Annotated in this window: 50 protein-coding genes and 2 tRNA genes (1 of these 52 cut by a window edge); 30 read left to right on the forward strand and 22 right to left on the reverse strand. The window is 69.8% G+C overall.

Annotated features, from left to right (window positions below):
• The 3 genes from D7X30_RS42975 to D7X30_RS19265 form a co-directional block, all read right to left on the reverse strand.
• Positions 1-238, reverse strand: a 238-nt coding sequence (locus D7X30_RS42975; RefSeq protein WP_233591658.1) for a hypothetical protein, incomplete at its 3' end; no start/stop codon positions are given.
• Between the two features lie 224 nt (positions 239-462).
• Positions 463-535: transfer RNA gene (locus tag D7X30_RS19260), tRNA-Glu, on the reverse strand.
• Positions 536-547: 12 nt separating this feature from the next.
• Positions 548-620 (reverse strand) — tRNA-Lys (locus D7X30_RS19265).
• Positions 621-809: 189 nt separating this feature from the next.
• Between D7X30_RS19265 and greB the strand changes: the two genes are divergently transcribed.
• The 5 genes from greB to D7X30_RS19290 all read left to right on the forward strand — a co-directional run bounded on the left by greB (position 810) and on the right by D7X30_RS19290 (position 5,055).
• Complete coding sequence (gene greB / locus D7X30_RS19270) at positions 810-1,346, forward strand: transcription elongation factor GreB (RefSeq protein ID WP_120564394.1); 537 nt, start codon at positions 810-812, stop codon at positions 1,344-1,346.
• Positions 1,347-1,355: 9 nt separating this feature from the next.
• On the forward strand, positions 1,356-2,351 hold the full coding sequence (locus tag D7X30_RS19275; RefSeq protein ID WP_120564395.1) for a deacetylase: 996 nt from the start codon (positions 1,356-1,358) through the stop codon (positions 2,349-2,351).
• Positions 2,352-2,534: 183 nt separating this feature from the next.
• Positions 2,535-3,854: a PhoH family protein gene (locus D7X30_RS19280; RefSeq protein WP_120564396.1), complete on the forward strand. Its 1,320-nt coding sequence runs from the start codon at positions 2,535-2,537 to the stop codon at positions 3,852-3,854.
• Positions 3,855-3,888: 34 nt separating this feature from the next.
• Positions 3,889-4,206 carry a YbeD family protein gene (locus tag D7X30_RS19285; protein WP_120564397.1) on the forward strand — a complete coding sequence of 106 codons (318 nt, stop codon included), beginning with the start codon at positions 3,889-3,891 and terminating at the stop codon, positions 4,204-4,206.
• Between the two features lie 87 nt (positions 4,207-4,293).
• Entirely contained in the window at positions 4,294-5,055 is a 762-nt protein-coding gene (locus D7X30_RS19290) for a cyclopropane-fatty-acyl-phospholipid synthase family protein (RefSeq protein ID WP_120564398.1), read from the forward strand.
• A gap of 80 nt (positions 5,056-5,135) precedes the next feature.
• Here D7X30_RS19290 and D7X30_RS19295 read toward each other — a convergent pair whose 3' ends face one another.
• The gene (locus D7X30_RS19295) at positions 5,136-6,224 is read right to left on the reverse strand and encodes a diacylglycerol kinase family protein (protein WP_120564399.1); all 1,089 of its coding nucleotides are present in this window, start codon (positions 6,222-6,224) and stop codon (positions 5,136-5,138) included.
• A 405-nt stretch (positions 6,225-6,629) separates the two neighbouring features.
• Here D7X30_RS19295 and dnaK point away from each other — a divergent pair, with 405 nt between their 5' ends.
• From dnaK to D7X30_RS19325, 6 genes are all read left to right on the forward strand, one after another.
• Positions 6,630-8,543: a molecular chaperone DnaK gene (dnaK, locus tag D7X30_RS19300; RefSeq protein WP_120564502.1), complete on the forward strand. Its 1,914-nt coding sequence runs from the start codon at positions 6,630-6,632 to the stop codon at positions 8,541-8,543.
• A gap of 216 nt (positions 8,544-8,759) precedes the next feature.
• On the forward strand, positions 8,760-9,617 hold the full coding sequence (locus D7X30_RS19305; protein ID WP_120564400.1) for a hypothetical protein: 858 nt from the start codon (positions 8,760-8,762) through the stop codon (positions 9,615-9,617).
• Between the two features lie 28 nt (positions 9,618-9,645).
• Positions 9,646-10,053: a thiol-disulfide oxidoreductase DCC family protein gene (locus D7X30_RS19310; protein WP_014395762.1), complete on the forward strand. Its 408-nt coding sequence runs from the start codon at positions 9,646-9,648 to the stop codon at positions 10,051-10,053.
• Positions 10,054-10,104: 51 nt separating this feature from the next.
• Positions 10,105-12,636, forward strand: a complete 2,532-nt coding sequence (locus D7X30_RS19315; protein WP_120564401.1) for an AAA family ATPase — start codon at positions 10,105-10,107, stop codon at positions 12,634-12,636.
• Positions 12,637-12,671: 35 nt separating this feature from the next.
• Complete coding sequence (locus tag D7X30_RS19320) at positions 12,672-14,954, forward strand: vWA domain-containing protein (protein ID WP_120564402.1); 2,283 nt, start codon at positions 12,672-12,674, stop codon at positions 14,952-14,954.
• Between the two features lie 17 nt (positions 14,955-14,971).
• On the forward strand, positions 14,972-15,541 hold the full coding sequence (locus tag D7X30_RS19325) for a PspA/IM30 family protein (protein WP_014395765.1): 570 nt from the start codon (positions 14,972-14,974) through the stop codon (positions 15,539-15,541).
• Between the two features lie 13 nt (positions 15,542-15,554).
• On the opposite strand, the gene D7X30_RS19330 is transcribed toward D7X30_RS19325, so the two are convergent.
• Entirely contained in the window at positions 15,555-16,436 is an 882-nt protein-coding gene (locus tag D7X30_RS19330) for a diadenylate cyclase (protein ID WP_120564403.1), read from the reverse strand.
• A 125-nt stretch (positions 16,437-16,561) separates the two neighbouring features.
• Here D7X30_RS19330 and D7X30_RS19335 point away from each other — a divergent pair, with 125 nt between their 5' ends.
• Positions 16,562-16,924: a TraR/DksA C4-type zinc finger protein gene (locus D7X30_RS19335; protein ID WP_120564404.1), complete on the forward strand. Its 363-nt coding sequence runs from the start codon at positions 16,562-16,564 to the stop codon at positions 16,922-16,924.
• A gap of 69 nt (positions 16,925-16,993) precedes the next feature.
• Here the strand turns inward: D7X30_RS19335 and D7X30_RS19340 are convergent, their stop codons facing one another.
• Entirely contained in the window at positions 16,994-17,761 is a 768-nt protein-coding gene (locus tag D7X30_RS19340) for an FHA domain-containing protein (RefSeq protein WP_014395768.1), read from the reverse strand.
• A 112-nt stretch (positions 17,762-17,873) separates the two neighbouring features.
• Here D7X30_RS19340 and D7X30_RS19345 point away from each other — a divergent pair, with 112 nt between their 5' ends.
• Positions 17,874-19,547 (forward strand): serine/threonine-protein kinase, encoded by a 1,674-nt coding sequence (locus tag D7X30_RS19345; RefSeq protein WP_120564405.1) that lies wholly within the window; start codon positions 17,874-17,876, stop codon positions 19,545-19,547.
• A gap of 73 nt (positions 19,548-19,620) precedes the next feature.
• On the opposite strand, the gene D7X30_RS19350 is transcribed toward D7X30_RS19345, so the two are convergent.
• Positions 19,621-20,805: an FHA domain-containing protein gene (locus tag D7X30_RS19350; protein ID WP_120564406.1), complete on the reverse strand. Its 1,185-nt coding sequence runs from the start codon at positions 20,803-20,805 to the stop codon at positions 19,621-19,623.
• 159 nt (positions 20,806-20,964) lie between these two features.
• Here D7X30_RS19350 and D7X30_RS19355 point away from each other — a divergent pair, with 159 nt between their 5' ends.
• Both D7X30_RS19355 and D7X30_RS19360 read left to right on the forward strand, forming a co-directional pair.
• Positions 20,965-23,172, forward strand: coding sequence for a bifunctional (p)ppGpp synthetase/guanosine-3',5'-bis(diphosphate) 3'-pyrophosphohydrolase (locus D7X30_RS19355; protein ID WP_120564407.1), 2,208 nt, complete (start codon positions 20,965-20,967; stop codon positions 23,170-23,172).
• Positions 23,173-23,253: 81 nt separating this feature from the next.
• Positions 23,254-23,640 (forward strand): RidA family protein, encoded by a 387-nt coding sequence (locus D7X30_RS19360; RefSeq protein WP_120564408.1) that lies wholly within the window; start codon positions 23,254-23,256, stop codon positions 23,638-23,640.
• A gap of 93 nt (positions 23,641-23,733) precedes the next feature.
• On the opposite strand, the gene D7X30_RS19365 is transcribed toward D7X30_RS19360, so the two are convergent.
• On the reverse strand, positions 23,734-25,689 hold the full coding sequence (locus tag D7X30_RS19365) for a thioredoxin domain-containing protein (RefSeq protein WP_120564503.1): 1,956 nt from the start codon (positions 25,687-25,689) through the stop codon (positions 23,734-23,736).
• Positions 25,690-25,938: 249 nt separating this feature from the next.
• On the opposite strand from D7X30_RS19365, the gene D7X30_RS19370 reads away from it, so the two are divergent.
• Positions 25,939-26,169, forward strand: coding sequence for a sulfurtransferase TusA family protein (locus D7X30_RS19370; RefSeq protein ID WP_014395774.1), 231 nt, complete (start codon positions 25,939-25,941; stop codon positions 26,167-26,169).
• A gap of 19 nt (positions 26,170-26,188) precedes the next feature.
• Here the strand turns inward: D7X30_RS19370 and D7X30_RS19375 are convergent, their stop codons facing one another.
• Together D7X30_RS19375 and D7X30_RS19380 are read right to left on the reverse strand one after the other, a co-directional pair.
• Positions 26,189-27,100, reverse strand: coding sequence for an ABC transporter ATP-binding protein (locus D7X30_RS19375; RefSeq protein WP_120564409.1), 912 nt, complete (start codon positions 27,098-27,100; stop codon positions 26,189-26,191).
• On the reverse strand, positions 27,097-27,930 hold the full coding sequence (locus tag D7X30_RS19380) for an ABC transporter permease (RefSeq protein WP_233591670.1): 834 nt from the start codon (positions 27,928-27,930) through the stop codon (positions 27,097-27,099). Before D7X30_RS19380 ends, D7X30_RS19375 begins: the two co-directional genes overlap by 4 nt.
• Positions 27,931-28,135: 205 nt before the next feature.
• On the opposite strand from D7X30_RS19380, the gene D7X30_RS19385 reads away from it, so the two are divergent.
• Complete coding sequence (locus tag D7X30_RS19385) at positions 28,136-29,674, forward strand: penicillin-binding transpeptidase domain-containing protein (RefSeq protein ID WP_233591660.1); 1,539 nt, start codon at positions 28,136-28,138, stop codon at positions 29,672-29,674.
• A gap of 9 nt (positions 29,675-29,683) precedes the next feature.
• Here the strand turns inward: D7X30_RS19385 and D7X30_RS19390 are convergent, their stop codons facing one another.
• Complete coding sequence (locus D7X30_RS19390; RefSeq protein WP_120564411.1) at positions 29,684-30,880, reverse strand: DUF4388 domain-containing protein; 1,197 nt, start codon at positions 30,878-30,880, stop codon at positions 29,684-29,686.
• A 21-nt stretch (positions 30,881-30,901) separates the two neighbouring features.
• Between D7X30_RS19390 and D7X30_RS19395 the strand changes: the two genes are divergently transcribed.
• From D7X30_RS19395 to D7X30_RS19410, 4 genes are all read left to right on the forward strand, one after another.
• Positions 30,902-31,180, forward strand: coding sequence for a glutaredoxin family protein (locus tag D7X30_RS19395; protein ID WP_120564412.1), 279 nt, complete (start codon positions 30,902-30,904; stop codon positions 31,178-31,180).
• 120 nt (positions 31,181-31,300) lie between these two features.
• A complete protein-coding gene (locus D7X30_RS19400) occupies positions 31,301-32,254 on the forward strand; it encodes a diguanylate cyclase domain-containing protein (protein WP_199724433.1) in 954 nt (317 codons plus the stop codon).
• A gap of 46 nt (positions 32,255-32,300) precedes the next feature.
• The gene (locus D7X30_RS19405) at positions 32,301-33,959 is read left to right on the forward strand and encodes a sigma-54 dependent transcriptional regulator (RefSeq protein ID WP_120564414.1); all 1,659 of its coding nucleotides are present in this window, start codon (positions 32,301-32,303) and stop codon (positions 33,957-33,959) included.
• Positions 33,960-34,072: 113 nt separating this feature from the next.
• A complete protein-coding gene (locus D7X30_RS19410; RefSeq protein WP_120564415.1) occupies positions 34,073-34,876 on the forward strand; it encodes an NAD-dependent epimerase/dehydratase family protein in 804 nt (267 codons plus the stop codon).
• 3 nt (positions 34,877-34,879) lie between these two features.
• On the opposite strand, the gene D7X30_RS19415 is transcribed toward D7X30_RS19410, so the two are convergent.
• Positions 34,880-36,487, reverse strand: a complete 1,608-nt coding sequence (locus D7X30_RS19415) for a Na+/H+ antiporter (protein ID WP_120564416.1) — start codon at positions 36,485-36,487, stop codon at positions 34,880-34,882.
• A gap of 259 nt (positions 36,488-36,746) precedes the next feature.
• Between D7X30_RS19415 and D7X30_RS19420 the strand changes: the two genes are divergently transcribed.
• Together D7X30_RS19420 and D7X30_RS19425 are read left to right on the forward strand one after the other, a co-directional pair.
• Entirely contained in the window at positions 36,747-37,313 is a 567-nt protein-coding gene (locus tag D7X30_RS19420; protein ID WP_120564417.1) for a tetratricopeptide repeat protein, read from the forward strand.
• Positions 37,314-37,408: 95 nt separating this feature from the next.
• The gene (locus tag D7X30_RS19425; protein WP_120564418.1) at positions 37,409-38,545 is read left to right on the forward strand and encodes a 3-deoxy-7-phosphoheptulonate synthase; all 1,137 of its coding nucleotides are present in this window, start codon (positions 37,409-37,411) and stop codon (positions 38,543-38,545) included.
• On the opposite strand, the gene D7X30_RS19430 is transcribed toward D7X30_RS19425, so the two are convergent.
• From D7X30_RS19430 to D7X30_RS19460, 7 genes are all read right to left on the reverse strand, one after another.
• Entirely contained in the window at positions 38,535-39,368 is an 834-nt protein-coding gene (locus D7X30_RS19430; RefSeq protein ID WP_120564419.1) for a prephenate dehydratase, read from the reverse strand. The two genes, D7X30_RS19425 and D7X30_RS19430, sit on opposite strands and share 11 nt — an antisense overlap.
• Entirely contained in the window at positions 39,361-40,500 is a 1,140-nt protein-coding gene (locus D7X30_RS19435) for a bifunctional chorismate mutase/prephenate dehydratase (RefSeq protein WP_120564420.1), read from the reverse strand. The genes D7X30_RS19430 and D7X30_RS19435 overlap by 8 nt, the downstream gene beginning before the upstream one ends.
• 40 nt (positions 40,501-40,540) lie before the next feature.
• Positions 40,541-41,131, reverse strand: a complete 591-nt coding sequence (locus D7X30_RS19440; protein ID WP_120564421.1) for a DUF4291 domain-containing protein — start codon at positions 41,129-41,131, stop codon at positions 40,541-40,543.
• A complete protein-coding gene (locus D7X30_RS19445; protein ID WP_120564422.1) occupies positions 41,128-41,604 on the reverse strand; it encodes an EVE domain-containing protein in 477 nt (158 codons plus the stop codon). Before D7X30_RS19445 ends, D7X30_RS19440 begins: the two co-directional genes overlap by 4 nt.
• A 16-nt stretch (positions 41,605-41,620) precedes the next feature.
• Positions 41,621-42,526, reverse strand: coding sequence for a hypothetical protein (locus D7X30_RS19450; RefSeq protein WP_120564423.1), 906 nt, complete (start codon positions 42,524-42,526; stop codon positions 41,621-41,623).
• A 23-nt stretch (positions 42,527-42,549) separates the two neighbouring features.
• Positions 42,550-43,401, reverse strand: coding sequence for a hypothetical protein (locus D7X30_RS19455; RefSeq protein ID WP_120564424.1), 852 nt, complete (start codon positions 43,399-43,401; stop codon positions 42,550-42,552).
• Between the two features lie 67 nt (positions 43,402-43,468).
• Complete coding sequence (locus tag D7X30_RS19460; RefSeq protein WP_158619299.1) at positions 43,469-44,458, reverse strand: WD40 repeat domain-containing protein; 990 nt, start codon at positions 44,456-44,458, stop codon at positions 43,469-43,471.
• Positions 44,459-44,485: 27 nt separating this feature from the next.
• Between D7X30_RS19460 and D7X30_RS19465 the strand changes: the two genes are divergently transcribed.
• Positions 44,486-45,307: a tetratricopeptide repeat protein gene (locus D7X30_RS19465; protein ID WP_233591662.1), complete on the forward strand. Its 822-nt coding sequence runs from the start codon at positions 44,486-44,488 to the stop codon at positions 45,305-45,307.
• Between the two features lie 43 nt (positions 45,308-45,350).
• On the opposite strand, the gene D7X30_RS19470 is transcribed toward D7X30_RS19465, so the two are convergent.
• Together D7X30_RS19470 and D7X30_RS19480 are read right to left on the reverse strand one after the other, a co-directional pair.
• Positions 45,351-45,725, reverse strand: a complete 375-nt coding sequence (locus D7X30_RS19470; RefSeq protein ID WP_120564426.1) for a DUSAM domain-containing protein — start codon at positions 45,723-45,725, stop codon at positions 45,351-45,353.
• A 448-nt stretch (positions 45,726-46,173) separates the two neighbouring features.
• Positions 46,174-48,207, reverse strand: a complete 2,034-nt coding sequence (locus D7X30_RS19480; RefSeq protein ID WP_120564428.1) for an amylo-alpha-1,6-glucosidase — start codon at positions 48,205-48,207, stop codon at positions 46,174-46,176.
• A gap of 315 nt (positions 48,208-48,522) precedes the next feature.
• Here D7X30_RS19480 and D7X30_RS19485 point away from each other — a divergent pair, with 315 nt between their 5' ends.
• Positions 48,523-50,079 (forward strand): phosphatidylserine/phosphatidylglycerophosphate/cardiolipin synthase family protein, encoded by a 1,557-nt coding sequence (locus tag D7X30_RS19485; protein WP_120564429.1) that lies wholly within the window; start codon positions 48,523-48,525, stop codon positions 50,077-50,079.
• Positions 50,080-50,220: 141 nt separating this feature from the next.
• On the opposite strand, the gene D7X30_RS19490 is transcribed toward D7X30_RS19485, so the two are convergent.
• On the reverse strand, positions 50,221-50,412 hold the full coding sequence (locus tag D7X30_RS19490; protein WP_120564430.1) for a hypothetical protein: 192 nt from the start codon (positions 50,410-50,412) through the stop codon (positions 50,221-50,223).
• 405 nt (positions 50,413-50,817) lie between these two features.
• Here D7X30_RS19490 and D7X30_RS19495 point away from each other — a divergent pair, with 405 nt between their 5' ends.
• The 5 genes from D7X30_RS19495 to exoE form a co-directional block, all read left to right on the forward strand.
• Complete coding sequence (locus D7X30_RS19495) at positions 50,818-51,387, forward strand: polysaccharide biosynthesis/export family protein (protein WP_120564431.1); 570 nt, start codon at positions 50,818-50,820, stop codon at positions 51,385-51,387.
• A gap of 80 nt (positions 51,388-51,467) precedes the next feature.
• Positions 51,468-52,616 carry a hypothetical protein gene (locus D7X30_RS19500; protein WP_233591671.1) on the forward strand — a complete coding sequence of 383 codons (1,149 nt, stop codon included), beginning with the start codon at positions 51,468-51,470 and terminating at the stop codon, positions 52,614-52,616.
• A 36-nt stretch (positions 52,617-52,652) separates the two neighbouring features.
• Positions 52,653-54,062, forward strand: coding sequence for a Wzz/FepE/Etk N-terminal domain-containing protein (locus D7X30_RS19505; protein ID WP_120564506.1), 1,410 nt, complete (start codon positions 52,653-52,655; stop codon positions 54,060-54,062).
• A 36-nt stretch (positions 54,063-54,098) separates the two neighbouring features.
• Positions 54,099-54,836 carry a CpsD/CapB family tyrosine-protein kinase gene (locus D7X30_RS19510; RefSeq protein WP_120564433.1) on the forward strand — a complete coding sequence of 246 codons (738 nt, stop codon included), beginning with the start codon at positions 54,099-54,101 and terminating at the stop codon, positions 54,834-54,836.
• A gap of 110 nt (positions 54,837-54,946) precedes the next feature.
• Positions 54,947-56,262, forward strand: the 5' portion of a protein-coding gene (gene exoE, locus D7X30_RS19515; protein ID WP_120564434.1) for a polyisoprenyl-phosphate hexose-1-phosphate transferase ExoE. It continues 52 nt past the right edge of the window; the window shows 1,316 of its 1,368 coding nt (coding positions 1-1,316); it begins with the start codon at positions 54,947-54,949; the stop codon falls past the right edge of the window.

Genomic DNA, 56,262 nt, shown 5'->3' on the forward strand with positions numbered 1-56,262 from the left:
AGTCATCCGGCTCCCGTGGCTGTTGGGCACGGGCATGGACCTGCTGTATCCGCAGGCCGTCGGGAAGCGGCCCTTCGGGCTGGGCTTGCTGCACTGGTACATCCTGCGGCTGATGGAGCGCACGTCGGTCGACGCACACGTCCATCGCCAGTTCTACCGGATCCTGCACCTGCACGCGGGGCTGGAGGCGGTTCTCCAGCCCTCCGTGGCCTTGCCCGTGTTTGGGCCATGGCGTCATGTCGCTCCTCCGCCCTCTCGAGCGGCTGGCGAATACCGAGACACGGCCTCCCCCTCTCACGCCCCCGCGTCCAAACCTTGTCCCGGTCCAGAAGTCCACGGGGTAGCCGCCGCGGCCCAGGCCCTCGATGCGTCACGAGGGGCTCGTCTGAGACGCGAAGGAGCCTGAAAAGACCGAGGCCGGAAACCGCTGGGTCTCAGCGGCTTCCGGCCTCGGTCCTTCAGTGTCCCCGACGGGATTCGAACCCGTGTTACCGGCTTGAAAGGCCAGCGTCCTGGGCCTCTAGACGACGGGGACGTCGTCACTGCTTGAGTCGCGGGGGGCTCGAACCCCCGACCCTCGGCTTAAAAGGCCGGTGCTCTACCAGCTGAGCTAGCGACTCGCTATTCTTTTTTTTGCACCGGCTGCGGATACGCCAGCGGCCCCGCGAGGCGCTTCCTACCAGCAGCGCCCGGGGAGTTCCACTGGCGATCGCAGGCGCCCCTTCCTGACACGCCCCGTCCCGACCCGCGGTGAACATCCGCCGGCCCGGCGCCCTCCACCCGTCAGCGTCCGGCGCTATACACGGGGCATGTCCCAGGACGCTCTCGAACCGCCCGACACCCCCGAGGACGAAGAGGCAGGGGAGCAGGCCCCGTTCCGCCGCTACCTCACCCGCACGGGCGCCGAGCGCATGCACCGCGAGCTGCTCCAACTCCTCAACGAGGCCCGCCCCAAGGTCACCGCCGAGGTCTCCGCCGCGGCGGCCCAGGGCGACCGTTCAGAAAACGCCGAATACATCTACGGCAAGAAGCGCCTCAGGGAGATCGACCGGCGCATCCGCTTCCTCTCGAAGCGCCTGGACACCGCCACCATCGTCATCCCCTCGGAACAGGGGGATCGCTCGAAAGTCTACTTCGGCGCCACCGTGACCCTGGAGGACGAGGCCGGAATCCGCAGCACGTACCAGATTGTCGGTTCGGACGAGATCGACGCCTCCGGAGGCCGCATCAGCGTCGAATCACCCATGGGCCGCGCGCTCCTGCGCAAGACCCTGGGCGACACCGTGGAGGTGCGGCGCCCACGGGGTGAGATTGAACTCACCCTGGTGGACATCCGCTACGACTAGGACGCCCCCATGCCCCGGACGCCAGAGCTCAGCTCCCATGCTCGCCGCACCTATTCGCGCCTGAGCAGCGCGGACCTGGCCGCGTCCGCGGAGGAGTCCCTGTCCCTGGAGGACCTGGGCCTGGAGTCCGGCGGCGACCGCGTGGGCCTGGCGTTCGGCACCTACAGCCAGGAGGGCCTGGAGCACGCCCTCCGGGCCTACGGCTTCGCGCAGCGCCTGGAGGAGCGGGTGGGCCCCGTCGAGCTGCGCCTGTCCTGCCAGGATCCGTTCCAGCCGCGCATCACCGTCCTGAGCCGCCGCTACCACGCGCCCGTCGTGGACCTGTCCCTGCGCCAGGCCCTGGGCGCGGAGGTCGGCTTCACCCGCTCGGCCGCGGAGGCGCCGCTGCTCTACGTGGACAGCCTCCTCCTGCAGCACCCGGGGCGCCCCTTTGACTGGAACCGGCCGCCGCTCCCGGGACAGCTCCATCCCGGACTCTCCCTGTCGCGCGACCTGATGGAGCTTCTGCACCTCATGGCCCGCCGCATCGGCGCGGAAGGCGTGGCGCTGATGCCCGCGACCTTCGCCGCCGCGTGCGTCTACGAGCCACGCTTCACCTTCGGGGACGGCGCCGCGCAGGGGCACTTCAGCGCCCTTCGCCGAGCGGGCCGCGGCTGGCCCCGCTGGCTCCTGGCGTGGGCGGTGGAGCTGGGCTGCATGCGGGACGCGCAGGGCCAGGCGGCCCTCTTCACGCCCTCGCCGATGATCAGCCCCCTGTCGCGGCGGGTGGCCCGGCGGCTCGACACGAACGGTTGGCACAAGGCCTGGCGCTTTCACGCGAAGCAGGTGCTGTCGCTGGACGAAGAGTCGCTGCAGGCGCGTTTCCCCTGGGCCCGCATGCCCCCCGGCCCCCCGCCCGAGAGGGTGGTGGAGGTCCTGGGGTATGATCCGCTGGCGCCCGCCTCTGCGTTCCAGGACGCCGGCGAGCCCGCGCCCGCCGCGCTGCGCACGGCCGCGACCTCCTGAGGGCCCGCTGTAGCGCCCTGTTCCGGAACCGCCGTGCTGTTTCGGACGGACCTTCGCGCTTGCGGACGGGAATGCGGCTGGTGGCCCCTCGTTCGGTGCCTATATTGGAAGGCGTCGGTCCTCCACGGTCGTCGCTCGCCGTCAGCAATCGCACCCGAACCAGGTCAGGTCGCGAAGCCCTCGATGCGAAAGAACTTCATCCTCGACACGAACGTCCTCCTCCATGACCCCCGCAGCATCTACGGGTTCAAGGACAACAACGTCATCATCCCCATCTACGTCATCGAGGAGATCGATCAGTTCAAGCGCGATCTCTCCGAGCTGGGGCGCAACGCGCGACTGGTGGCGCGCTACCTGGATTCCTTCCGCGCCGAGGGCTCCTTGAAGGAGGGCGTCCCGCTGCCGCACGGCGGGATGCTCCGCGTGGCCTTCACCGACCGTTCCCTGCCGTCCTCCATGGCGGACAGCAACCTGGTGGACAACCGCATCCTCGCGGTGGCCCTGGACATGATGGAGACCGAGCCGGAGACCCAGGCCGTCTTCATCACCAAGGACACCAACCTGCGCATCCGCGCCGACGCCCTGGGCCTCTCCGCCCAGGACTTCGACACCGAGCGCGTCGAAATCACCGACCTCTACACCGGCTTCACGGAGCTGCTCGTCCCCACGGAGATGGTGGACCAGCTCTACAAGCCCGGCGGTGAAGTGGAGGTGCCGGCCCAGGACCGGCTCTTCCCCAACCAGCTGGTGCTGCTCAAGGACGAGCTCAACCCGTCCCACACCGCCATGGCCCGCTTCAATGGCGCCAAGGCGCGGCTGGTGCCGCTCGCGCGCAACAGCAAGGAAGGCACCTGGGGCATCCGGCCGCGCAACATGGAGCAGGCCTTCTGCCTGGACCTGCTGCTCAATGACGAGATCAAACTCGTGACGATTGTCGGCAAGGCGGGCACGGGCAAGACGCTGCTCGCCATCGCCGCGGGCCTGCAGAAGGTGACGGAGGAGGGGCTGTACCACAAGCTGCTGGTCAGCCGTCCCATCTTCCCCCTGGGCCGGGACATCGGCTACCTGCCCGGCAGCGTCGAGGAGAAGCTCAACCCCTGGATGCAGCCCATCTTCGACAACGTCGAGTTCCTCATGAACCTGAGCCGCGCGGACAAGAAGGCCGGGCGCGGCCACCATGAGCTCATCGACCTGGGGCTGATGGAGATCGAACCGCTCACGTACATCCGCGGGCGCAGCATCCCCAACCAGTTCATCATCGTGGACGAGGCGCAGAACCTCACCCCGCACGAGGTGAAGACGATCCTCACCCGCGTGGGCGACAACACGAAGATCATCCTCACCGGCGACCCGTTCCAGATCGACAACCCGTACGTGGACTCCACGAACAACGGGCTCGTGCACGTGGTCAACCGCTTCAAGAACGAGAAGATCGCCGGCCACATCACCATGGCCAAGGGCGAGCGCAGCATGCTGGCCGAGTTGGCGGCCAACCTGCTGTGAAGCGCCCAAGGCCCGCGCCTGATAGAGACGTGTCATGACCCAGGACGGCACCGACAAGCCCGAGGCCCCCGGCGAGGAGAAGAAGCCCCTCGTCGAGTACCCCTCCGTCTACGAGTACAAGGTGATGGGCAAGGCGACGGTCGAGGAGACGCCCGGCTTCGAGGAGCACGTGCGCTCACTCTTCCGGCGGAAGCTGGGCTCAGAGGTCTCCCCGGACTCCATCCACGTGCAGCACAGCCGCAAGGGGAAGTTCGTGTCCCTGAGCGTGTCCGTGCTGCTGTTGTCCGAGGAGCAGCGCCGGGCCATCTACGCCGAACTGCACCAGGATCCCCGCATCGTCTACTACCTGTGAGGCAGGCGGTGCGCGGGCGGATGCCCCAGGGCGCCCGGAGGCCGCCGGCGGCTGGAAGTCCGGCCGGGGTGCGTATATGAGGGTGGAATGAGTCCCGCCGAGCACTTCCCGCTGTACCACCCGCCGGGGGCGCAGCGCGCGTTCGGATCCGACGACGCCACGCGCCGCTTCGCCAAGGTGGCCCAGCTCGAACAGGGCTCTCGCGTGCTGGTGCTCGGCTGTGGCCCGGAGGGCGGCGCCGCCGTGCTGCTGGCCCAGGAGCTCAAGTGCTCCGTGGTGGCCGTGGACACGGATGAGACCCTGGTGTCCCCCGTCCGCGAGCGCGTGCGCACCCAGGGCCTGGCGGACCGCATCGAGGTGCGCCGCGTGGCGCCGGACGCGCTGGGCATGCTGGACGGCCCCTTCCACGCCATCCTCGTGCCGGGGCGCGTGCAGTACCCGCTGGACGTGTCGCTGCGCGTGTTCCGCCCGCTGTTGGGCAAGCGTGGCCGCGTGGGCTTCACCTTCCCGGCGCGCGTGGGCCGCTTCACGCCCAAGCCCGTGCTGGACTTCTGGGAGAAGCGCCTGGGCGCGCCGCTGCTCCTGCCGCGCGAGCTGCTCCAGGCGCTGGAGAACGCCGGCTTCGAGCCGGAGTCCGTGGAGTCGCTGCACGACACGGAGCTGGACGCGCTCTACAAGGACATGGAAGCGAACCTGCCGGAAGGCGCCGCGCCGGAGAGCGCCACCTTCCGCGAGGAGCTGGCCCTGCACCGCGAGCACAACCAGCGGCCGGGTGTCAGCTACGCGTTCGCCGTGGGCCGGCGCAAGGAGCCGGGTGAGAAGCCTCCGGCGTCGCGCGACCGCGGCTGAAGGTTCAAGACTCGGGCAGGGGCTCTTCGTGAAGCGTGGGGGAGGGCCCGGAGTGCCTGGGCCCTTCAACCGCCAGGGGACTACTGCACGCCGTTGAAGTCGAGCAGCTCGATGGACTCGGGCGCCACGGACAGCGTGACCTGCTCGCGGTAGCCGGCCGCGTCGCCGCCGACCTGGAAGGGCATGGGGCGCGCGAAGCGGATGGTGACCTCGCGGGCGTGGAAGTCGTGCAGGCCTTCCGGAGCCCAGCGGCCATTCCACAGGCGGGGGAGGTTGGCCAGCACCTGCGTGGGCGACACCTGGCCCAGGCGCAGCTGCAGGAAGCCCCGGCGGTCGTTCGCGTGGGGGAACATGCGGAAGCCGTAGCCGTAGAAGGGCATGGTGCCCGCGGCGGCCATCATCAGCTTGCCCCGGAAGAGCAGCGCGCCCGGCGCCAGCGGCCCGCCCACCGTCTGTCCCTCCGCGCCCAGGCGGTAGGCCTCCGACGGGCCATTGACGACTTCGCACTCCACCAGCACGGAGCTGGTGAGGTAGTGCGGCACCGTCTTGAAGGCCACCGCGGAGAAGTAGCCGCCACCGCCGGACATGACCCGCTTGAACATGCCCTTGCCCAGCGACTCCTTCACGGCGATGTAGTCGTTGAGCACCTTGCCATCCACGCCCAGGCCCGCGAAGGGCGCGCGCTGGCCGTCCACCTGCACCAGGTCCATGGTGCGCACGCTGGGGAACTCCGCCGCGCGGGCGCGCACCACGTCATTGAGGATGCCGTCGCCCCGGGTGCTGGACGCGTTGACGAACGCAGCGATGCCGTTGCCCGTGCCCAGCTTGAGGATGCCGAAGCGCGGCGCGGCCTGGCCGGCGAACTTCCCGCGCGGGCCCACCTGCTGCAGCACCTCGTTGACGAAGCCCATGAAGGTACCGTCGCCGCCGCCGGTGAAGACGGTGGGGTAGCCCCGCTCCAGCACCGTCTGCGCGATGCGCCGCGCGTCCAGCGGCGAGCGCGATAGGAACAGGTCCTCTTCCGGCACCACGTGCGACAGCAGCTTGACGACCCGGGCGTCCACCTTGCGGGCGTTCGCGTTCAGCAGCACCGCGACCTTCGGTTCGGCGGACGGCAGCGCCGCGGGCGAGCGGCGGAAGTCCGAGGAACGCAGGGGCTGAACCAGCATGGACGACTCCAAAGGGGCGGGGAGCGGTATGACAGCGCTGACGCGGTTCGGACTGTGCACTTTTCTCGCCAACCCCTGACGCGTGGTGTCAGGCAGACGGGTTGAAGTGATTCCGAGGGGTTGAACGGTCCGCTGGTGTCCAAAATGCCCGCTCGGTTGCTACCGCGGGGTGACGGCAGTGTAGAGCGCGTTACGCACCCGTGGCGCGTGGATGGCGTTCCGGTGACACGCGGGCGGCCGGGGCTGCGCACTGCGCTACGCAGCGGGCGTCATCACCTTTGCGCTGGGTGCCCGGGCCCATGGGGAAACCCGCCCTCGCGTTTGACACGCCGGGGGGGGTGGTTACGTTGGGCTTACATCGGGATTTCGCAGGAAAAACGCAGTCATTTCCAGAGGATGGGAACCGTGGGCAAGATTATCGGAATCGACCTGGGCACCACGAACAGCGTGGTGGCGATCATGGAGGGTCGCGAGCCCAAGGTCATCGTCAACGAAGAGGGAGCCCCCACCACGCCTTCGGTGGTCGCGTTCACGAAGGACGGGGAGCGCCTGGTCGGTCAGGTGGCGAAGCGCCAGGCCATCACCAACCCGGAGCAGACCATCTACTCGGTGAAGCGCTTCATGGGCCGCCGTTTCGAGGAGACGACCGAGGAAGCGAAGCTCGTCCCCTACAAGGTGGGCCGGGGCCCCAACGGCGACGCGCGCGTGGACATCGCCGGCAAGCAGTACAGCGCGCCGGAGATCAGCGCGCAGGTGCTCTTGAAGCTCAAGCGCGCCGCGGAGAACTACCTGGGTGAGAAGGTGACGGAGGCCGTCATCACCGTCCCGGCGTACTTCAACGACGCCCAGCGCCAGGCCACCAAGGATGCCGGTGAGATCGCCGGTCTGACGGTGAAGCGCATCGTGAACGAGCCGACCGCGGCGGCGCTCGCGTACGGCATGGACAAGAAGAAGGATGAGAAGATCGCCGTCTACGACTTCGGCGGCGGCACCTTCGACGTGTCCATCCTGGAGGTGGGCGAGAACGTGGTGGACGTGCTCGCGACCAACGGCGACACGCACCTGGGCGGTGACAACATCGACCTGGAGATCATGAACTGGCTGATCAGCGAGTTCAAGAAGGACACCGGGCTCGACGTCAGCAAGGACAAGATGGTCATCCAGCGCCTGAAGGAGGCGGCGGAGAAGGCCAAGATCGAGCTGTCCAGCGCGACGCAGACGGAGATCAACCTGCCGTTCCTCACGGCGGACGCGTCGGGTCCGAAGCACCTGAACGTGAAGCTCACGCGCGCCAAGTTCGAGCAGATGATTGGCCCGCTGGTGGAGCGTTCGCTGGAGCCGTGTCGCAAGTGCCTGAAGGACGCGGGGCTGGACCCCAAGGAGCTCAACGAGATCGTCCTGGTGGGTGGCACCACGCGCATCCCCATGGTGCAGGAGGCGGTGAAGAAGCTGTTCGGCAAGGAGCCGAACCGCTCCGTGAACCCCGACGAGGTCGTGGCGCTGGGCGCCGCGGTGCAGGCGGGTGTGCTCGGCGGCGAGGTGAAGGACATCCTCCTGCTGGACGTGACGCCGCTGTCCCTGGGTGTGGAGACGCTGGGCGGCGTGATGACGAAGCTCATCGAGCGCAACACCACCATCCCCACGCGCAAGTCGGAGACCTTCTCCACGGCGGCGGACGGCCAGACGCAGGTGGAGATCCACGTGCTGCAGGGTGAGCGCGAGATGGCGGGCGACAACCGCAGCCTCGGCCGCTTCCACCTGACGGGCATGCCCCCGGCGCCGCGCGGCGTGCCGCAGATTGAAGTGACGTTCGACATCGACGCGAACGGCATCCTCAACGTCAACGCGAAGGACAAGGCGACCGGCAAGGAGCAGAAGGTCACCATCAGCCACTCGTCCGGTCTGTCGAAGGACGAAGTGACCAAGATGGTCGACGACGCGCGCAGCAACGAGAGCGCGGACAAGGCGCGCCGCGAACTGGTCGAGGTGAAGAACCAGGCGGAGAGCCAGTCCTACGCCGCGGAGAAGATGATCAAGGAGAACAAGGACAAGCTCACTCCCGAGGTGGCGAAGGCCGTCGAGGACGGTGTCGCGGAGCTGAACTCCGTCCGCGAGGGGCAGGACAAGGACGCCATCAAGGCGGCCCTCGAGAAGCTCCAGCAGGCCAGCTACAAGGCGGCGGAGGAGATGTACCGGGCCACCGGCGGCGCGCCGGGCGCCACGCCTCCTCCGGGCGCCGAGCCCTCCGCGGCTCCGGGCTCCAGCGCCCAGCCGTCCGCGAAGGACGACGTGGTGGACGCCGAGTTCCGCCAGTCTTGACGCCGTGAGCCTCCCGCTCCGCGGCGGGGGCTGAAGTCAGAGGGCCGGTGCTCCGACGAGGGGCGCCGGCCTTCTTCTTTTCCGAGGCGGTGGACGGGTGTGCCGGACGCGGGATGAGGGCCGGGAGCAACCCCGCGAATTCACACGGGCACCGGTGGCGGAGGCGCTGCAAGGGGCGGGTGGGTTCCTCGCTGTCCACCCCGAAGGTGTCCTGTCATGTCCCGCATCGACTCCCTGCTGTCCGGCGTCCTCCCCGACCTCGCCGCGCCCGAGGGCGTAGCGCTTCCCCTGGCCCCGCGCTCGGAGGCGCCGTCACGGACGTCGGCCGCTCCGGCCAACTCCGTGGAGGTGTTTCGGGGGGCCGGCGCGCCGGCCACGACTCCCTCGCGGGCGCCGCAGGTGGCGCCCCGGGCGCGGGAGGGCAACGGCTTCGACTTCGGCGTGGGGGGCGCGTTCCCGCCGAAGCCCACGGGCTCCATCCAGGAGCAGCTGAAGCAGGGGGCGCGGCTCCTGGAGCAGACCCAGGCCGCCGCGTTCAGCGTGACGTTGGACAAGGGGGCCTCGATGGATGCCTACGCGCGCAAGCAGCTGGGGCACCTGGACCCGAGCCCGCCCATCGCCGGTGCTCCCACGGCGCTCACCGACTACACCAGCACCATTCCCGGCGTGTCCGCGAGGGACGCCTTCGAGGCCTTCGTCAGCAACCCGGAGCTGCTCTTCGGCGCGGCGGGCATTTCACTGCGGCCGGCGGCGAGCGCGCTGACGGATGGCGCCCGGCTGTTCCTGGAGGAGCAGGGCCCGCCGCCGGTGTGGGCGCCCATCACCGTGAAGCTCAACGAGACGGAGCGCGTCGTCCACATCACCACCCTGGACGGACACCCGCTGCGCGGCACCAACCAGTTCGTCTTCGACGACGACGGCAGCGGCGGCACGCGCATCCGACAGTACTCGGCCTTCCAGGGCAGCTCCCCGGCGACGTCGGTGGGCATGGCGCTGATGGACCCTATTGAACGGCAGCACGACATCTGGCGCAGCGTGCACGGACAACTGCATGAGATGCTCAAGCCGCGTTGACATACTGGGCGCAAGGGGACGCTGACGCATGACGACGCTCCAGACGACACCGCCGGGACATGACGTGGTGCTCTACGACAGCCACTGCCGCGTGTGCAGCGGCGCCGCGCGGGAGATGCGCAAGCTGGTGGGCGGGCAGGGCACGCAGCTGCTCTCGTTCCGCGACGAGGGCGTCCTGGACGCCTTCCCGGGGGTGAGCTTCGAGCGCTGTGAGAAGGCCATGCAGCTCATCCAGGCGGATGGCCGGGTCCTGGAGGGAGCGGAGGCCATTGTCCGCGCGCTGGGCCGGCGGCCGTTGGGGCGGCTGCTCTACGTGTACTACGTCCCCGGACTGCGGCAGCTGGCGGACGCGGTGTATGGGGTGGTGGCCCGCTACCGCTTCCGCATCGCGGGTCGCAACTGCCCCGACGGGGCCTGCGCGGTGCACTTCAAATAGGGGGAGGGGCGCGGGTAGCATGCGGCCTTCCCCGCAGCCCCCGGCCCTCTTGTGACTTCGCCTCCTCCCAACCTGCAGGCCGCCCAGTCCTTTCGCCGCTTCTTCGGGGAGCTGCGGGAGACGTACCTGGAGCGGGAAACGCTGTTCACGCAGATTGAGCTGGCGCTGCTCTGCCGCGAGCACGTGCTGGTGGTGGGGCCTCCCGGGACGGCGAAGAGCGCGGTCGCCAGCGCCGTCCTGGGGCGCATCACCGACGAGGTGTCCGGCCTGCCGTCGCTGTTCTCCAAGCAGATCGCGGAGACCACGCTGCAGACGGACCTCATCGGTCCGGTGGACTTCAAGGTGCTCACGGAGACGGGGCGCACCGAGTACCTCACCGACGAGGGCATGCTGGGCGCGGTGCACGCGTTCCTGGACGAGGTCTTCGACGGCCGGGACATGCTGCTGCGCTCCATCCTCAACGTGATGTACGAGCGGGAGCTGAAGCACGGCCGCAAGGTGACGGCCGGCCGCACCGAGTGCGTGGTGATGACGAGCAACCGGTACCTCACGGAGGTGCTGGCGCGCTCGCCGGAGCTGCTGCTGGCGTTCGCGGACCGGTTGAGCTTCATCAGCTTCGTGCCCAAGGCCTTCGCCCGGCGGGAGAGCCGGGCCGCCATGCTGCACCGCTTCGTGCACGGGACGCGGCCGGACCTGCGCGCCACGCTGACGCTCCAGCAGTTGGACCTGCTCCAGGACGCGGTGGCCCAGGTGAAGGTGCCCGGCCACGTGCTGGAGGGCGTGGAGATGCTCACGGACGCGCTGGAGCGCGCGCTCGTGGCGCAGGTGTCGAAGCTGCCGGACTACGTGCCCACGAAGTACTTCTCCCAGCGCTCGGTGGTGAAGGCGCTCTGGACGCTGAAGGCCGCGGTGGTGCGCGATCAGATCTACCGCCGTCCGGACCGGCCGCTCGAGGCGACGGTGGAGGACCTGGACGCGCTGCGCTGGTTCTTCCTCCTGGGCGGTCCGCCCGCGGCGGAAGCCGACGCGCTGCTCAAGGCGGCGGTGGACCCTCGCGAGCGGGCGCAGCTGGAGATCGTCCGGCTGGAACAGCGCACCTTCGACGAGGTGCTGGGCAAGGTGCGCCAGGAGCTGGGCGGCGGCGTGGAGCGCGAGGCGACGACGCTCGCGGCCGCCGACGACGTGAACGCCGCGGAGGGCCTGAGCCGCAACTGGCAGGCGGGCGTGGTGTCCACCACCGCGCGCGGCGTGCTGGGCAAGCTGGTGCCCGGGCCGCGCCACGGCCAGAACCGGGCGCCGCTGCTGGTGGCGGCGCGTGCGCTGGTGGCTGCCCTGGAGCAGCGGCTGTCGCGAGGCATGGCGGCGGGGCAGGGGGAGGGGCGCGGCGGCGTGGCGTTGCTCATCGCCATCCGCGACGTCCTGGAGCTGAGCCGGTCGGTGCCGGAGCTGAAGCCGGGCTACCCCGCGCTGTGCGAGGCGTCCGCGCGGTTCCTGGAGCAGGCGCTGGAGATGAGCGCGTCCGCCGCGGAGGGGCTCGCGTTCGAGGACAGCGTCAAGATGGAGTGGCTGGTCGGGCTCGCGGAGAACCTGGAGGAGGAGCTGGGCGTGATGGGCTCGCTGGCGGCGATGCTCAGCGAGGCGGTGCCCTCCCTCCACGAGCGGCTGCGCGACGCGGACAAGGACACGCGCCGCCGGGTGGTGGCGGCGCTCCGGCGCCGGGTGTCGGCGGCGTTCCCCGCGCAGGCGCCCCGGGGCCGCAAGGATCCGCTGGACGCGCTGTCCGCGGACTCGCGGCGGCTCACCCAGTTGGAGAACGCCCTGACGGCGTTGGATGCGTCCCAGGCGGGGTTGAAGCAGGAGCTGCTCCGGCCGCTGAGCGTGGCGTACGCGCGCGAGGTGCTGGGCGCGACCCCGTTCGAGCGCATCGAGCAGTACGGCCGCGCGGTGCAGGCGGTGGCGGAGAACCTGCGGCGCGAGGGCGTGACGGCGGAGCCGGTGCTCGCCGAGTGCCGCGACCTGATGGAGACCCGCCTCCGCGAGCACGCCCGCGTGCTGTCTCGCGAGGTGGCCAGCCCGCCTCCGGCCCCCAACGCCGTGCTCAATGGCGACGCGTACACCTACTACCGGGGAGAGCTGTCCGCGCAGGCCCCCGACGGGGAGCTGACCGCGCTCGTGGGCCTGGACGGACAGTTGATGGCGGCGCGTCCCGCGTCCGCGTCCGCGTTCCTCTCCGACACGGTCCGCGCGGCCGTGGCCGAAGCGGAGCTGTCCTTTCTCCAGTCGCGCATCAAGTACCTGCGCAGCTGGCTGACCCAGCTGCTGTCCGCGCTGCCCGCCCCGGAAGCGCTCAACGGCCGCGCCGACGCGGAGCGCACCTTCGAGCGGCTGGTGCGCAGCCGCTTCCCCCAGCTCACGCTCAAGGAGGGCGAGCTGGTGCGGCTCAAGGCCACGCTGGGCATGCTGGAGACGCTCCCGGGCGAACTGGGAGAGAGCGCGCGCAAGCTGTCCGCCCAGCTTCGCGGCATCGACGAGGACTTCGGACGCTTCAGCCGGCAGGTGCTGGAGCGGCGGACCGCGCCGTGAGCGCCAAGGCCATGCCCGGAAGGCGGCGCTGAGACGTGCTGGCGCGCCGGCTCACTCCCCTGCGGCAGCGCCTGGATGCGCTCCGCCAGCCCGCGGCGGCCCGTGGTGGCGCGTGGTCCTGGCCCTTCGGCCGCAAGCTGAAGGGGCCAGAGGACCTGGGCCTGCCGGTGCTCGTGGCGCTCGACCGCGAGCTGGATCGCGTGGGCGTCCACACCGCCGCGGATGCCCGGCTGCTGCTCGCGCTGGGCACCCAGCGGGGCAGGGCGGGGGCGCTCGCGCAGGGGCTCGCGGCGCGCGCGAACCAGGCCCTGGAGGAGTACGAGGAGTGCCTGCGCCTCGTGGAGAAGGCGCACCGCTCCGGGGAGATGCCTTCGGGGGCTCTCACCGCGCTGGACCGGGGCTTCGTGCGGCTGGCCCGCGCGGTGAAGGTGGCGGATCTCTTCAGCCGTCCGCTGGAGGCTCAGGGCGGTGAGGACGCGCCGTTCGAAATCTTCGAGCGTCCGAGCGAGACGACCCGGGAGCGGCCTCCCGCCAACGCGCGCCTGGCCATCGCGGAGCTGCTCGCCGCTCGCGCGCGGGACAACGTCATCGACCTGGTACAGAAGCGGCGCGACCTGGACCTGGCCCACGAGATGCTGCTGCGCCTGGGCACCACGGACGCGGACCGCGCGCGGAGCATGGCGCTGCGCAACGACGTGGCGGAGGCACGCGAGCGGGTGCGTGAGGTTCCGCCCACGCGTTCCCTGGCGGCGCTGGTGCGCGGCGTGCGGCAGACCGCCCAGAAGGATCCCCGGGGCGCCTACCGTTCGCTGCAGGGCCTCTACGAGCGCGCCATCGAGGCCGGGGACGCGGAGCTGGCCTCGGCGGCGCGGCGCGCGCTGACGCCGCTGCTTCCCCCTGAAGAGCGGCTGACACGGATGGTGGAGGAGGCGGAGGCGGGCGCGCGGCTGCAGTGGCTGGGGGAGGCGGATGCCGAGGCGGACTCCGGACGCGAGGCGGAGGACGCGCCGGACGAGCAGCTCGCGGACCTGGCGTTCTCACTGAAGCCGGAACAGCTGGCCACGTTCGACCTGGCGGCGGGGTGTGCGCGCTACTTCGACGTGGAGGACTCGCTGTCGGAGGAGATCGTCGAGAAGGACGCCGCCGCCGTGCGGGCCGTCCCTCGCCAGGTGCCCTATCCGACGCAGACGATGTCGTTCGCCACGACGGGCAGCCTGGATGAGGTCCACCACTTCGTCATCACGGACCCTCGGCGCCTGCTCCAGGACCTCGCGGGGCACCGGCAGCTCGTGCGCACGTACCTGGACGACGCGCCGCCCCCCAAGCCGCGCAAGGTGAAGCGCACCGCCGTGCGCGTCTACGTCTGTGACGCCTCCGGCTCCATGCACGGCGCGCGAGCGCGCTTCCGTGACGCGCTGATCATCGCGGAGCTGAACAACCTGCGCGTGAAGGCGCGGCGCGGAGAGAACTTCGACCCGCTCTACTTCAGCTTCTTCAACGACGTGCCCACGGAGCTGGCCCGCGTGGACACCGCCGCGGAGGCGACCCGGCAGATTGAGAAGCTCTTCCGGGACTCGCCCGCGGAGGGGCAGACAGACATCTCGCTGGCCCTCCTGTCCGCCTTCGACTCCATCCGCGCCGCGCAGGGGCGCGACCCGTACCTCGCGCGCGCCACGGTGGTGCTCATCACCGACGGCGAGGACCGCGTGGACCTGGACCTCATCCGCCGCACGCGCGCGCCCATGGGCGCCCTGGACATCGCGCTGAGCTTCATCTCGCTGGGCGAGGAGAACCCGGACCTCAAGTCCCTGGTGCTGGAGCAGCGCGCCGCCGGAGGCCGCGCCTTCTACCACCCGCTCTCCGACGAGGAGATCCGCTGGGCGCGCACGGAGTTCGACACACCCTGGCGCACGCTCCTGCCTCGCGACGTGCCGGCCTCGCTGGAGGCCCTGGAGGCCCTGGCCCCGCACCTGGACGCGCTGGAGGCGGTGGCGGCGGGCCGCGCGCCCGGGGCAGGCGTGGCCGTGGAGGCCTCCTTCGACGCGCTCTTTCCATCCACGCCCGCGGCCTCCACCGTGCCGGAGACGCCCGGCGCGGAGCTCGTGGCGCGGGTGACGGACATCCTGGAGGCGGTGGGCGAGGCCGCGTCGCTCGCCTCCGCGGACCGGCGCGCGACGGAGAGCGTGGTGCTCCTGCAGCACCTGCTGTCCGTCTACGGACTCACGCCCGCGCGCTACCTGGCCGTGCTGTCCGGCGGCGGGCGTCCGGTGGCCGAGGCGTTGGAACGGGTGCGGTTGCTCTGCCGCCCGTTCGGGTAGGCTTCAAGGCACGCGCCATGTTCGGCTTCCTCAAACGCAAGAAGACACCCGCGGCGCCCGTGGACCCGTTGGCCACGTTCGACCGGCTCATCGAGGACCTGGAGCGCCAGGCGGCCGAGGTGCGCAAGTCCGCCGCCACGCTGCTGGCCCTCAAGGGCGAGCTCTCCCGCGGAGTGACGCGCTACACGGCCCGCCTAGGCGACATCGCCGGACGGCGTCAGACGGCGCATGACCGGGGGGACGCGAAGGGCGTGGGCGTGCTGGAGCGCGACCGCGTGCAGACCGAACGCCTGCTGGAGTCCACGCGGGAGTCGCTGCGGCGCGCGGAGCGGGACTCGGAGCTGCTGCTCGGCGCGGCCGGCGAGCTGGGCGAGCGCGTGGCGGACCTGCGCATCGAGCGGGAGAGCGCGTCCGCGCGCATGGCCGCGGGCGGCGTCGTCACGGAGGCGCTGCGCGAGCAGGTGGAGCGCTTCGACCGGGTGATGGCGCTGGACGCGGCGCGCGACGAGGTGGAGAAGGCGCACGCCCTGGCGGACATCTACCGCGAGGAGCACCAGCCCCACTCCGCGCCCGAGCGCGTGAAGTAGGGAAGGGCGCTTCTCAGGTCCGCCGCGCCGTCTGGTGCAGCTCCAGCACGATGTTGCCGCCCTTGAAGAGCCGCACCGCGCCGGACGTCTGGCTCACCGTGAGCGCGATGCAGTGGGTGGTGGACGTGATGCCCGCGGAGGCCGCGTGACGCGCGCCCAGGCCCAGGGGAATCTTCACCGTGTCGTCGTTGGAGGACAGGTAGCGGCCGGCGGACAGCACCACGCCGTCCTCGCGGATGACGAACGCGCCGTCCAGCACGGAGAAGTTCTTGATGGCGTCGCGGATCTTCGGGTCGAGCACGTTGCGCTCGGACTCCGACAGGCCCTGGAACGGATTGATGGTGAGCTGCCGGCTCTTCTCCAGCACGCTCGTGTGGTCACCAATCGTGATGATGGTCCCGATGGGGTGGCCCTCGAAGCCCTCCTGGCCAATCTGCAGCGCCAGCTGGATGAGCGCGTCCACCACCTGCGAGTTGAACTCCTCGCCCAGCTTCACGCCCTCGATGGCCAGCCGGTCGTCCAGCGACCCGCCGATGCGCATCTGCATCAGCGTGTCCGGCGCGCGGCCCACCTTGCCCGTCATGCAGAGCACGAGGTCGCCTTCCTTGAACGCCCCCTGGGACAGCGCGGACACGAGCGCCACCTTCACCCGCTCCGTGCGCGAGTAGTCGTACGCGGGGATGACGAGCGCGCGGAGCTTCTTGCGCAGGAGCTCCTGCGCCAGCGGCTCCAACGTCACCGCGTACACCAGCTTCTTGCGCGCGGGCTTACCCCGGAGGTCCTCCGGCGCAATGGGCGTGTCACAGATGTAGAGGAAGTGGTCGACCTCGCTCTTGGCGGCCAGGGAAAGCGCCGAGCGCAAGAATTCCCGATCGAACTTCGTGTTGTCGCTCAAGGGGCTCCTCGTGCACCCACGTTTTAAAGCAGGTCAGCTTGACACTGGGAACCGCATGAATAAAGCTTTCGGGCCCTTTTTTTCGGGGTCAGGCCCCCTCTACCCGTCCAACGGAGCCGCAGGCTGTGAACCAGAAAGATCTCAAGCGTTACAAGAAGATGCTCGAGGACAGCAAAACGAGCCTGCTCGAAAGCGCGAAGAAGACCCTGGTGGAGGAATCGTCCTTCGACACGGACGACCTGCCTGACGAAATCGACCAGGCCGCCTCCGAGTACACCCAGTCCATGGTCTTCCGTCTGAGGGACCGCGAGAAGTTCCTCCTGCAGAAGATTGATGGCGCGCTCAAGCGCGTGGAGGACGGCACCTTCGGCATCTGCGAGCGCTGCGAGGAGGACATCTCCCCGAAGCGTCTGGATGCGCGTCCGGTGACGACGCTCTGCATCCGCTGCAAGGAAGAGCAGGAGAAGAAGGAGAAGTCCTACGGCTGAGGCCGTGGCTTCCCCGGACCGCACGGTGCTCCCGTGCGGTCCGTGTTTCGCGAGCGAAGGACCGTCGCTTCAGGCCGCCGCGGGCTGGATCTCCACCCGCAGCAGCTGACGGCCGATGAGGAAATGGTCGCCGTTGTCGACGAAGGTCGGCCCCGCCAGGCGGATGAACGTGCCGTTGGACGAGCCCACGTCGCGCACCATCAGCCGGTCCCCCCGCACCTGCAGGAGCGCGTGCCGCCCGGACACGAAGCCGTCTGTGGGGAAGGCGATGTCGCCCTGCTCACGACCCAGCAGGTTGTCGCCGTCCTTGAGCGGGAAGGCCGCGCCGCGCAGGCCGCCCTCCAGCAGCTGGATGAGCCGCAGCCGGTAGCCGGGATCCGGCGAACCCCACACCTGCGTGCCACCGGGCCCCAACGCCGCGGCGGGGATGGGCTCCAGCACCATGCGCTGACGGCCCAGGCGCAGCTCACCGCCGGCGGGCAGCTCGCGCTCATTGCGCAGGCGCACGAAGACGCCGTTGGCGCCGCCCACGTCCTCGATGGCGAGGCGGGCGCCGGAGAAGAAGAAGCGCGCCTGCACGGGCATGATGAAGGGGTCGTCGTTGAGCGCGATGTCCGCCTGCTGGCCGCAGGTGAGGGTGTCGCGCTGCATGCGCACGAGCGCCTCGGGGCCGCCATCCGCGCGCACCACGCGGATGGACACCTGCGGGCGCGACGAGATGTGCGCCACGGCCATCACCATGGTCCCGGAGCGCAGCGCCGAGCCGCAAGCTCGGCAGACAGTGGCATCCCGGGAATTCTCGGTGTCACAGCGGGGGCAATAGTCCACGGCGTCCATGCGAGCGTCCCTTCTAGCAGGCCCGCGCCGCGTTGGGGGGCCCGACAGCGCACGGCTTGCTCCCCACCCGAGGGGCATGGTGAAGTCCCGGCCCCACTGACTGGACGCTGACGTGTACTGCCCTTCCTGCGGCGCCGACGCCGAAGACTCCTCCCGTTACTGCCCCGCCTGCGGCGCGACGCTCCTGCGCACGGCGGAGGGCGGCGACGAATACGTGGGCAAGACGATTGCCTCCAAGTACCGGGTGGAAGCCCTCATCGGCGAGGGCGGCATGGGCAAGGTGTACCGCGCCCGTCAGCTCGCGCTGGACAAGATGGTGGTGCTGAAGGTGCTGCGCCACACGCTGCTGTCGGACGAGCGCACCGTGGCGCGCTTCCAGCGCGAGGCCAAGGCCGCCAGCCGCTTGAACCACCCCAACTCCATCAGCGTGCTGGACTTCGGTCAGGCGGACGACGGCGCGCTCTTCATCGCGATGGAGTACGTGGCCGGGCAGGACCTGCATCAGATCCTCAGCCGCGAGTGGCCGCTGGGCGAGGCGCGCGTGGTGCGCATCGCCCTCCAGATTCTCAGCGCGCTGTCGGACGCGCACGGCGCGGGCGTCATCCACCGGGACCTGAAGCCCGAGAACATCATGGTGGAGCACCGCCGCAACGAGCCGGACTTCGTGAAGGTGCTGGACTTCGGCATCGCGAAGATCACCGACTCGCAGGACGAGGGCCCGGCCCTCACGCGCGCGGGCTTCGTGTGCGGCACCCCCGAGTACATGTCGCCGGAGCAGGCGCGGGGCGCGGTGTTGGACCATCGCTCGGACCTGTACGCGGTGGGCGTCATCCTCTACCAGCTGATGACGGGCCTGCTCCCCTTCGAGTCCGACTCGGCGGTGGGCTTCGCCACCAAGCACCTCACCGAGGAGCCGCCCCCGCCCACGCGCCGCCGTCCGGACGCGCGCATCTCCCCGGGCATGGAGCGGCTGATCCTCCGCGTCCTGTCCAAGGACCCGGATGACCGGCCGGCCGACGCCGGGGCCTTCAAGGCGGAGCTGCTCGCGGTCGACAAGGAGCGCCGTCGCGGAGGAGCCGCCAACGATACGGGCGGGCGCCGTCCCCAGGCCTCGGGCGTGCTGGCTCCCATCCCGCGCAAGTCCCAGGCCGCGCACAACGCCGCGCGCAACAACACGGCCTGGAATGACGTGACGGTGGAAGCCACCGTGCAGGGCCTGCCCCATTCGCGCACGCCGGTCTCTGAAGAGGCCACGCTCGCGCAGGAGGGCACCCAGACCTCCGTGATCGCGCCCGCCTCCGGTGGCGGCGAGGGCATCATCCTCTTCTTCAAGGCGCTCACCACCGTGCTGGTGCTGGGGGCGGTGGGCTTCTTCGTCTACTACTTCGGCATTGGCGCGGGCAGCGGCTCCGAGGGGAACCAGTACGTGGCGCCGCCCAACGCGCCCCGGCTGCTCACCTCCGGTTCGGATCAGCCGGACTACCTGCGGCAAATTCCCAGCAACGCGCGCAACGTGGACAAGGCGCGCAAGCTGACGCAGGACGGGGACCGCGACGTGATGGCCGGGGAGCTGGGCCGCGCGACCTCCAGCTACAAGGAAGCCTTCAACTTCAACCCGGAAGCGGAGCTGGCCCTCAAGCTGGGCGAGCTGTACTGGCAGCGCGACAACACGGACGAGGCCCGCGGCTGGTGGGTGCGCCACCTGACCGACATGCCCGACTCGCGTGCGCGCGCGTACATCGAAGTCCGGCTCGGCAGCCCGGTGGCGCGTCCCTCGTCGCCCTGAGTGCCTGGCCCCTGGCCTCGGGCTCGGTAGCGCCCGGCCCGACCCGGCTCGGTGATGCGCGGGCTGCTGCCCGTCAGCCCAGCGTTTCGACCTGCATGACGTGCTGGCCCAGGCGGACGCGGTCGCCCGGACGCAGGGGCCGCTCCGTCGCGGGCGGGATGCGCACGAAGGTGCCCAGGCCGCCGGAGAGGTCGCGCAGCATCGCGCCCGTCGCCGTGGGGCTCAGCTCGCAGTGCCGGCCGGCGAGCCCCTCGTCGTTCGGGTACGCCAGGTCGCAATGGGCCTGTCCGATGGTGAGCAGCGCCGCGGCCGTCACCACCGCGCGGCCCGCCCTGCCACCCATATGCACCTCTTCCACGCCGTACAGCGCCTGGCCGAGCGGCACGGGCGAACCATACGCGGTGGGCCGGCCCGCCACGGGCGCGGGGGCTTCCACGCGGCCGGTGAAGCGGAACAGCCGCTGGCCGGCGCTGAAGAGGGCGCGCGGCGCCAGCGGCTCCGTGCCGGCGAAGGTGACGTAGACGCCCGACGCGCTCGACTCGTCGCGCACGAAGAGGGCGCCGTCCTTCACGAGGAAGGTGGCGTGCAGCGGCGACACGAAGACGTCGTCCGGGAAGAGGATGGCGCCGCGCTGGCGGCCCACCACGCAACCCGTCACAGGCAGCTTGTAGCGCTGGCCGCGCGTCGTCCCGGCGATCACCGCCAGCCCGAAGCGCGACGCCACCGGCGCAGGACGCGCCGTGGCGCCCGTCGTCGCGGGGGGCGTGCCTGCCGGGACCGGCGCCGTGGCCCCCGTACCGCCGCGAGGGGGCAGGGCGTTGTCCGGCACCGGCGGGGGCGGGCGGGTGTTCGCGGGCGGCAGGGCCGCCCCGTAGCCCGCGCGGGGAGGAGGCGGCGTCCCGGCGGCCGGCGGCGCGGCCCGGCGGGCCTCCACCATCAGCCCCTGGGCGGCGGTGGGCGGCGGGGTGCGCGCGGAGGGCTTGAGCCCGGGCGGCACCGCGCTGGGGGGCGGAGGCGGCGTGGGCGGAGAGTAGGGCTCACCCGGGCGCGTGAAGCTCGAGACGGTGGCCGGGCGGCCAGGGCCCGCGCCAGGGGGCGGCGTCGCCGGCCGGGGCGGGGGCGTGGCCGCCGGACGGGGGGCCGGAGCGGCCTCTTCCATCGCCTGGCCGCACAGCACGCAGGTGGCCGAGCGTGGCGGGTTGAATCCGTCACAATTCGGGCAGACCACCGGGAGCGCGGACAGCAGAAGCTGAGACATGGGCAGAGGGCCAATCTAGGGGGGCGTGAAACGCCGGGTCAACGAAAGCCTCGGACCAATATCCTAGGCGCCCGGGCCTCCAGCACCCGGCGGGGCACGCGATGTTCCAGGGTAACGTTGCCCCTGCTGTTTGAGGCAGTTACGATTGTCACCGCCTCGATGATTCGCCTGAACGACATCCTGCAGCGGGTTGCGTCGTACCACCCGGACCCCGACCTGGACATCATCAAGAAGGCGTACGTCTACTCGGCCAAGGTCCATCAAGGGCAACTCCGCAAGTCGGGAGAGCCCTACCTCATCCACCCGCTGGAGGTGGCGGGCATCCTGGCGGAGCTGAAGCTGGACGAGGCGTCCATCGTCACCGGCCTGCTCCACGACACCATCGAGGACACGCTCGCCACCGCGGAGGAGCTCACGGAGCTGTTCGGTCCGGAGGTCGCCCAGCTGGTGGACGGCGTGACGAAGCTGTCCAAGTTCTCCGCGTCCGCGACGCTCTCCCAGGAGGAGAAGCAGGCGGAGAACTTCCGCAAGATGATCATCGCGATGGCGCAGGACATCCGCGTCATCCTCGTGAAGCTGGCGGACCGCACGCACAACATGCGGACGCTGGATCACATGTCCGAGGAGAAGCAGGCCCGCATCGGACAGGAGACGCTGGACATCTACGCGCCCCTGGCCAACCGCCTGGGCATCTCCTGGATCAAGACGGAGCTGGAGGACCTGTCCTTCCGCTACGTGAAGCCCCAGGAGTTCTTCGCGCTGGAGGAGCAGCTCAACAAGCGCAAGAAGGAGCGCGAGGCGTACATCGAGGACACCTGCGACCTGATGCGCGCCAAGCTCCAGGAGCGCGGCCTCAAGGGCGACGTCAGCGGGCGCTTCAAGCACGTCTACAGCATCTGGAAGAAGATCAAGTCGCAGGGCATCGACTTCGATCAGATCCACGACATCATCGCGTTCCGCATCATCGCGCCGTCGGTGCCCTCCTGTTACGAGGCGCTGGGCATGGTGCACCAGATGTGGAAGCCGGTGCCCGGGCGCTTCAAGGACTTCATCGCCATCCCGAAGCCCAACATGTACCAGTCCCTGCACACCACGGTGATTGGTCCGTTGAGCGAGCGCGTGGAGGTGCAGATCCGCACCTCGGAGATGCACAAGATCGCCGAAGAGGGCATCGCCGCGCACTGGGCCTACAAGGAAGGCCGCGCGCCCATCTCCAAGGACGACGAGAAGTTCGCCTGGCTGCGCCAGCTGATGGAGTGGCAGCAGGACCTCAAGGACCCCAAGGAGTTCCTGGAGACGGTGAAGGTCGACCTCTTCACCGATGAAGTCTTCGTCTTCACGCCCAAGGGCGACGTGCGCAGCCTGCCGCGCGGCGCGACGCCGGTGGACTTCGCGTACGCCATCCACTCGGACGTGGGCGGCCGGTGCGTGGGCGCCAAGGTGAACGGCAAGATTGTTCCCCTGCGCTACAAGCTGAAGAACGGCGACACGGTGGAGGTGCTCACCAGTCCGCAGGCGCACCCGTCCAAGGACTGGCTCACCTTCGTCAAGACGAGCCGCGCGCAGCAGCGCATCCGCGGCTTCATCAAGCAGCAGCAGCGCGACAAGAGCCTGCAGCTGGGCCGCGAGCTGGTGGAGCGCGAGTTCAAGCGCTTCCAGCTCAACTTCAACAAGCAGATGAAGTCCGGTGAGCTCAAGAAGGTCGCCGAGGAGCTGGGCTTCCGCGTCGAGGACGACCTGCTGGTCGCCATCGGCTACGGCAAGGTGACGCCGCAGCAGCTGGTGCTGCGCATCGTGCCGCAGGAGAAGCTGGCGCAGGCGGAGCCGCCTCCACGTCCCACGGACGGCGGCGGCTCGGGGGCGAACGCCTCCATGCTGCCGGGCCTGTCGCGCATGACGGACCTGGCCAAGCGGCTGGTGGGGCGCAACAACCGCAGCGGCGTCCAGATTGGCGGCGTGGACGACGTGCTGGTGCGCTTCGGGCGCTGTTGCAACCCCGTTCCCGGGGACCCCATCGCGGGGTTCATCACCCGAGGGCGGGGCGTGACGGTGCACACGGTGGGGTGTGAGAAGGCCCTGGCCACGGACCCCGAGCGGCGCGTGGACGTGTCCTGGGACGTGAAGGGCGACTTCAAGCGGCCCGTCACGCTGCGCGTGCTGACGGCGGACCGGCCGGGCCTGCTGGCGGACATCACCAACACGTTCTCCAAGAAGAGCGTCAACATCTCCCAGGCGAACTGCCGGGCCACCGGCGACGACCGGGCGGTGAACACCTTCGAGGTCACCATCTCCGACCTCAAGCAGCTGACGGACCTGATGCGCTCCATCGAGCGGTTGACGGGCGTCTACTCGGTCGAGCGAATCTAGCCCTGTCCTGTGCTACAGCCCGCGGCGGACCCGCGGCCCCCGTCCCCTTTGGGGGGGCCGCCTCAACGCGAGGTGTGCTGCATGGCGCGCAAGGCAATCCACTCCGACGACGCCCCCAAGGCGATTGGCCCCTACTCCCAGGCCGTGCAGGTGGACGCCGGGAAGATGACGTTCCTGTCCGGCCAGATTCCCCTGGACCCGAAGACGATGGAGCTCGTCCCCGGTGACGTCGTCGCGCAGGCCGAGCAGGTGATGAAGAACCTGCAGGCCGTGCTCGCCGCCAGCGGCCTGGACTTCAGCCACGTCGTGCGCTGCACCATCTTCCTCACCAACCTGGGTGACTTCGCCAAGGTGAACGAGGTGTACGCCCGCGCCTTCTCCGGCTCGCCGCCGGCCCGCGCCACCGTGCAGGTGTCCGCGCTGCCGCGCGGCTCCCAGGTGGAGATCGACGCCATCGCCGTCTCCTGAAGAAGCCGCACCCGGGAGTCGCTGGAAACACGAAGGCCGCCGGTTCCCGCTGTGGGAGCCGACGGCCTTGTGTGCTTCAGGAGCGGGGGAGGGCTACTTCGCTTCCGCCGCCATCGCCACGCCGGCCTTCTTCAGCTCCTCGTCGATGACCTTCTTGAAGGCATCGAAGGGCTGCGCACCGACCAGCGTGCGGCCGTTGATGAAGAACGTCGGGGTGCCGTTGGCGCCCTTGGCGGAGCCGTCCGCCATGTCCGCCTCGATCTGCTTGTCGAACTTGCCCGACTCCAGGTCCGTCTTGAACTTGTTCATGTTCAGACCCAGCTCCTGGGCGTACTTCTCCAGGCTGGCGCGGTCCAGCGCGCGCTGGTTGGCGAAGAGCTTGTCGTGCATCTCCCAGAACTTGCCCTGCTCGTGGGCGGCCATGGAGGCCACGGCGGCGAGCTTCGCGTTCTGGTGGAAGGGCAGGGGCTGGTGCTTGAATGCGAACTTGACCTTGCCCTTGTAGGCCTTCTCCACCTGCTCGATGGTCGGCACGGCGCGGCTGCAGAAGGGGCACTCGAAGTCGGACCAGGCGACGATGGTGACGGGCGCGTTCTTCGGGCCGCGCACCGGGGCGTCGCCCACTTCCACCTTCTGCACGGCCGGCTCGGCGGGCGCCGCGGGGGCGGCCGGAGCGGCGTTCACGTTGTCCAGGTTCAGCTTGGCGTAGAGGTCCTCCGCCTTGGTGCCGGCGGCGAGCGCCTTGTCAGCCTTGGCGATCTCCTGGTCGATGAGGGGCTTGAAGGCCTCGAAGGGCTGCGCGCCGGAGAGGAAGCGGCCGTTGATGAAGAAGGCCGGGGTGCCGTTGGCGCCCACCGCGCTGCCCGCGGAGGAGTCCGCGTCCACCTTCGCGGAGATCTTGCTCGACTCCAGGGCGGCCTTGAACTTGTTCATGTCCAGGCCCAGCTCCTGGGCGTACTTCTCCAGGCTGGAGCGGTCCAGGGCGCGCTGGTTGGCGAAGAGCTTGTCGTGCATCTCCCAGAACTTGCCCTGCTCGTGGGCGGCCATGGAGGCCTGCGCCGCGATCTTCGCGTGCGAGTGCATGGGCAGCGGCTGGTGGCGGAACACCACGCGCACGTCCTTGCCGTAGGTCTCCTTGATCTTGTTGAGCGTGGGCACCGCGCGGCTGCAGAACGGGCACTCGAAGTCGGACCACTCGACGATGGTCACCTTCGCGGTGGCCGGGCCGAAGGAGGGGGAGTCCGCGGGGATCTCAATCTTCTTCGCGGCGGCGGCGGGCTCGGCCTGCTGCTGGGCGGCCTTGGCCGGGGCGCGCTCGACGCCCTTCTCGATGGTGCGCGCGTACACCTGCGACGGCGCGACGCCGCTCTTCACCAGGCCCTCGGCCTTGGCGAGCTCCTCGTCGATGATGGACTTGAAGTTGTCGATGGGCTGCGCGCCGGAGAGGAAGCGGCCGTTGATGAAGAAGGCCGGCGTGCCGCTGGCGCCAAGCTGCTGGGCCAGGGCCTGATCCTTGTCGATGCTGGCGCCCAGGCGGTCGTCCGCCATGTCCGCCTTCCACTTCGCCACGTCCAGGCCGATCTGCTTGGCGTAGCCCTCCAGGCTCTCCCCATCCAGCTTCTTGTTGTTGGCGAAGAGCAGGTCGTGCATGTCCCAGTACTTGCCCTGCTCACCGGCCGCGAGCGCCGCGAGGGCCGCGGGCTTGGCGTGCGGGTGGAAGGACAGCGGGTTCTGGCGCATCACCACGCGCAGCTTGCTGCCGTAGTCCTTCTGGAGCTGCACGACGGTGTTGTGCGCGCGGCTGCAGAACGGGCACTCGTAGTCGGAGAACTCCACGATGGTGACGAGCGCGTTGACGCTGCCCTTCGTGGGAGCGCCGTCGACGGGCACCTTGAAGACGGTGGGGTCCACGGCGCGCGCGGGCTTGTTGGCGGCCTGCGCGACGGAGGGCGTGTTGCCGGGGGTGGGCTTCGAGCCGGTGGCGGCACGGCCGCCAACGAACCCGAGCACCAGGCCGACCAGCAGGGCCACGATGACATTGGGCTTCATGGGTTGGGAATGCTCCTGCGCCATAGGTCCGACTCCGGGCCCCAAGCGGGTGTCTGGGTTGGGTAGGGAAAGGGCGGGGTACTTAACAGAGGGAATTCCAGACACGCAAGCCGCGATGACCGCCTGCGTCCGCCCGATATCCAGAGGCCTCGAAGGGGCGGACAACGACGCTGGGGACACCAAAATTCCCTCTCAGCGCGCGTGCCGTGCCACTTTGGCAGTCAGCGTTCCGTGAGAGGATGCGCGGCCATGGAAGCCGGTGTGCGCGTGGATACGTCCGGGGCCCTCTGCCCGGTGCCCATCCTGGAGATTGCCAAGGCGATGCGCCGCCTTGCGCCCGGGACGCTGGTGGAGCTCGTCTCCACCGACCGCGGCCTGGAGGCGGACCTGCCCGCGTGGTGCGACGCGACGGGCAACGAGCTCGTCCGCATGGAGCGCCGGGGCGCCCACTATGTGGGCTGGGTGCGCAAGGCGGGGTGAGCGTCCGTGGGTCGCGGGCCTACAGCAGCTGAAGGACGCGGTCCTCCAGGCGGCGGCCGCGGCTGACACCGAGGATGAGCACCTGGTGCTGGAGGAGGTGGCCGACGGTGCGGCTGATGACCTCCTCGGCCTTGTGGGCCTGGCCGTCGAAGCGCACGCGCAGCACATCCGTGCCCTCCATGCGTGCGTCGGTGACGCCGGGCAGGGAGGTGATTTCGGGGATGATGACGTCGCCCCGGGCGATCTGGACGCGGAACTCGGCGCCCTGGCCGGTGAGCTCCGACATGGTGCCGGCCTGCGCGAGCGAGCCCTTGTCGAGGATGGCGGCGGCGTCGCACAGCTCCTCCAGCTCCTGGAGGTTGTGGCTGGAGACGACCACCGTCTGCGTGCCCTTCATGTCCTTGATGACCTGACGCACCTGCGCGGCGATGCGCGGATCCAGGCCGGCGGTGGGCTCGTCCAGGAGGACGAGCGGCGGGCGGCCCATCAGGGCCTGGGCCATGGCGGCGCGCTTGGCCATGCCGTGGCTGAGCGCCTGCGTCTGGACCTTCCAGGCCTCCATCAGGCCCACCTTCTCCAGGGCGCCGCGGGCCTCGTGCTCGGGCTGGGGCAGGTCCGACAGGCGGGCCCAGTACATGAGCAGCGCGCCCACCTCCCAGCCGGGGGGCAGCACCGCGTCCTGGGGCAGCGCGCCCACGCGGCCCTTGAGGGCGCCGGGCGTGGTGGGGGACACGCCCATCACCTGGAGCGAGCCCTCGGACGGGTAGAGGTAGCCGCACATCATGGAGAAGGTGGTCGTCTTGCCGGCGCCGTTGGGGCCGATGAGACCGAAGACGTCGCCCTGCCGCACCTGGAGGCTCACCGCGTTGACGGCGACCTTGGGGCCGAAGCGCTTGGAGACGTTGTTCAGCTGGATGGCCAGGTCGCTCACAGGTCCCTCGCGCGCAGGACGCCGTAGGCGCCGAAGAGGAAGATGGCCGCGAAGGCGGCGTAGGCCGCGCCGCTCATGGCGAACTCGGCGAGCCTCGGGTGCAGCAGGTTGCCCGAGTAGTACGACGGGGACAGGTAGCGCAGGAAGCGCAGCACGTTCTCCTCGCTCACGGCGCGTCCCACGGAGTCCATCAGCCAGAAGACGAAGAGCAGGATGAAGTTGAAGACGAGGCTCACCGCGGGGGCGCGGAAAAGGCTGGAGCACAGGGTGGTGAGCGCGACGTACGCCAGCGAGAAGACGATGGTGGCGCCCCAGAACTTCAGGAGGTTGAGCGCCAGCACCCCGAAGGCGAAGTCGTCGTTGATGATGCGCGCGTAGATGAAGATGGCCAGGTCGATGATCAGCACCAGCCCCACCAGCAGCGTGGCCTGGCAGAGGAACTTGCCCAGGAGCACCGAGGAGCGGCGCGCGCGCACGGTGAGATAGCGCATGGAGCGCGGTCCCACCTCTCCGCTCACCTGGTCGAAGCCCATCAGGGCGATGTAGGCGGGCAGGAAGAAGAGGCTGATCTTGAAGACGATGAGCACCACGATGGGCACCTGCGCCAGGGCCTCCATCATCGCGGCGTCGTTGTTGGCGAGGAAGCCCAGCACCCCGCGGTGCATCTGCTCCGCGGCCTGCGTGGCGACCTCCGAGTCCCCTCCGGATCCGGCGAGCTTCTCGTTCAGCTGGGCTTGCAGATCCCGGGTGACGAAGCCCACCACGAGCAGCACCAGCGCGGAGAACATGCTGTAGAGCCCGAGCAGCACGATGGCCCGGCCGCTCTTCATGGCCCGACGCAGCTCGGCTGCCCAGATCACCAATGTCTCTTTGAGTCCGTCCAAGGTGCACAGGACCCTACTGGACCTCCGGGCACCTTCCCAGGTTTCTCGCGGACGAAGGCAGCAGTCGAGGAGGCAAGCCGTGGACAGCGCGCCCTCAGCGACTAGGATCCGGCGGCCTGCTCCCTGCTCCCCCGAAGGAGAGCCCCGAAGCATGACGATGCGCCGCTTCCTCGCCGCCCTGCCGCTGTTCCCCCTCACGCTGCTCCTGGGCGCCTCCGCGCCCGGGCCGGACGCGAACACCGCGCCGTCACCCGCCGCCCCGTCGGATGCCCAGGCCCTTGCGCAGTCGGTGAGCGCCCTGGGAACGGACGCGGGGCCCGTGGGCGCCCGTGCGCTGGTGGAGAAGGTGGAGGCCGAGCAGCGCGCCCAGGCGGCTTCGCCGGACGCGGGAAGCTCCGCGAGCGTCGCGCAGACGCAGGGCGCTCCGGACTCCGGGACCGCCGGTGAAGCCGTGGCGGCCACTGCGCCCGAGGACTCGCGCCCGGTGGATGCCCGCGCGCTGGCGGAGGCGCTGGCCGCGAAGGACGCCGCCGCGCTGGAGCCCGGGATGGTGCCGCCGATGCCGGTGCCCTCGCGGGAGAAGGCGCCGCCGTTCGGCAAGCTCCAGGGGCTGCCGCGCGCGCAGGACCTGGTGGCCCGCGCGAAGCTGGAGGGCAACAAGCTGGTGGTGAAGGGCGGCAAGAGCGCGCCGGATCAGGTGCTCACCATCGACCCCGGCCTCCAGGCGTCGCTCACGAAGATCATGCAGAACTACCAGGTGCCCTACGGCGCCGCGGTGGTGCTGGAGCCCTCCACCGGCCGCGTGCTCGCGATGGCGGAGCACTCGGAGGCGAAGCCGGAATTGCGCGGGCTGCCCATCCGCGCGGTGTACCCGGCCGCGAGCATCTTCAAGATCGTCACCGGCAGCGCGCTCCTGGAGGCCGGCGTGTCGCCCGACACCGAGGCGTGCTTCCACGGTGGCAATCGCCGCCTGAACGAGCGGCAGCTGGAGGACAGCGACCGCGACGGCGCCTGCTATTCGCTGGCGCTGGCCATGGGCAAGAGCGCCAACGTCATCTTCGCCAAGATGACCAGCAAGCACCTGACCGCGGACTCCCTCAAGCGCATGGCGGCGCGCCTGCGCTTCAACCGCGAGATCCCCTTCGCCCAGCCGCTGGACGTGTCGCTCGCGTACATCCCGGAGGACGGCTTCGCGCTCGCCAACACCGGCGCGGGCTTCGGTGACGTGTACCTGTCCCCGCTGCACGGCGCGCTGCTGGCCGCCGTCGCCGCCAACGAGGGCCGCTGGGTGGACCCCACGCTGGTGGAGCCGGAGCCCTTCATGCCCATGCCGGAGCCGGAGCCCGTGCTCACCCCCACCGCCGCGCACGAGCTCACGCGGATGCTGGAGGAGACCGTCACCCATGGCACCGCGCGCGGCGTCTTCCGCGAGCGCGGCTTCCAGGTGAAGGACGCGGTGGGCAAGACGGGCACACTCGCGGACCGCGAGCCCTTCCGCGACTACTCGTGGTTCGTCGGCTTCGCGCCCAAGGACAACCCGCGCGTGGCCGTGGCCGCCCTCATCGTGAACGACCCGAAGTGGCGCATCCGCGGCTCCTACCTGGGCCGCGAGGCCCTGCGCCTGGCGCTGGAGCGCATCCCCGCGCCGGTGGAGCTGACGGCCCCCGCGGGCGCCGCCGGCAAACACTGAAGCGGAACGTCAGGACAGCGGACGCGCGGTGAGCTTCACCAGCCCCGTGTCCACGAAGCCCTGGAAGAACTTCAGCGCCTCCAGCTCCTGGAGAGGCGACACGTGCACGATGGCGGCCACGTCCCGCCGCCCGTCGATGCGCGACAGCAGGTAGCGCTCCGGTGACGTGAGCGGCAGCGTCTTCAGGTGCGCGGGCGTCACCATTAGCGCCGGCACGCGCGACGGCTCCATCAGCGCCTTGCGCAGCTCCGTGAGCAGCCTGCCTTCCGCGTCGCGCAGCAGCTTTGTGGTGTGCTCGGTGGGCGCGATTTCGTGCGCGCGCCGGGCCAGCGCCTCGCCGTCGCGCAGGTTGCCCGCGTCCAGGAAGAGCTGGGCGGCCTGGAGCACCTCGTCGGAGGAGGACTCGGAGCCGATGACGCCGCCCGCGTTCAGGTCGTCCTCGTCGTCGTCCTCCACCACGACCACGGTGTTCGCGCCGGGGTCCGGGGCGGGCAGGGGGGCCTCGTCCGACACCCGCAGCGCGTCCTGGCGATAGAGCGCGTACAGCCGCTGGTAGAGGAAGAAGTCGGTGGCGTGCAGCGCCAGCGCCATGCCGTCGATGCTGAGACCTTCCTTCGCGAGCTGCACGATGCGCTCGTCCATGCTGCCGGCCTTGCGGTCCGTCAGCTTGCGCTCGTCCACCTCCAGGCGCACGCGGCCGGAAGGGAACACCGCGCGGATGGCCTGCCAGGCCGTCTCGCGGAACTCGCCCTCGCGGTGCACGTCCAGCAGGTCCACGCTGACGTCCAGGCCCTCCAGCTCCGGCGCGACGTCCGTGGGGCGGAAGTCGAAGCCGCCTTCCTCCCAGGTGAAGGCGTCCAGCAGCATCTCCCGGAACTTGTGGGAGAGCACCGTGCGCACGGTGGCTTCCGACACCGTGCCCGTCATGATCAGGATCTTCCCCAGCAGGATGTGCGTCTCCGCCTGCGTGGAGAACGCGCGCTCCAGCTGATCCTCCGTCAGGTGACCCTGGTTGATCAGGAACTGGCCGAAGTACTCGCGCGGCTGATTGGAGCTGGCGGTGATGACGTTGCCGTCACGCAGCAGGAGCTGCTTGCGCACGTCTCCCCGCTCCACGTTCAGGGTGCCGGTGGCCCGGCGATTCCCGAGGTGGACGACCAGGTCCTTGAGGGGCATCGTCGAAAAATCACCACACACGCCGCGCATCGAGCGCCCATCCTGCAACGCATGCGAGTCGATATCTACTCGAAACCCCGGTGTTCCCTCTGTGAGAAGGCCCTCGCCGTGGCCGTCGAGGTGCAGGCCCGGCTGCCGTTCGAGCTCTACGTCACCGACATCCTCCAGAGCCCGGACCTCTTCGAGACCTGGCGTTACGACATCCCCGTGGTCCTCATCGAAGGGGTGCCCGCCTTCAAGCACCGCGTCGACGCGGAGACCCTGGAAGTCCGGATCCGCGAGGTGATGAATGGCATACCCATTGCTAAAACCGTGGGCCAGGATGGGTAACGAAGTGCCCTTCCCTAAGAAATTCAAAGGGATACGTAGGGTGCGAAAGTAGCGGGGCTGTAAATCTGGGCAGGCGGGCAGGGTGGCGGGGCAGAAAATGCTGGAAGGGAGGGCACGGCGGTGGGTGTGAAGCGCAAGGGAGCGGGAAGGTCGGGCCAGCCGCCTACGGTGCTGCTGGTGGAGCCTCGCGCTGAGGACCTGGAGCGCACCCGGGCGCTGCTGGGGGAGGCCGGCTTCCGCGTGGTGCCCCTGACGCGCTTCGACGCGGCGGTGCCCCTGTTCGAGGTGATCCGCCCGGACGCGGTGCTGCTGGCGGCGCAGCCGCCGGACTTCGCGGCGATCCAGACGGCGCGGCGCCTGCGCCAGGTGGGCAAGGGCACGGTGCCGATGATGTACCTGGTGGATTCGCACGACCGGGACGCGTGGCGCTTCTGCGTGGAGAAGGGGCAGTGCGTGGACGTGGTGCCGCGCACGGTGGATGGCGCGGAGCTGTCCATGAAGCTGCACTCGCAGATGCGGCTCAAGCAGTCGGTGGAGCGCGCGGCCGCGGGTGAAGAGGCCGGCACGGCGCTGGCGCTGCATGATCCCGTGACGGGGCTCTACAACCGGCCCTTCCTGCTGGCGCTCATCGGGCTGGAGGCGCGCCGGACGGAGCGCTACGGCGGGACGTTCTCGGTGGTGGCGGCGGAGGTGACGGGGTGGAGCGCGCTTCGCAAGGAGCACGGCAAGAGCATGGCGGAGCGGCTGCTCGTCTACAGCGCGGTGGTGCTGGGGCAGACGGTGCGCGAGGCGGACGCGGTGGCGCGGGTGGGGGACAGTCAGTTCGCCATGCTGCTGCCGGGCACGCCCGCGGAGTCGGTACCGGAGGTGCTGGCGCGGGTGGAGGCCCGGTTCGAGGCCGCCCGTTTCCAGATGGAGGGTCGCGTGGTGCGCACGGCGCTGGAGCTGGGGGCGGTGAGCTTCCCGGACACGGTGGGGGCTCCCACCCAGCTGCTGGGCGCGGCACTGCAGACCTTGAGGCGTACACGCGAGCTTCGGCGGGCAGCCGGTCCAGCCCGCTTGATGTCGGTTTGATTCAGTTCACGAGGGTTTGATGCACAGGGCGAGCGGAGGCGTGGGGATGGATCGGATCGCGGTGCTGGTGGTGGATGACGAGGAGTCGGTGCGCACGTTCCTGTCCGAGCTGTTGGGCAGCTCGGGGTACCAGGTGCGCTGTGCGTCCAGCGGTTCGCAGGCGCTGGAGATGCTCTCTGGCGGCTCGTTCGACGCGGTGCTGCTGGACGTGGTGATGCCGGAGATGAGTGGTCTGGAGGTGCTGCGCCGCTACCGGAGCACGGGCGGCACGGCTCCGGTCATCGTGTTGAGCGCGCTGTCGGGCGCGGACGACGCGGTGCGCGCGCTGAAGATGGGCGCCTCCGACTATCTGGCGAAGCCCTTTGGCAACGACGAGCTGCAGGACGTGCTGGCGCGCGCCCTGGGGACCCGCGTGCCGGAGCGTCAGGCGACCGCGCCCGCGCCCCGCGTGGTGTTGACGCCCGCGGAGGCCGCGGCGGAGGCCCGCGTGCTCATCTCCACGTCGCCGGCCATGCGCCGCGCGCGTGCGCTGGTGGAGCGCATCGCGGACACGGACGTGCCGGTGCTGCTGCTGGGTGAGTCCGGCACGGGCAAGGAAGTGATTGCCCGCGAAATCCACGCGCGCAGCCAGCGCCATGGCCGGCCGTTCATCAAGGTGAACTGCGCGGCGCTGCCGGGTGAGCTGCTGGAGAGCGAGCTGTTCGGCCATGAGCGCGGCGCCTTCACGGGCGCCACGGCGGAGAAGCCGGGCAAGTTCGAGCTGGCGGACCAGGGCACCATCTTCCTGGACGAGATTGGCGAGATGGCCATCCGCCTCCAGGCGAAGCTGCTCCAGGTGCTGCAGGACGAGGAGTTCTTCCGCGTCGGCGGCAAGAAGAGCGTCCGCGTGGACAGCCGCGTGGTGGTGGCGACGAACCGCGACCTGGAGAAGGAGATCGCGCTCGGCAACTTCCGCGAGGACCTGTACTACCGCCTCAACGTGGTGGCCATCCGCCTGCCGCCCCTTCGCGAGCGCCGCGAGGACGTGGTGCCGCTCACCGACCACTTCCTCAAGAAGTACGGCAAGGGCTTCATGACGAACGTGTCCGAGCTGCCCTCGGAGGTGCTCCACGCGTTCAGTGACTACGAGTGGCCGGGCAACGTGCGCGAGCTGGAGAACATGGTGCGCCGGCTGTGCGTGCTGAAGGACCCGACCCTGGTGCTGGATGAGATCCGCGCCGGCGGCCGTGCTCCGGCGAGCGCCCCGTCACTGCCCACGTCGTTCGGTGGTGGGGACGAGTTCATCCCGCCTCCGTCGCGCTACGTGGACGAGTCCGCTCGTGTCTTCGCGGCTCCTCCGTCCGCGGTCGCGACGGCTTCGGGCTCGGGTGTGCAGGTGCTGGAGATGCCTGCGCGCGGCGCGCTGACGCCGGTCCCGGTGGCGGAGGCCACGCCGTTCAACGCCGTGGCGCCGCAGCGCTACGCGAACCCGTTCGACGCTCCGCAGCCGCCGCCCCCGCCGCCTCCGGCCGGGGAGCTGTCGCTCAAGGACATCGGCAAGCGCGCGGCGATGCTCGCGGAGCGCGAGGCCATCCTCGCGATGCTCCAGCGCACCGCGTGGAACAAGCGCCGCGCGGCGGGCAAGCTGCGCATCAGCTACAAGGCGCTGCTCTACAAGATCAAGGAGTGCGGCATCATCGACCCTCGCGCGAGCGCGGAGTTCTAAGCCGCGATTGACGACGTGAGGTGACGGCCCTTCTTCCGGATGGCGGGAGGAGGGCCGTTCACTTGGGTGGCGGGCCTTGCGCGGAGCGGGTGTTGCCCGGTATCGCGGAGGCCATGACCGCTCCGCTCCTCCTGCTTGGCTGTGGTTACACGCTCACGCGGTTCGCGGTGGCGGAGGCCCGCGAGGGCCGGGAGGTCCTGGCCACGACCCGGGATGCCGCTCGCCGCTCGGTGCTGGAGGGCGCGGGTGTCCACGTCGTGTCCATTGACGATGCGCTGTCACGGGCAGCGGGCGCGCACGTCGTGGACTCCGTTCCTCCGGAGGCCGGGCTGGATGCTCGCTTCGCGGAAGCACTGTCCCGCTCGCGTCCCGCCCGGCTCGTCTACCTGTCGTCCACGGGCGTCTATGGCTCCGCGCGTGGACACGTGGATGAGTCCACGCCGGTCGACAGGACCTCCGCGGTCTCCCGCGCACGCCTGGCGGCGGAGGACCTCTTCATCCCCCTGGGCGCGAGCGTCATGCGCATCGCGGGCATCTATGGCCCTGGGCGCGGCACGTCCGGACGCTTGAAGGCGGGCACGCTGCGCATCCCGGACTCAGGTGGAGGACGCCTGTCGCGCATCCACGTGGACGACCTGGTGGACGCGGTGCGTGTGGTGCTCGAACGTGGCGCGCCCGGCGAGGTGTACTGCGTGGCCGACCGCCGGCCCGCGACGCAGGAGGAGACGGCCTCGTGGCTGTGTCAGCAGCTGGGCCTCCCCATGCCGCCGCGCGTTCCCTTCGCGTCCCTCCATGAATCGCTGCGCGGCGACCGCGCCATCCGCGCCGCTAAGCTGGAGGCCCTGGGCTGGACGCCGCGCTACCCGGACTTCACCACCGGGTTCCTCGCGGCGATGGAGGAGGAGGCGCGCGGCTGAGCACTACTCGGGTGACTCCGCCCGCAGGAGCTGTTGCAGGTCGAGCTCCGACCAGTCCAGCTCCTGCTCCACCTGCTGGAAGGCCGCATCCCCGATGGTGCCGTTCGCCCGGAGCTCCGCCAGCTTCCGCCGTCCCGCGGCCATCGCGGTACGCACCGTCTCCGCGTCCGCGGTGGGCGGCCCCCAGGGAGAGCTGACGCTCCCCGTGCTTGTGAGGGCGTGCTCGTTCAGGAGCTGGCGCGCGCGCCGCAGTTGCAGCTCGTAGCGACGCCGGACCAGGGTCGCCATCTCCGTGTCCGGAGAGTCCTGCGTGGCCTCCAGCCCCGCGCGCAGCGTCTCCACCCGGGCGAGCCGTACCTCGTGGTCCACCTCTCCGTCGTCGTCCAGCTTCAGCCGCGTCATCAGGGGCTTGAGCGTCATCCCCTGCACCACGAGCGTCCCCAGCACCACGGAGAAGGACGTGAAGAGGATGAGGTCCCGGTAGGGGAAGGGCGGGCCGCCTTCGCTTCCCGTGGGCAGCGCCAGCGCCGCCGCGAGCGTCACGATGCCTCGCATCCCGCACCAGCCCACCAGCACGGCCGCGCTCGGCGAGAGCGTGACGGGGCTGGACTTCGACTTGCGCTGCCTCCAGCGGTTGAACGCCGCCGCGCCCATCACCCAGGCGATGCGCGCGAGGATGGCCGCGCCCGTCACCACCGCCGCGATGGCCGTGTACTCCAGCCACGTCTCCCGGTCGAAGCGCGCGACGATGCCCTTCAACTGGAAGCCCACGAGCACGAACGCCAGCACGTTCAACACGAACGTCGCCACCTCCCACACCGCGTAGGACGGGATGCGGATCCGCGCGGGCGTCACCACGGAGGCCGTGCGGGAGATGGTCATCGCGTAGACCACCGTCGTCAGGATGCCGGACAGGTGCAGCCGCTCCGCGAGGATCCACACCGCGAACGTGCTGCCGAACTGGGTGATGACCGCCGTGGACACGTCCTCGACGCTTGCGTTGATGCGCAGGCTCACCCGCGACAGCACGACGCCCAGGAGCACGCTGCCCACCGTGACGACGAGCAGCGTGGGCACCGCGCTCCAGCCCAGCACGCCGCCCGCGGCCACGGCCCCCAGCGCGAGCCGGTAGATGAGCAGGGCGCTCGCGTCGTTGAACAGGCTTTCGCCCTCCAGGATGACCATCAGCCGGTGCGGGGGCTTGAGCTGCTTCAGCACCGCCGTGGCCGCCGCCGCGTCCGGAGGCGCGACGATGGCGCCCAGCGCGATGGCCGCGGCCCAGGGCATCGCCGGCACCATCCACTTCGCCGCCACCGCGACGGCGATGACCGTGAGCACCACCGCCCCCAGGGCCAGGCTCGCCACCGGCCGCCAGTTCGCGCGCAGGTCGCGGGGGGACGCGTCGAACGCCGCGTCCAGCAGCACCGGTGCGACGAAGAGGGTGAGCGCCAGCTCCGGATCCAACACCAGCTCCGGGCTGCCCGGCACGAGCGCCAGCACCGCCCCGGCGAGCGCCACCAGCGCGGGGTAGGGCGTGCCGAGCCGCCGGGACAGCGCCGCCAGCCCCGCGCCTCCCAGCAGCAGCGCGATGACGATCTCGAACACCAGCATGAGGGCCTCGGGGAGGAGTCCACCCTGGACTTCGGGCGACGTAGCGCAGGAGGGCCAGCGGGGGACAGTGGCGAATTCCGGACGGAGGAAACCTGCGTCATGCGGGAGGCCGCCCGCGTCATCAGCCGAACGCGATGGATGCCATCAGCCGGGGAAGGGGCGCACCTTTGCGAGGCGTGGGCCCCCGGTGACAGGCTTGCGCTTTCGGGCCGCGTGAAGCGCGCGGCCCTGCGAACCTTGTCCGATGGGGGAACCTAAGATGTCCAGGTCGTTGCTGTTGGCGTCGTTCAACGAGGGCGTCCACCGTTCCATGGCCGGCAACCACGAGGCCGCGGTCCAGTCGTTCGATCAGGTCCTCGCCGTGGATCCGCGCCACTTCCCCGCGCTCACCTCGAAGGCCTTCGCCCTCAAGCAGCTGGGGCGCACCGAGGAGGCCCTCAAGGGCTTCCAGCGCGCCATCGAGCTGGACCCCTCCGCGGCGGACCCCCACCGCGAGGCCGCGCTCTGCCAGCTGGAATTGGGGGAGCCGGAGGCCGCCTCCCTCCTGATGAACCGGGCGGTTCAACTCAACCCCACCCCCGGCTACCGCGAGGCCGCCGCCATCGAGATCTACCACCTGGGTAACGCGCTGCTGACCCAGGGCCGGCGGCCCGACAAGGCCCGTTACCGTCTTGCCCGTCAGGTCTTCGAGCTGGCGCTGGAGCTGTCCCCTGCCTACGTGGAGGCGGCCAAGGCCCTGGCCGACGTCTGGGAGCACCTGGGCGACCCTACCCAGCGGGAGCACTACACCCACCTGGCGACCCGGCTGCGCCCCGCCTCCTCCTGAGGCGCTCCGCGTCAAATTCCATACAAATGCGGAGGGAAAGGGCGGGATGCCGGTGTTGAATGCCGAAGCGGCCCCCCACCAGGAGAACCCTTCGCATGATCGTGATGCTCGAGCCGGATTCCCCGGAATCCGTCGTGAACGCCGTCCTCCAACTCGCTTCGCAGTACGAGGGCGTCACCCCGCGTGCCCACGTGGTCCAGGGCGCCGAGTCCACCATCACGGAGCTGTACCTGCTGGGCTCCACGTCGCAGGTGCCGCTGGAGCCGTTCCAGCAGCTGCCCGGCGTGCGCCAGGTGGTCCGCGTCTCGCAGAAGTACCGCATCATTGGCCGGCACGGCGGCCAGCGCACCACGGCGGGCTTTGAGTACAACGGCGTCACCTTCGATGACCGCTCGGTGAACCTGTTCGCCGGCCTGTGCGCGGTGGATTCGCTGGAGAGCGTGGACGCGATGATGGCGGCGCTCGCTCGCTGCGGCATCAACACCACCCGCATGGGCGCGTACAAGCCGCGCACCAACCCGTACGAGTTCCAGGGCCTGGGCGCGAAGTGCCTGCCCTGGGTGTTCGACTCCGCGGGCAAGCACGGCATCAAGGTCGTCGCGATGGAGGTGACGCACCCGCGCCACATCGACGAGATCAACGACGCGCTGAAGAAGTCGGGGGCCCCCACGGGCGTGATGCTCCAGGTGGGCACGCGCAACGCGCAGAACTTCGAGCTGCTCAAGCAGATTGGCCAGCAGCGCGCCTTCCCGGTGCTCTTCAAGCGCGGCATGGGCATCACGCTGGAGGAGTCCCTCAACGCGTGCGAGTACGTGGCGAGCGAGGGCAACCCGAAGATCGTCTTCTGCCTGCGCGGCGTGAAGACGCACCTGGGCGACCCGCACCGCAACATGGTGGACTTCGCGCACGTGCCGGTGGTGCGCCGCCTCACGCGCATGCCGGTGTGCGTGGACCCCTCGCACGCGATTGGCCGCGCGGAGGCCCCGCCGGACGGGCTGCCGGACATCTTCCACGCCATTGGCCAGGGCCTCATCGCGGGCGCGTCCATGGTGCTGGTGGACTTCCACCCGACGCCGGAGAAGGCGCTGTGCGACGGGCCGCAGGCGCTGCGCCTGGAGCAGCTGGCCGCGCTCCAGCGCTACACGAACATCGTGCGCTCCGCGTACACGGATGCCGTGAGCAACGGCGACGGGACGCAGGCCGCCGCTCCGGCCAAGGCCGTCAGTCGCTGAGCGCGTAGCTGCCCAGCACCCGGAGCGACGTGCAGGCGCTCCGGGCTTCGTCCAGGGCTGTCTTTACCGGCGCGGAGTCCACCGCGCCCTCCACGTCCAGGCACCAGCGGTAGTCCCAGGCGCGGACGCCGCCGGGCCTCGACTCCAGCCGCGCGACGTTCACCCCGTGCGCGGCGAAGGCCGTGAGCACGCCCGCGAGCGCGCCAGGGCCGTTGTCGAGCGTGAGCACCAGGGACGTCTTCCTCCGCGAGCCCAGGTTCGGCGGCACGGCCGGGCCCACCGCGAGGAACCGGGTGGCATTGTCTGGCGAGTCCGCGATGCCCTCCGCCAGCACGGTGAGGCCGTAGAGCTCCGCCGCGGTCCGGCTGGCGATGGCCGCCGTGCCCTCCAGCGCCTCCTGCGCCACGCGCCGCGCCGCCACGGCGGTGTTCGCCTCGGGCACGGGGTGCAGGTGGTGCTTTCGCAGCCAGCCTCCGCACTGCGCCAGCGCCTGTGGATGCGACAGCGCGCGCGTGAGGCCCTCCAGCGTGCGGCCCGGCGGCGCGAGCAGGCAGTGGCGCACGGGCAGGCGCAGCTCGCCGGAGAGAGCCGGGGTGAACTCCAGGAGCAGGTCCACCACCTCCGCCACCGGCCCCGCGAGCGCGCTCTCCATGGGCACCACGCCGCCGTCCACCGTGCCTTCGGCCACGGCCTCGAAGACGGCGCGGAAGGTGGGGCAGGGGATGCGCGTCACGGCGGCGCCGAAGAGGGCGCCCGTGGCTTCGTCGCCGTACGCGCCGCGCTCACCCTGGAAGGCGATGCGGCGGGGGGCGGCGTCAGCCATCGATGGGCTCCGCGCGCGGGTAGGTGCCCAGCACGCGCAGGGACGACGTGAGCGGGCGCAGGTCCTCCAGCGCCGCCGTCACTGATGCGGACGCGGCGTGGCCCTCCACGTCCAGATAGAAGCGGTACTTCCACGGCGCGCCCGGGATGGGGCGCGACTCCAGCTTCGAGAGGTTCACTCCGCGCTGCGTGAGCCGCTGCAGCACCTGGCCCAGCGTGCCCGGACGGTGCTCCAGCACCACCAGCAGCGACGTCTTGCACGGCACGTCCGGCGCGAGCGGCGTGGGCTGGCGTGAGACCTCCACGAAGCGCGTGAAGTCCGAGCCGGGCTGCAGGTCGCTGGCGAGCACCTCGAGCCCGAAGCGTCCCGCCGCGGACTCGCTGGCGATCGCGGCCACGGTCCTGTCATTGCGATCCGCGACCATCTGCGCGGCGACGGCGGTGTCTGGCCCAAGCACGGCGCGGGCCCAGGGCACGTGCGTGCGCAGGAAGTCCTCGCACTGGGCCAGGGCCTGCGGATGGGACAGCACCTCGCGCAGGTCCTCCAGCTTCGCGCCCTTCACGCCCAGCAGCCGGTGGTCCACCTGGCTCACCACCTCGCCGGTGATGACGCCGTCGCCCGCGGCGAGCACGTCGTACGTCTCATTCATGCTGCCGGCGGTGGTGTTCTCGATGGGCAGCAAGAGCACGTCCTGCTCGCTCTGCTTGAGGGCCTCCACGGCCTGGCGGGCGGTGTCGAAGCCGGTGAGGAGCACGCCGCCCGGCCGGTGGCCGTAGCGCTGGCGGGCGGCCAGGTGGCTGTAGGAGCCCTCGACGCCCAGGTACCCCACGCGCAGGGGCGTGGTGTCCAGGCGGGTGACCAGGGCCTGCTGCCGGGCCACGGACATGTCCAGGATGACGCGGTAGAGGCGCTCCACTTCGTGCGGATCCAGGCCTCGCTCCGCCGCCCGGCCGCGCAGCTTGCGCAGGAGCAGGTCCTCGCGTTGCGGGTCCCGGAAGGGCCAGGCCGTCACCAGCTTGGCGCGAGCCACGTCGTCGGCCAGGGCCATGCGCCGCTGGAGCGCATCGAGGACGTCCTCGTCGATGCGTTCGATTTGGGTCCGCAGGGTCTCCAGGGAGGGGATGTCCGCCATGCCCGGAACATAACAACTCGCGTCGAAGGCGCGGGGGCCTTCACATCCCCAGGCGCCGGGCGAGGTCCGGAGGGACCGGGTAGACGGACTCCTTCGGCAGGTGGCGCGTGGCCTGATCCGCGCGGCCGTCGTCCAGGTGCTTGCGCAGCTTCTGGACCAGGGGCGTGAGGTCGGTGATGGACACGGTCCAGTCGTCCACGAAGCGCTGGATGACGGCGCGGCTGAGGCCCACCTGGATGCTGTCGTGGGGAAGGCCCGCGCCGCGCAACGTTCGCTCCGGGTCCCACTGGATGTGGACGGGCGCGGTGTCGAAGGCCTTGCGCCACGCGTCCGGTGAGCCGTGGGCCTTCGGCTCGAAGCCGGTGAGGACGCCGGAGGACAGCGCCTCTTCCCAGCCGGAGCGTTTGATGCGCACCGCGAGCGTGCGCTCCTGGCCGCTCTTCCGGCCCCAGTTGGAGCGGTGCATGAGCCACAGGAAGCTGGGTTTGATCCACGTCATCCGGCCCACGGAGAACGGCGGGCCGAACTTCTGCTGCTTCACGGCCACGTCCGCGATGGCGTCCGAGTAGGCCTGATACACGACGATGGAGGCTCGGTCGAAGTCGGCACGGACTTCGCGGGCTGCGCTCATGGGTTTGCTCTGGATTTGGCCTTCGGCTTGGGTTTGGCCAAAGCGGTCTTGGGGAGCTTCGTCTTGCCCATCTTGAGGACGAGCTCGAAGTGCTCCACGGGGGTGGGCGTCACGCTGAGGCGGCTGCGGGTGATGAGCGGGAAGTCCTTGAGCGCGGGCGTGGCCTTGATGGTGGCCAGCGTCACCGGCGTGGTGAAGGCGACCACGGGGCCCACGTCCACGGAGGCCCAGTCCTCGCCGGGGGCGGTAGGGTCGGGGCCCGGCTTGGAGAGGACGCACGCCACGCCGACGACGGCCTTGTCCTCATTGGAGTGGTAGTAGAGGCACAGGTCCCCGGGCGTCATGGCCCGGATGTTGTTGCGCGCCTCGAAGCTGCGCACGCCCGTCCACTCCGTCCTGCCGTCCTCCTCCAGCTTCGCGTACGCGTAGACGGAGGGCTCGCTCTTGATCAACCAGTACCGCGGAGTCGCCATGGCGGCGCACCCTAGCTCAGGGGGGCGGTTCGCGCGCCAGCGCCGCGCCCTGTTGCTTGAAGAGCTCGAAGACCCGCTCCTCGTCCATCGCCGCGACTTCACGCCGTGTGGGATCCGCTTCCGTGTAGCCCACACGCCGGGCCGCGTCGTCGAGTCCCGGGAAGCGTTTCCGCGCCTCGGCCCAGAGGGTCCGGTCGTCTTGGGCCATGGAGCAGGGAAGGGGGATCAGGATGCTGGCGCTCAGCCCCGGGGAGAGTGCATCCGGCAGCTCGCTGAAGGAGAGGGCCGCTCCCGGAGGAAGCCGCATGGGGAGCTCCGTCCGGGTGAACACCTCCACCACGGGCAGGGTCCGGATGACGACGCCGTCCAGCGGTGTCCGAGTGGCGCGTGAGGGCTGGCCGTAGGTCAGGGCCGACATGTCGATCTGCACGGGGCAAAGGTCCGGATGGACGGACAGCATGAAAGCATCGCCCTCGCGGATATCGACCTGGAAGTCGCGGGAGCTGTCGACGGTCGAGTCCTTCAGGAAGACCGCATGTCGGCCGCTGGGGACCGGAAACGCGAGGTGATGGTCGACGTGGAGCACCGGCGCCACCGGCTGGTCATCCACGCGCAGGACGATGTCGCGGTCAGGTTGTGGACCCGTGGCCACGACGTGGAGGAGCCCACCCTTGGGAGCGGGAGGGCCATCGCTGTCGCTGATCGCAAACAGCCCCCAAAGCACCAGCGCCGCCGCGAGAAGCCCCAGAGCCACCTTCGCGTAGCCCGGCGAGCCAGAGGGGTCGGCGGGCTCCGGTGGGCCGTGTCCGGTCGTGGGCGCGGTGAGGAAGGAGAACATCCACCACACCAGGAGGACCACGACCAGGATGGCCAGGACCTCCAATGCGTTGCCGTTGATGATGTACCGGATGAGCCTGAGCATGGTTCCTCCTGGATTGCCCTGGCTCAGGGCGGCGTTTCGCGCGCCTGGGCCGGTTTGGCGTCCGTGTAGCCCGCACGCCAGGCCCAGACCTGAACGATGGGGATGCTCGTGCGCACGGCGTCCCAGGCGCTCGGGTCGTCCTGGGCCTGGGGGCAGGGGATGGGCGTCAGCAGGCTGGGGCTCGGTCCTTCAGGGCGGGTGCCGGGCAGCTCCGCGACGTCGAGGAATGCGTTCGGGGGGATGCGGACTGGCGTCAGGGTCTCCGTGAAGCGTGCCAGCACGGGAAGCGCGACCTCGTCCTTCCGCAAGGGTTGGCCGTACTTCAAGGTCGCCATGTCGACCTGCACGATGCACAGGTCCGGGCTGGTGGAGAGCATGAAGGCTTCGCCTTCGCGGACATCGACCTGCAACCGACGGCCGCTGCCGCCGACCGCTGGGTCGTAGATCCCGACGCGATGGGCGCCGCTGGGAATTCGATACGTGAGATGCCGATCGACGCGATGGAGTGGATCCAGCTGTTGGTCATCCACGAACACGAGGAGATTGTTGCCCACGACATGGATGAAGCCGCCCTTGTCGCGGGTCAGGTAGAGGACGCCGCCGACCACCGCCACCGCCGCGAGGATTCCCAGCTCGCGCTTCGTGATCCACTGCGTCTTCAGCGCCTCTTCCGCGGGCGGCGGGGGCGGGGCTTCGTACGCACCGAGCAGGGTGTCGCTCGTCGGCGGGGGACCCTGGGTGAGCCGGAAGTATGCCCACCTTCCGGCGAGCGCCACCGTCGCGAAGACCCCGGCCCCCACGGTGTTCCCCGCGCGAAGCAGCAAGACAGTCGTGACGAAGACGAACCAGAGGAAATTGTTACGACGGAAGTCCATGGCTTCCCCCCCGAAGTGGCCTTCCCGCCACTTCAGGGTGTTTCATGGCACGTCTGGTTTTGGAGCGTCAAGAACCGGGGTCCACAGCCCACAGACCCACGGTCCCGTCACCCTGGGCACAGGCGATGAAGTGGCCATCGGGTGAGAAGACCGCGTCACCTGTAGTGAGCTCACTGTCGTCCGAGTGGCTGAACAGCACCTCACCGGTATCGAAGTGGTAGAGCGCGAAGCCATGGGTGTCACTGGAGGAGACCATCAACTCCCCATCCGGGCTGAAGTCGAGGTTGCTCACGTAATGACGGTCGTCGTTGAACGTCCTCAGGACGCGACGCTCATACACATCCATCACCACGGCCTCGTGGACGCATCTCGCGACGAGCAGCGGTCGCGTAGGATGGAATGCAACGCCCGCCGCGAACTGAAATCCCAGGGGATGAACCCAGGGATGGGAACTCGCCTTCAGATCCCAGAGGTAGAGAGCCGCCTGGTCATGACCGTAATACGTCACGATCACCGCCGCGAAGCGTGAGTCACGGGAGAATGCACACGCCTTGACCTGGACGTGCCACTCAACGCCTAGCAGATCACGAACCCATTTCCAGGCCGCCACGTCCCAGATGAGGGCCTCGCCACGTTCCAGGATGGCCAGCAGCATGCCGTCCCGAGACATGGCCAGGCCGGTGGCGGGCGCGGAGAGGGTTGCCTCACGCCAGAGCGAGCCGTCCGTCGTGGAGAAGGCCATGAGCCGAGGCCGCCAGGTGACAGCGGCCTCCGCGACCGGCGGACCCGCGGTCACGATGTGATTCGAGCCGTGGAAGAGGGCCTCGATGGGCTCCATCTTCAGCTCCACCGAGCCGCTGGCGACGTCCGTTGCCGTGTCCAGGTTCCACCACCGCAGGCGGGAGTCGGCTTTCGTGAGCAGCCGGATGCCTGAGGGGTCGAAGCAAAGCCTCTCCCAGTGGACGGAGTCGAGCTGGGAACCCAGCTGCCGCACACGCTTCAGGCCGGGCGCATTCGCAGCGGTGATGACCGCACGGGTCAGGTCTGTCAGGCTCATGTCGTGTAGGCCGGAATGGAAACGCGCGTGCGAAGGAAGACTCCACCCGTCAGGTCCCTGGCGGACGTGGCGATGGGCAGGGCATGGACGATCGAGGAGACGCGGCCTGACGACCGAAAGGCCCTCTTCGAGGCGTACCTCGCGGCGGCGCGGCTCGGGAAGATGGAGGCCATGACGAACGTGGGACTCCATTTCCTCTACGGGGATGGCGTCCGGCGTGATCCGAAGCGCTCCCTGATGTGGACGGAGAAGGCAGCCGCGCTGGGGGACGATGTCGCGGCCTTCAACCTGGGGCTTGCGTATTACTTTGGAAGAGGGGTCCGGAAGAACAAAGGACTCGCGGAGGCATGGTATCGCCTCGCCGCCGCCCGGGGATTCGCGGTCGCCGAGGGAAACCTGGTGGATATCCTGTTCGCGAGCCCCGAAGCCCATCAGCTGAAGGAGGCGGTCCGGATCTACCGGAAGTACGCACGACAGGGAGACCCGGTTGCCACATACAACCTGGGCCTTGCGTATGAGCAGGGAAAGGGTGTCCGCAAGAGCCTGAAGAGAGCCAACGCGTATTACGAAACGTCCGCGAAGGGCGGTTACGCCGATGCCCAGCTGGCCTTGGGCTACAACTATTCCAATGGCGTGGGTCTTCCTACTGATGCCATGCGTGCCTTTGGTTGGTTTCGACTGGCGGCGAAGCAGGGGAGTGCCAAAGCATCCTTCAACCTGGGGCTGATGTTCGCGAACGGCGAGGGAGTGCCCGTGTCCAAGGCGCGAGCCCGGCGTCACTTTCGTGAAGCCGCGAACCTGGGACATGTGAGGGCCGCCAGATGGCTGCGGAAGCTCGAGAAGGCTTGATCAGCCCACGTTGGTCCTGCTGAACAGTGCCGCGCCCTCGCTGTCACGGCTCGTCGGCCATGTCGTCAAGCTGCCCCTGTGCCGTCTCACGGTAGAAGGGCACGACTTCGACCGCGAGCACATCGCGCATTTCCTGGCGCGCGCCCTCCCAGTCGCCCAAGTCCTGGAGCCGGTGCATCCGATAGAGGGCGTCCACGAGTCGGTTGGAGCCGTCGGTGATGCGGCGGGTACACTCGCGGAGGAGCGCAAGGGCTCCGGCGTCCGTCTGGAGTGCCGCAGCGGCGTCGGAGACGGCCACTTCATCGGCGGTCTGGAGCAGGAGCGCGCGCACGTCATCGGTGACGACGAGTGGCGCGCCCTCACGGAGTACTCGCCGCGACAGGTTTCGGATCTCGTCCCAATTGGGGTGGATGGACATCTAGCGCCTCCTCTTCGGACCGCACATGTCGATGGGCCATTCGTGCTGGCCTTCGCACCGCCGCAAGCAGGCGGTGCAGTCGCCGCGATACCGGCCGTCTGCGCACTCGTTCCAGGTTCGGAGGCACCTGTTCTTCCAGTCGGGAAGGCGCGGGTCGTCAACGTACTCGTTTGCGTTCGCGCTGGAGTGCGTGCCCGTGGCGCCGACGGCAGCGGCCATGAGGGCGGCGGCCTCCGCGGCGGTGAGCCCGCATGCTTCCGGGAGGCCTGGGTGCCGCTGGATGCAGTCGGTTTCGGTGTCCATGGCGACGGTGGCGCATCCCAGGCTCAAGGCCGCGAGGATGGGGGCGAGGCGACGCCGCCAGTGGGCGGTTCTCAGGACTGTCATGGCGCGTGGACCCTACAGCATGTCCTGCGCCTTCCATCAGGCGAGCACTCCTTGTGAACGCTCAACCCACGTTGGTCTTGCTGAATACCCGCAGTGCCTCCGCGACACTCCAGGCCTGGGCGAAGCAGCCGCGTGGACGGTAGGGCTCCGTCGCGTCGAAGATCTCCGAAATCTGCCCGATGCCCGCGTGTGACAGGTGGTCCTCCATTCCAGCCAGCAGGGCTCTTGCTGCCTTGATGTCTGGGGACACCTTCAACGTCGCGTCCACGTAGTGGCCAATGAGCCAGCCCCACACCGTGCCCTGGTGATAGGCCGCGTCGCGGGCCCGCAGGTCTCCGTCGTACTTCGGTTTGTAGTCCTTGCTCCCCGGCGCCAGGCTACGCAGCCCCACAGGCGTCACCAGCTCGCGACGCACCACCTCCAGCACCTTCGCCCACTTGTCTCTCTTGAGAACCGGATGCTTGAGCGAGATGGCGAAGACCTGGTTCGGCCTCACGCTCGCGTCCTCGCGGCCGTCCTCTCCGTCCACCACGTCGTAGAGACACCCGCCCGCTTCGTTCCAGAAGCGCTGGTTGAAGCTGCCCTGCGCCTTCTCCGCCGCGGCCCGGTACGGCCCTGATTCCAGCCCCAGCCGCTCCGCCCAGCCCGCCATCAGGCGCAGGGCGTTGAACCACAGCGCGTTGATCTCCACCGCCTTGCCCCGGCGCGGCGTCACCACCCAGCCCTCCACCTTCGCGTCCATCCAGGTGAGCTGGTAGCCCTCCTGTCCCTGGCGCAGGAGCCCGTCCGCCGGGTCCACGCCGATGTGGAAACGCGTGCCCTTCTGGTGGTGCGCCACGATGTCCTGCAGCGTCGGGAATAGGTCCCGCAACAGCGCTTCGTCTCCCGTCTCCTCCAGGTAGCGGTCCACCGCGTGGAAGAACCAGAGCGTCGCGTCCGCCGTGTGGTAGACGCCCTCGTTCTCTCCGTCCGGGAAGTAGTTCGGAATCAGCCCGTCCCGCACGTAGTGCTCGAACGTGCGCAGGATGGCCGCCGCCTCGCGGTATCGCCCCGTGGCCAGCGTCAGCCCGTCCAGGCTGATCATCGTGTCCCGGCCCCAGTCCGTGAACCACGGGTAGCCCGCGATGACGCTCCTCGCATCCAGGCCCATCGACCGCGCCCACGCGGCGTCCGCGGGCCTTGGCGGATCGATGATGAACTGGTCCGCCGCCAACACCAGCCGGGCTGGGACTCCCGTGCGTCCATGCTCCGGGGCTCGCTCCAACAGGCGCTCCTGCCGTCCCATCTCCCGCTCGAACACCTCCTTGGGATTCCGCTCCAGCAGGTGCCCCGGCGCCTGCGTCGTGAGTCCGAAGTAGAGCGAGCCCCCGGGCTTCAGCATCGCCGTGAAATAGCCCGGCGAGTGCTGCGCCTCCGTGACGTCGTAGCCGCGCGCCTTCTCCGTCCTCAGGTGCTGGGGCCTGGACGTCTCCGCCAGGCTCACGTACGGCGTGGGTCCGTCCGAATACAGCCGCATCCGCTGAAGCGGACCGTCCTCTCCGTTGCGCAGCTCCACCAGCGGACCACGCAGCGTGACGATGGCCTCTCCCACGTCCTTCAACAGCGGCCCGTCATGCGGACGCAGCACTGGAAACGGCCGCAGGTGCAGGGTCACCTCCGGACCGGACAGGTGCTCCCATACAAGGAACACCGTGTCCTCGCCGTGCACCATCACGCAGCGGCGCCTCAGCCTCGCTCGCCCCACCGCGTACTCCCAGACGGGAATCAGCCCCTCCAGGTGGAAGTGCCGCAGGTGCCTCGCGCCGTCCTCCACCGCGCTGCCGTCGTCGTGCTCCTCGGACGTGAGCCGGTAGCGCTCCCCGTCCACCAGCGCCGTCTCCTCCAACCTGGCCATCAGCACCGTGCGGCCCAGCTTCTCCAACGTGGGGATGAACAGGCCGTGGTAGCGGCGCGTGTTGCAGCCCACCACCGTGCCGGAGGCGTAGCCTCCACGGCCGTTGGTCAGGAGCCACTCGTGGTGCACGCCGTTGCTGAAGTCGGCTCCGTCCGGAAAGTCGAAGGACAGGCGGGGCAGGGCAGGGGCTGGTTCGTTCACGCCTTCGTCTCCTCCTCGCCCGTCCCCCCTGGGCGGAGACGCGCGGGAAAGGGTAGGAAGCAGGAATCCGTCGGACATCGTCCCGGGGCCGCATCACGCCATCGCCCTCGCGGAGAGGTTGCTCATGCATGCCCGCGCCACACAGCGCATCCCCCGGCCCCCGGGCTCGAGGGGAGGACAGCCGGGCAGCCAGGCCCTCGACGCCAGCTCGAGCGCTCCGGAGTCCCTTCACGCGAAACCCTTGCGACCGTCCCAAGAGGACCGCACCTCACCCAGAGCCTTCGGGCGCGCCCCGCTTTCCCGAGGAGACACGCCGTGGCCATCGTGAAGTCATCGGGCATCAGCGGCCGGCAGCACAATCTGGCCGAACAGGTCTTCTCCCGCGCCGCGGGCGCGCCGCTCGTGCCGGGCAACGACGTGCGCCTCCTGCGCGACGCTCGCGAGAACTACCCCGCGTGGCTGCGCGCCATCCAGCAGGCCCAGCGCTCCATCCTCTTCGAGAACTACATCATTGAAGACGATGACGTGGGCCGCGGCTTCGCGGACGCGCTGGCCGCCCGCGCTCGCGACGGCGTGCAGGTCCGCGTCCTCTATGACTGGCTGGGCTGCCAGGGCCCCGCGTCCCGCCGCTACTGGCGCTTCCTGCGCGACGCGGGCGTGGAGGTTCGCTCGTTCAATCCCTTCCAGTTCGACCGGCCCCTGGCGTGGCTGGGCCGCAACCACCGCAAGACACTCACCGTGGACGGCGAGATGGGCTTCGTCTCCGGCCTGTGTGTGAGCCACAAGTGGGTGGGCGACGCGGAGAAGGGCGTGGCCCCGTGGCGCGACACCGGCCTGGAGATTCGCGGCCCCGCCGTGGCGGACCTGGTGCGTGCCTTCGCCCAGGGGTGGAGCACCGTGGGCCCTCCGCTGGACGAGGAGGGCTGCCTGTCCGCTCGCGCCTCCCTGCCCATGGGCGACGTGTCCCTGCGCGTGGTGGCCGGCGTGCCCTGGAGCGCGGGCCTCTTCCGCGTGGACCAGCTCATCGCGTCGCTCGCGCGCAAGCGGCTGTGGCTCACCGACGCGTACTTCGTGGGCACCGCCACCTATGTCCAGGCGCTCCGGGCCGCGTCGCGCGACGGCGTGGACGTGCGGCTGCTCGTGCCCGGCAGCAGCGACATCCCCGCGCTGCGCCCGCTCACCCAGGCCGGCTACCGCCCCCTGCTGGAGGCCGGCATCCGCGTCTATGAATGGAATGGCACCATGCTCCACGCCAAGACGGCGGTGGCGGATGGCACCTGGGCGCGCGTCGGTTCGTCCAACCTCAACCCCGCCAGCTGGCTGGGTAACTCCGAGATCGACGTCGCCGTGGAGGACGCCCCCTTCGCCCGGTGCATGGAGGACATGTACCTCCAGGATCTGGAGAACGCGACGGAGGTGGTGCTCAGCGGAAGGGAGCGGCGCCTGAAGGCCGCGCCTGCGCTGCCTCGCGCGCAGCGGCGGGCTGCCGGCCGGCGGGGCAGCATGAGCCGCGCGGCCGCGGGCGCGGTGCGCCTGGGCAACACCGTGGGCGCCGCCGTCACCAACCACCGCGAACTGGGCCGCACCGAATCCAAGGTCGTCTTCGGCGCGGGCGTGGTGCCGCTGGCCCTGGCGGGCGTGGCGCTCTACTGGCCCCACGTCGTGGCCGTGCCGGCGGCGCTCGTGGGCGCGTGGGCCGGCGTTGCCCTGTGGAGCCGGGCCCTGCGCCTGCGCCGCCAGGAAGCGCAGGGCACCGAAGAGCAGCCGCTGCCGGAGCAGGAGGTGCCTGCGCGCCCCTCCATCCCGGAGCCGCGCGCGCTGCCGGAGGCGCACGCCTCCCAAGCTCCGGAAGCCGAGCCTCGCCAGCCTTGAAGTGAAGGGGAGGGCAGGGCCCGGATACGACAAGGGCCCACGGGCCGGCAGCGGGAGGAAGCGCCTGGCTTCCCACTTCGCTGATCCGGCCCGAAGGCCCTGTGCTTCCTACAGCGCTTCAGACTTCGCTGGCGTGTGGCGCTACGCCTGCTTCGCGACGCCCGTGGGCTCCGCCACCTTGCTGCTCAAGAGCGAGCTGCCGCCGTACAGGGCCAGGCCGACCATTCCCAGCACGCCTGCTTCGACGCCGTTGCCCAGCGAGGCCCCCATCAGCCCCACGATGCTGGTTCCGAGCATGAAGACCACCCCCACCGCCCCTGCCACCTTGCCCATCCGCTGTCCCCCTCTGGACTGAATTGGACCCTGAACCCTACTGCTGTCCGACGCCCAATCCCTTATCAAGACCCGTGCCAGGGCCTTGGCACGGGCGCCCCAGAGGGGGCCCAAAAGGGCGTGGAAGGGATGGGGCTCACGTTGGGCAATCCTCTTCCACCCCGGGGAAGAGATCGGCAGAAAGCACAGGGGCGAACACCGGGGTAGGACCGGAATTTTTCCCGGATGCGCCCATGTGCGCCTGATGTGGCACGCCGTAACCCACTGCATTCCAAGGGTTTTCCCTCTCCCCATGCGCTGGCACACGCGCTGCTAGGAGCCATCGCCAGAAGCGAGCCACCCGGCCCTTCAGGGCGTGTGAACGGTGGCTCGCGCGGAACATCAGTGAACGAAGGAGAGCGGAAGATGGGAATGCGGCGCACGGGGTTCTGGACGGTGATGGGGATGCTCCTCCTGTCGGGTTGTGCTCACCAGCAGACGCTGAAGGTCGACAACGCGGATCAGCCGTACCGCATCGGCCGCGAGGACGTGCTCGACGTGAGCGTCTGGCGCGATTCGGAGCTGTCGCGCACGGTGCCGGTGCGTCCCGACGGCTTCATCTCCATCCCGATGGTGGGGGAGATCCAGGCCGCGGGCATGACGCCCACGGAGCTGGCGGAGGCGCTCAAGTCGGGCCTGTCGCCGTACGTGCAGGAGCCGCGCGTGACGGTCATCGTCCGCGAGGTCAACAGCAGCCGCGTCTTCGTCACGGGCGAGGTGGCCCACCCGGGCGCCTACCCGCTGCGCGGCCGCGTGTCCCTCTTGCAGGCCATCGCGCTGGCCGGCGGCTTCACGGACTTCGCCAACTCCGACGGCATCGTCGTCATCCGCACGGATGGCAAGGGCGGGCAGATTCCGGTGCGCTACAGCGACCTGGTCTCCCCCAACGGCGAGAGCGTCATCCTGCGGCCGGGTGACACCGTCGTCGTCCCGTGAAGCGGGACGGGCGAGCGGACATCAAAGACAGACATCAGGAAGCAGCGAACGTGGGCGTGGGTCAGGACGGGAGGGCGGCGGTGAGGGGCAACTGGAAGCGGGCAGTGATTGCAGGCTGTCTCATCGCCGCGCCGGCCGCGCAGGCGGCCACCATCCTGGAGCCGCGGCTCCGCCTCACGGCGGAGGAGCGCTTCGACAACGACATCCGTCTGGGGGGAACCGGCACCAACGGGCAGTTCATGACGAAGCTGTCCCCGCGGCTGGGCCTGGACGTGAAGAACGAGCAGCTGACGCTCGAGTCCTTCTACGCCACGGACCTCCTGGCCCGGCACGGCTCCGGGAAGACGACGGTGGACCACCGCGCGGGCATTGGCTACCGGGACGTGCTGTCCCGGCGGCTGCGGCTGGACGCCAGCGCGCGGGTGTTCCGCGTCGCCGACCCCACGTCGCTGCCGCGTGACGGCCTGGCGCGCTCCACGGCGCCCACCTTCTATGCACAGACGAAGGTGGGGCTCACGGGGCGCGTGACGGAGCGCTTCGACGTGCGCGGCAACTACATGTTCGAGGCGACGCGCATCATCGAGCCGGGACGGGTGGCGGGCTACGCGCACTCCCCATCCGTGGAGCTGTGGTACCGCACCACGCGCCGGCTGTCCCTGGGCGCCGAGTACCGCTACCAGGGCTTCCTGTATGACCGGGACTACAGCCAGGCGCACGGCGCTTCCGCGGCCCTGCGCTACCGGCTGACGCGGCCCACCACGCTCACCCTCCGGGGCGGGCCGGTGCGCTACCTGCCTTCGGACGCGGCGCGCGGCGGGTGGCTGCCCCGCGTGGCGCTGGAGCTGGTGCGCGAGGGCGAGCGCAGCGACTTCGGCTTCGCCGTGGGCCACGACCTGGTGGGCGCGAGCGGTTTCTCCGGCGCGGTGTGGGCGGACTACGCGTCGGTGATGGGGGCGCACCGTTTCACCCAGAAGCTGTCGGCCTTCGGGGCGGCCAGCTTCTTCCGGAACGGCACGGCGCCCGGTGAGTACTACACGCAGTGGCGCAACACGACGAACGTGTCGCAGGGCTATGCGGTGGGTGGAGGCGTCGAGTACCGGCTGAGCCGGAAGCTCGCGCTGCAGGGCGCGTTCGACCGCATCGCGCAGGTGGGTGCGGCGGATGTCGCTGGGGCGGGGGACCTGACACGCAACGTGTTCGCCCTCCGTCTGGTTCTGACAGCTTGGTAGGCAACTTTCGAGATGACGAGGATGGAGGAGCGGATCATGGAGCGTGGGATGACGGCGGACCAGTTGCTTTCGGCGCTGTGGCGCCGCAAGGCCCTGGTGGGGGCGATCGCTGCAGCAATCTTCGTGTTGGGTGCGGCCATCGTGATGACGCGGCCGAGCGTCTATGAAGCGTCCGTGGTGGTGCGTGTGGAGCCGCAGCGCCCTGGCGAGGAGATGGTCCAGCGCACGGTGAGCGAGCTCATCGAGCAGCGGCTCGTCACCGTCCGCCAGGAGCTGCTGGCGCGGCCGGTGCTCCAGAAGGCCATCGAGGAGATGAACCTCTACCCGGAGCTGGTGTCGGACCGGGGCATCGAGGCGGCGGTGGAGCAGATGCGCAAGGACCTCACCGTGCGCGTCGAGGGTGAGACGGCCTTCGAGCTCACCTACGCGGGCCGCGACCCGCAGGTGGTGGCGCAGGTGGCCAACCGGCTGCCGGCCATCTTCTCCGAGGAGACGCTGAAGATCCGCCAGACGCAGGCGGCTCGCGCCACCGACCTCTTCACCGAGGAGATGGTCGCCATGGGCAAGGCCGTGTCCTCCTGGGAGACGAAGATCTCCAAGTTCAAGGTGGACCACCTGGGTGAGCTGCCCGAGCAGATGGAGATGAACATGCGCGGCCTGGAGCGCATCAGCGCCCAGCTGCAGACGAAGTCCGAGGAGCTGCGCAGCGCCGAGGCGCGCCGCTCCGACCTGGCCCGCGCCCGCAACGCCGCGGACAGCGAGGCCGGCCGCCTGGAAGCCACGGAGAGCGGCCTGTCCCGCACCCTCACGCAGGCCAAGACGCAGTGGACGCCGGACCACCCGGAAGTGAAGCGGATGGAGCGTGAGCTGGGTGACATCAGCGCCCAGCGCAAGGACGCGGAAGGCCGCATGTTCGCCGAGCGCAACGAGCGCACCCGCGTGGCCACGCTCATCACCAACGTGCAGAAGGACATCGTGGACCTCCAGAAGCAGGCCGAGGCGTACCAGGCGCGGCTGAACAACACCCCGCGCTGGGCCCAGGAGCTGGCGGTCATGAACCGGGACTACGAAATCGCCCGCACCAAGTACCAGAGCGTGGTGAGCCGCAAGGTGGAGGCGGAGATCGCCCAGGAGCTGGAGGCCAAGAGCGCCAAGAGCCTGTTCAACGTCATCTCGCCCGCCGGTGTGCCTTCCTCGCCGGCTCGCCCGGACCGCATGACGGGCCTGCTCATCGCCGCCCTGGTGGCCCTGGCGCTGGGTGTCCTCACCGGCACCGTCCTGGAGATGCGCGACGACAGCCTGCGCGATGGCACCGAGGTCCGTGAGCGCATCACGCTCCCTGTCCTGGCGGTGGTCCCGAACATGCAAGGCAAGACGGAGAAGCGGATCTTGATGCCGATGGCTGGGAGCAAGAACAGCGTCTCCTCGCCTACTTCCCTGAACTAATTGCCGACCCCATACGGAAAGGATTGGAGAACACAGATGGATTCGACGATGGAGCGGGCCGGTAACTTCCTCCCCCGCGTGGATGAGAGCGCGGCTTCCTCGAACGCGGTGGACCGCCGGGTGGTGACGCTCACGGCCCCTGCTTCCGCGGCCGCCGAGCAGTACCGCACCCTGTACTACCGCCTGGAGCGGATGCGCGAGCAGCGTCCGATGAAGGTGGTGGCGCTCACCTCCGCGATGCCCGGCGAGGGCAAGACGGTGACGAGCGTGAACCTGGCCCTGGCCGCCGCCCGGGCGAACCCGGAGCGCCGCATCCTGCTGGTGGACGCGGACCTGCGCCGGGGGCAGGTGGCCCCCACGCTGGGCATGCGCAACAAGGTGGGCCTGGCGGAGCTGCTGGCCGGTGAGTGTGACGTGCGCGACGTGGTGCGCCGCTTCAACTCCACGCGGCTGGCGGTCATCCCCGCCGGCTCCACGCCGGAGGAGAGCACCCAGGTGCTGGCCTCTGCCCGCATGAAGCAGTTCCTCAAGGCGGTGCGTGAGGGCTTCGACGAGGTGTACGTGGACCTGCCGCCCACGCTGCCGTTCGCGGACGCGGCCATCCTGGGCCACCAGATGGACGGCGTGCTGATGGTCATCCGCGCCAACGTCACCCCCTCCAAGGTGGTGAACCAGGCGGTGGAGCAGCTGGCGGGCGCGGCGCTGGTGGGCTGCGTGCTGAACGGGGCGGAAGTGAACGCGACCCCGTACCTGAAGAACTACGTGAAGAAGTAGCAGTCGGTTGTCGAGTGGGAGTGATTCGTGGCCCGACCCGCTCTTCGCACCGATGAGGTGCGATGGGCGGGGGGCCTGGAGCGGCGGCGGGTTGGGGTTGGAGGAGTCACGTGCTTCGCGTTTTCCACCATTATTTTTCAGCCAAGAAACTGACGTTCTTCCTCGCCGAGTCCTCGGCGATCGCGCTGGCCTGTGTCGCGGGTGCCGCGGCCTGCGCGGCCCTCTTCGCGCCCCTGGGTTCCCAGCCCCCGTTCGCCACGATGTGGCCGACGCTGGTGGGGCTGGGCCTGGCCTTCGTCGTCACCTTCCAGTTCACGCTGTACCTGTTGGACCTGTATGACTTGCGCATCGCGGCCGAGGACCGGACGCGCGGCTACCGCTTCCTCAAGGCCGCGGGTGTCACCGCGATGGTGGCGGGCGGGGTGATGCTGCTGCTGCCGCTGGCCCTGCCGGTGGTGCTGCCCCCGGGGACGCTCCTGGGCGGCGCGATGGGCGCCCTGGCCGGCACCCTGGTGGTGCGCGTCTCCATCCGGGCGCTGGTGGGTGAACCCGACGCGGTGCTCGTCGTGGGTGATGGCCTCAAGGCCCGCGCGGTGGCCAGCGCCATTGAAGACGGCGGCGAGGGTTCCTTCCGCGTGGTGGCCCTGGTGGACCCGCGCAAGGTGGAGGAGCCGCTGGACGCGATGGCGGCGCGCCTCAACGCCTCCTACGTGGTGCAGGCCGCGGACGACATGCGCGGCGCCAACTGGGTGGATTCGCTGCTGCGCTGCCGGCTGGACGGGCGGCGGGTGTACGACGCGGCGGGCTTCTGCGAGCGCGTGCTGCGCCGCATCCCGGTGCAGTTCCTGCGCGCCAGCGACTTCGCCTTCGCGGATGAGATGACGGTGTCGCCCCTGCGCCGGGCCTTCAAGCGGGTGTTCGACGTGGCGGTGGCGTCGCTGCTCCTCCTGATGGCTTCGCCCTTCCTGATCCTGGTGGCGCTGGCCATCAAGCTGGACTCCAAGGGCCCCGTCTTCTACCGGCAGGACCGCGTGGGCCTGGGCGGCAGGGCGTATCCGCTCTGGAAGTTCCGCAGCATGCGCACCGACGCGGAGAAGAACGGCGCGGTGTGGGCGCGCTCCAACGACGACCGCGTCACCCGGGTGGGCAAGTTCATCCGCAAGACGCGCATCGACGAGATTCCGCAGGTGTTCAACGTGCTGCTGGGCCACATGAGCTTCGTGGGGCCTCGTCCGGAACGCCCGGTGTTCACCGAGCAGCTCAAGCAGCAGATTCCGTTCTACGGCGTGCGTGAAGCGGTGAAGCCGGGCATCACGGGGTGGGCGCAGATCCGCTACCCCTACGGCGCTTCGGTGGAGGATGCGCGCAACAAGCTGGAGTTCGACCTGTACTACGTGAAGAACGGGTCGCTGTTCCTGGACGTCGG

Origin of the sequence: Corallococcus sp. AB011P (assembly GCF_003611605.1) — a bacterium.
Taxonomy (GTDB): Bacteria; Myxococcota; Myxococcia; order Myxococcales; family Myxococcaceae; genus Corallococcus; species Corallococcus coralloides.

Excerpts from the sequence above, each read along its gene's own strand:
- D7X30_RS19505 (WP_120564506.1), top strand. The coding sequence starts at position 52,653 with ATGGAGCGTGGGATGACGGCGGACCAGTTGCTTTCGGCGCTGTGGCGC.
- D7X30_RS19445 (WP_120564422.1), bottom strand. The coding sequence starts at position 41,604 with ATGGCGACTCCGCGGTACTGGTTGATCAAGAGCGAGCCCTCCGTCTAC.
- D7X30_RS19415 (WP_120564416.1), bottom strand. The coding sequence starts at position 36,487 with ATGCTGGTGTTCGAGATCGTCATCGCGCTGCTGCTGGGAGGCGCGGGG.
- D7X30_RS19370 (WP_014395774.1), top strand. The coding sequence starts at position 25,939 with ATGGAAGCCGGTGTGCGCGTGGATACGTCCGGGGCCCTCTGCCCGGTG.
- D7X30_RS19440 (WP_120564421.1), bottom strand. The coding sequence starts at position 41,131 with ATGAGCGCAGCCCGCGAAGTCCGTGCCGACTTCGACCGAGCCTCCATC.
- D7X30_RS19510 (WP_120564433.1), top strand. The coding sequence starts at position 54,099 with ATGGATTCGACGATGGAGCGGGCCGGTAACTTCCTCCCCCGCGTGGAT.
- D7X30_RS19275 (WP_120564395.1), top strand. The coding sequence starts at position 1,356 with ATGCCCCGGACGCCAGAGCTCAGCTCCCATGCTCGCCGCACCTATTCG.
- D7X30_RS19395 (WP_120564412.1), top strand. The coding sequence starts at position 30,902 with ATGCGAGTCGATATCTACTCGAAACCCCGGTGTTCCCTCTGTGAGAAG.
- D7X30_RS19460 (WP_158619299.1), bottom strand. The coding sequence starts at position 44,458 with ATGAGCCTGACAGACCTGACCCGTGCGGTCATCACCGCTGCGAATGCG.
- D7X30_RS19425 (WP_120564418.1), top strand. The coding sequence starts at position 37,409 with ATGATCGTGATGCTCGAGCCGGATTCCCCGGAATCCGTCGTGAACGCC.
- D7X30_RS19435 (WP_120564420.1), bottom strand. The coding sequence starts at position 40,500 with ATGGCGGACATCCCCTCCCTGGAGACCCTGCGGACCCAAATCGAACGC.
- D7X30_RS19405 (WP_120564414.1), top strand. The coding sequence starts at position 32,301 with ATGGATCGGATCGCGGTGCTGGTGGTGGATGACGAGGAGTCGGTGCGC.
- greB (WP_120564394.1), top strand. The coding sequence starts at position 810 with ATGTCCCAGGACGCTCTCGAACCGCCCGACACCCCCGAGGACGAAGAG.
- D7X30_RS19430 (WP_120564419.1), bottom strand. The coding sequence starts at position 39,368 with ATGGCTGACGCCGCCCCCCGCCGCATCGCCTTCCAGGGTGAGCGCGGC.
- D7X30_RS19305 (WP_120564400.1), top strand. The coding sequence starts at position 8,760 with ATGTCCCGCATCGACTCCCTGCTGTCCGGCGTCCTCCCCGACCTCGCC.
- D7X30_RS19310 (WP_014395762.1), top strand. The coding sequence starts at position 9,646 with ATGACGACGCTCCAGACGACACCGCCGGGACATGACGTGGTGCTCTAC.
- D7X30_RS19280 (WP_120564396.1), top strand. The coding sequence starts at position 2,535 with ATGCGAAAGAACTTCATCCTCGACACGAACGTCCTCCTCCATGACCCC.
- D7X30_RS19325 (WP_014395765.1), top strand. The coding sequence starts at position 14,972 with ATGTTCGGCTTCCTCAAACGCAAGAAGACACCCGCGGCGCCCGTGGAC.
- D7X30_RS19380 (WP_233591670.1), bottom strand. The coding sequence starts at position 27,930 with ATGAAGAGCGGCCGGGCCATCGTGCTGCTCGGGCTCTACAGCATGTTC.
- D7X30_RS19295 (WP_120564399.1), bottom strand. The coding sequence starts at position 6,224 with ATGCTGGTTCAGCCCCTGCGTTCCTCGGACTTCCGCCGCTCGCCCGCG.
- D7X30_RS19355 (WP_120564407.1), top strand. The coding sequence starts at position 20,965 with ATGATTCGCCTGAACGACATCCTGCAGCGGGTTGCGTCGTACCACCCG.
- D7X30_RS19290 (WP_120564398.1), top strand. The coding sequence starts at position 4,294 with ATGAGTCCCGCCGAGCACTTCCCGCTGTACCACCCGCCGGGGGCGCAG.
- D7X30_RS19385 (WP_233591660.1), top strand. The coding sequence starts at position 28,136 with ATGACGATGCGCCGCTTCCTCGCCGCCCTGCCGCTGTTCCCCCTCACG.
- D7X30_RS19470 (WP_120564426.1), bottom strand. The coding sequence starts at position 45,725 with ATGTCCATCCACCCCAATTGGGACGAGATCCGAAACCTGTCGCGGCGA.
- D7X30_RS19340 (WP_014395768.1), bottom strand. The coding sequence starts at position 17,761 with ATGGACGCCGTGGACTATTGCCCCCGCTGTGACACCGAGAATTCCCGG.
- D7X30_RS19410 (WP_120564415.1), top strand. The coding sequence starts at position 34,073 with ATGACCGCTCCGCTCCTCCTGCTTGGCTGTGGTTACACGCTCACGCGG.
- D7X30_RS19285 (WP_120564397.1), top strand. The coding sequence starts at position 3,889 with ATGACCCAGGACGGCACCGACAAGCCCGAGGCCCCCGGCGAGGAGAAG.
- D7X30_RS19490 (WP_120564430.1), bottom strand. The coding sequence starts at position 50,412 with ATGGGCAAGGTGGCAGGGGCGGTGGGGGTGGTCTTCATGCTCGGAACC.
- D7X30_RS19455 (WP_120564424.1), bottom strand. The coding sequence starts at position 43,401 with ATGGACTTCCGTCGTAACAATTTCCTCTGGTTCGTCTTCGTCACGACT.
- D7X30_RS19360 (WP_120564408.1), top strand. The coding sequence starts at position 23,254 with ATGGCGCGCAAGGCAATCCACTCCGACGACGCCCCCAAGGCGATTGGC.
- D7X30_RS19390 (WP_120564411.1), bottom strand. The coding sequence starts at position 30,880 with ATGCGCGGCGTGTGTGGTGATTTTTCGACGATGCCCCTCAAGGACCTG.
- D7X30_RS19495 (WP_120564431.1), top strand. The coding sequence starts at position 50,818 with ATGGGAATGCGGCGCACGGGGTTCTGGACGGTGATGGGGATGCTCCTC.
- D7X30_RS19350 (WP_120564406.1), bottom strand. The coding sequence starts at position 20,805 with ATGTCTCAGCTTCTGCTGTCCGCGCTCCCGGTGGTCTGCCCGAATTGT.
- D7X30_RS19450 (WP_120564423.1), bottom strand. The coding sequence starts at position 42,526 with ATGCTCAGGCTCATCCGGTACATCATCAACGGCAACGCATTGGAGGTC.
- D7X30_RS19365 (WP_120564503.1), bottom strand. The coding sequence starts at position 25,689 with ATGAAGCCCAATGTCATCGTGGCCCTGCTGGTCGGCCTGGTGCTCGGG.
- D7X30_RS19420 (WP_120564417.1), top strand. The coding sequence starts at position 36,747 with ATGTCCAGGTCGTTGCTGTTGGCGTCGTTCAACGAGGGCGTCCACCGT.